This window comes from Flavobacterium sinopsychrotolerans (assembly GCF_900110375.1).
In the GTDB taxonomy this organism is placed as follows: domain Bacteria; phylum Bacteroidota; class Bacteroidia; order Flavobacteriales; family Flavobacteriaceae; genus Flavobacterium; species Flavobacterium sinopsychrotolerans.
Genome location: NZ_FODN01000002.1, coordinates 288,357 through 346,027, shown reverse-complemented (window position 1 = coordinate 346,027; position 57,671 = coordinate 288,357). Strand labels below are relative to the sequence as shown.

Below are 57,671 nucleotides of genomic sequence, written 5' to 3'. Positions count from 1 at the left end.
AAGAAAATTTCATGGGCAGATTTAATGATCCTAACTGGTAACTGCGCCCTTGAGTCGGCAGGTTTAGAAACATTTGGTTTCGCAGGTGGACGTGCCGATGTCTGGGAACCTACTGAAGACATCTATTGGGGTTCTGAACGAGAATGGTTAGCACTTAGTAACACTCCAAATAGCCGTTACTCTGGTGATCGTGATTTAGAAAATCCTTTAGCTGCGGTACAAATGGGACTCATTTATGTAAACCCTGAAGGTCCTGACGGTAATCCTGATCCGCTATTAGCAGCTCGTGATATTCGTGAAACCTTTGCCCGTATGGCAATGAATGACGAAGAAACAGTTGCCCTTATTGCCGGTGGCCACACATTGGGCAAAACCCATGGTGCTGCTGATCCAAACAAATATGTGGGTCCAGAACCGGCAGGAGCATCTATTGAAGAGCAAGGTTTAGGTTGGAAAAACACCTATGGTACTGGAAATGCCGGCGATACAATTACCAGCGGTCTTGAAGGAGCATGGACGACTACACCTACAAAATGGAGCAATAACTTCTTTGAAAACTTGTTTGGATTCGAATGGGAATTGACCAAAAGCCCTGCTGGTGCCCACCAATGGAAACCAAAAGGCGATGCAGGTGCAGGAACTGTACCAGATGCCCACGATCCTTCAAAAAGCCACCAACCTTTTATGTTGACTACTGACTTGTCATTAAGAGTAGACCCAATATACGAGAAAATTTCAAGACATTTTTTTGAAAATCCGGCAGAATTCAATCATGCGTTTGCAAGAGCTTGGTTCAAGCTTACACACAGAGATATGGGACCAAAAGCACGCTATTTAGGGCCTGAAGTTCCTGCTGAAGAACTAATTTGGCAAGACCCGGTTCCAGCAGTTACCCATCCATTAATTGATGATCAAGATATTGCTGCGCTTAAGGCAAATATCTTTGTCTCAGGATTGTCTGTGCCAGAATTAGTTTCTACTGCTTGGGCATCCGCATCTACTTTCCGTGGATCTGATAAACGTGGTGGTGCTAACGGTGCCCGCATTCGTCTTGAACCACAAAAAGATTGGAAAGTAAACAATCCTTCACAATTAGAAAGAGTACTTAACAAACTGGAAGGAATTCAAAATGATTTCAACAGCACTCAATCAACTGGCAAGCACGTTTCAATTGCTGATTTAATCGTTTTGGGTGGTAGTGCAGCAATAGAAAAAGCAGCTAAAACAGCTGGACATTATATATCAGTACCTTTCACACCCGGACGTACAGATGCCTCACAAGAACAAACAGATGTAGAATCATTTGCAGTGCTAGAGCCTCAAGCTGATGGTTTCCGTAATTATGTTAAGACAAAATATACGGTTTCTGCAGAGGAAATGTTAGTTGACAAAGCACAATTATTGACTTTGACAACACCAGAAATGGCAGTTCTTGTTGGAGGTATGCGTGTACTGAATACTAACTTTGATCACTCTCAAAACGGAGTTTTTACAAAACGTCCAGAAGCACTTACTAATGATTTCTTTGTCAACCTACTTGATTTAGGTACCACTTGGAAAGCAGTATCAGAATCTGATGATGCATTTGTAGGAAGTGATCGTAAGGCAGGCAGTTTAAAATGGATTGGAACTCGTGTTGACCTTATTTTTGGTTCTAACTCAGAGCTTAAAGCCATTGCCGAAGTTTATGGTTGTACAGATGCTCAGGAAAAGTTTGTAAAAGACTTTATTGCAGCATGGACTAAAGTGATGAACTTAGATCGTTTCGACTTAGTTTAATTTAGATTTATAATTTGTTTAAAAAGGTGGTCTGGTAACAGATCACCTTTTTTGTTTTATAGGTTGATCTGTGGGTTAATTAGCCTTTATAGATTGCCAAATTATTGTAAACCTTTATTGTTAGTAGTTTGCTGTTTTTTTTCAATGCAATCATTGAAAAATAATTCTGCTAGTTCAGTTAAGAATATATTTTTGGTCAGCTTGATGCCTAAATTAACTTTTCCAAGCTTCCATTAATTAGTAAATTATTTATTATAAATCCATTTGAATATATCTCATTAACCTCAACTCCATAAAAAATTCGGCTCGAAAAAACGAGACAGCTGTACTTTTCTAAATAAACTAAATTACTTAATACAATACGTATTAATGAAATCAATAATAATTTGGACAACCAAAACATTTCACTTCCAAATCAAATTGATAAATTACCGACAGTTCAAAAATCCCGCCTGTTTTTCCTATTTTAGAAGTATTAAAATCATAGGAATAACCAAATTTAAAATGCTCATATTGCAAGCCTCCAAAGGCATTTATTGAAGTTAAAAAGTGACTCTTATCCGTCTTTTTTCCTGGATTTGTTGCTAGACTGGCTCCAAAAAAAAACTTTTCAAAAACAAGACCTGTTCCTAAATCAAATCGGCTGTACTCGCCTTGAGTCATATAATTGGATGTGAGAAGCAACCGTGTTTCATAAGGTAAAGCAGTGATATCAATATAATCCCCCAGTTTAAATTCATAGCCTGCATTTGCTGAAAAAAACATTTCTAACGGGACATTTCCAATGGTTGAAAATGAAATATTAGGTTTATTAAGATGTTTTAGAGAAAGCCCAAACCAAGCATTTTCATTATTGAAAAGCATTCCTGCAGAAAAATCAAAGAACCTTACTTTTTCATTCAAAAGTAAGGGATCTACACTGGAAGGATTGATAGTTCCCAAGCCAATATTAATTTGATCTTCTAAAATAATATTCTGAAACCCAAACGATTTATTTCCAAAACCAACTTCAATAGCGGGTCTAAAAAACCATTCATCGTTTAATTGAACCCGATAAGCATAATTAAGATTAACTTGAGTAAAATTATAATCGGTAAATTTCTCTCTATGGTTTAGGACGCTTATTCCTACTCCGCTGTTTGCATTTTCCAACCATGTATTCATAAAGCCATAATCTGTATCGACTCTAAAATTCAAATCAGGCCATTGCGTTCTGTGTAATATCCCAGCTTTGGTGGTTTCTAAAAAACCTGTAAATCCAGGATTCAAGGTTTCTGGAACCATGAAATATTGAGTAAAAATGGGATCTTGCGCTTTAACTGTTAAAGAAAAACTTAACAAAAGTATGAATGCTGCTATTTTTATTTTCATTATGCTATTCTTATTTGATTAGTGTAAAAGGACCATCTTTGCTTACTACTGTGCCATAAAAAGTGGTTGCTTTTACTTTGTAATAATAATTTCCATTCTCTGATTCCTTTCCTTTTACTTTTCCATCCCAGCCTTGTAATGTCTCACCAGTTTCAGAGTATACTAATTCTCCCCAAGTATCATACACATCCAGTTGAATTGATTTCATTCCTAAAAAAGCAGGTTTAAAAGTTTCATTAATTCCATCTCCATTAGGCGTAAATCCATTAGGACTCATCAATTCATATCCTTTGTCAACTGCTAATGTAATTATATGTGTATAGATACATCCAAAAGGATAGGTAACTGTCTGGTTCACTATATAAATCCCTTCTTTGACGAAAGAATGAATTGGATTTACTTCATTAGAAACACTACCATCACCAAAATCCCAAGCGATATTAATAAAATCACCCGTAGCAGTATTTGTGAACTGAATTGGATCTATAATGGAATATATTCCATAGGTAGAGAAACCAATGGAATTTGTAGTAAAATCAGGGTTTCCTAAAACTGGATTTTTTACATTGAAACTGTAACTTGATGTACATCCTAAATTATCCGTGACATCCAAAATCGTAGTTCCATTTTGGGTAGTATTCATTATTTCATTATTGGCTCCGCTTACGGTTCCGCTTGACCAAACCAATTGATAAGGTGGGAAACCTCCTGAAACTTGCGCTAAAAAAGTTTGTTTAACATATTTAGTTTCACAGTTAAAATCGGTTTTGGTTTCTATTCCAATTACAATTGGTGGCTGTCTGTTAATTGAATATTGAGCTTGTTCAGAACAGCCTCTGGCATCAGTAACAATTATTGAATAATTTCCTGCGGGAATGTTAGATAAATCTTCCGTTACAACGCCATTTGACCAAGAATAGGTAAAAGGTGTTGTTCCTCCGGCAACCAGTAGATTGATAGCGCCACTATTGGCATCATCACAATCAAATGCATCAGTAACATTTGCAGAAATCACTAATTTTTGTGGTTCCAATATTATGAATGTTCTAGAGATAGTACATGGTTTTCCATCACTGATTGTTACCGTGTAGGTTCCTGGTCTTAGATTATTTCTAACATTTCCTGCCACAGCACTATCATCCCAAACTAATTTTACTGGTACTATACCTCCAATAATATTCAAATTAATACTGCCGTCATTCATTCCAAAACAAGAGATATTTTTAACGACTGGATTAACAGTAAATATAGGAGCTTCAGGTATGTTTACATTTAGTGTTTTTATACAATCATTATCGTCTGTAACAGTTACCAGATAATCCCCTGCCGAAAGATTATCCTGTAAGTCTCCACCTCCCAAATTACTCCAATTAATAGTATAAGGGGCAATACCTCCTGAAATCAATATTTTTATTGAAGCATCATTTCCTCCATAGCAAATTATTGGTGTTGTCGTTGCAGTGATAATAATTTCATCAGGCTGGGTTATTGTTGTTGACAGTTTTTTGAAACATCCAGAATTATCTGTTACCGTTAAATCGTAGGCTCCTGCTAGTAAATTCCTCAAATTCTGATTGGTACTGGTAAATCCATTTGGTCCTGTCCAAGCATATTTATAATCAAAATTACCTGGTGTTATTTCGATTGGGGTTCCCCCTACTGTACTTACTGTTATTGCTCCCGTTGCTACTCCGTAACACAAAACATCCGTTTGACCAACCCAATTTAAGGCTAAAACTGGCGGTTGGGTTATCGTGAAAGTGGCTGTTTCGGGACCACAATTATTAGTGTCTGAAACGGTAACAGTATATACTCCCGGAATTAAATTAGAGATATCTTCTGTGGTTGCAAATGGTGAATTATCTTTAGTCCAAATATAATTATAGTTCGTCGTTCCTCCTGTTACGGTAACAGCAATTTTTCCGTCAGCATCCCCAAAACAAGTAATATCCTTTTCTTCATTTGTAGTGATGACTATTGGTGCGTAAACCATTATAGAATAAATAAATAGTGCTCCCTTACATGAAACCCCATTATTATCTAATGTAGCAGTAGAGGTATAGGTTACAATTAGCGGACTTGTTGTTGTATTAATCAGATTCTGAACTGGGATCGTATTCGTACCTGTTAAAGAAGTAACACCCGTAATTCCTGCCGGAACATTAGCTATCCAATTAAAAGTTACATTTCCAGTAGTTGCACTAGTTAAAACAACCGGTAAAGTATTGGTTCCTGTACAAATAGCCTGATTTTCCTCAGAAAATGCAACCTTTGCAGATGGATTTACGGTAATCACTACTGTAAACGGAGTGCCTGTACAAGTCCCAGACTTAGGCGTTACCATGTAAGTGGCTGTTGCTAATTGGTCCGTTACATTAATGAGTGTTTGGCTAATTGAATTTTGATTCACACCTTGCGCTGAGCCACCCGTTATTGCTCCAATTGGACTTACAATAGGAGAACTCCAACTGTAAAGCGTGTTTGCAGGAACAATAGTCCCACCTCCATTTTGAGGAATAACATTAAAAGCATTTGCACTACATATTGTAGCAGTTTGAGAATTTATCAGTGGTACCGGGTTGACAGTAATGGTGTAACTATAAGTAGCTCCCTCACAACTAACTCCGGTATTTAATTCGGCTTTTGCCAAATAAGTAACAACAATAGGTTCATTTGTAGTGTTCGTTACTATTTGAACAGGAATAGAACTGGTTCCACTTGTTACAACTCCTGTAATTCCTGTGGGTTGAATTGCGGTCCATGAAAAAGCAGTTCCCGCTGTTGTACTGGTTAAATTTACACTTGTATTTGAGGAACCGGAACAAATCACTTGATTTGGCTGAGAAAAAGTAACTGCTGGTGATGGATTTACTGTTATGGTAAATGTTTTTGGCAATCCAAAACAGCCGTTCAAACTTGGTGTTACAGTAATTGAAGTAGTTATTGAATTTATTCCATTGTTAATTGCTGTAAATACTGGAATATTTCCTACTCCACTTGCTCCAATTCCAATAGTAGCATTGGTATTTGTCCAATTATAAACGGTATTAGGAATTGCTCTGGTAAAGACAATCGCATTTGTTGAAAAACCGTTACAAACTTCTTGATTATCCGGTAAATCTACCGTCAAAGTTGGGTTCACAGTTATGGTAAATGTTTTTGGAGTTCCACTGCAACTTTTTCCTCCATTAGTAAAAGTGGGCGTTACAACTATAGTCGCCACTATTGGAATTACAGTTGAATTTGAAGCTGTAAATGAAATATCACCCGTTCCCGTAGCAGGTAAATTAATGCTATTGTCACTGTTTGTCCAAGAATAGGTTGTTGTTCCTCCTGTATTTGCACTAGCAAAAATTACGGAAGCTGCTTGGTTATTACAAATAACCTTATCCAATGGCTGATTTACTTGTGCCGGAGGGTTTATGGTTATTTCATATTTATATATTGTCCCTGAACAAGAAACCCCATTATTCTCTAATGTCGCAGTTGATGAAAAGATTACAATAAGCGGATTTGTTGTTGTATTACTAAGATTTTGAACTGGGATTGTATTCGTACCTGTCAGAGAAGTTATACCCGTAATTCCCGTTGGAACAGTTGCCGTCCAATTAAAAGTTACATTTCCAGTTGTTGGACTCGATAAGGTTATTGGTAAAGTATCGCTTCCCGAACATAGTACTTGATCGGCTTCGGAAAATTGTACTTTAGGAGAAGGATTAACTGTGATAACAACCGTAAACTGATTTCCACTACAATTTCCTGATTTTGGTGTTACGGTATAAGTAGCCGTTTGAACTGCATCCGTACCATTAATTAATGTCCCACTAATCGTTGTTTGATTTACTAACGCAATACCTCCTGTAATTCCCCCTGTTACTGTTGGAACGCCCCAAGAATAGCTTGTACCTATTGGTACAATATTTCCACTACCATCCAAAGGAGCTATAGAAAATGAAGTATTGGTGCAAATCGTTTGGGTTTGTGAGGTTATAATAATTGGATTAACATTTACAGTAAATATTACCGTTTGAATACAACCGTTTGAATTTTCATAAGTGATATCACATGTCCCTGCCGATACTGCTGTGACCAGTCCGGTATCACTCACGGTAGCAACAGAAAGGTTTGATGAAACCCAAGGTGTAGTTGTAGCTGCATTTGCAGAACCTGTTAATTGTGAAGTCAAGCCAATACAAGCTGATAAAGTACCTCCTATTGTGGGTTGTGGGTTTATTGTAACTGAAACGGATTTAATTATAGAACAGCCGTTCGAATTCGTTCCTTTGATATAGTAAGTTCCTGACGCAGTAATCGCAGATGGTGTTGACAATACTGTAGTTGCTGATAGATTAGTCCAATACGTGAAGTCCAATCCTGAATCAGACCCTGTAGTTATAGCAGTTGAAGATATATCAACCGTATCAGGAGAACAAACGACTAAGGGATTTGTAATAATTAAATTGGGTAATTCATTTACGGTAAATAACAAATCGACTGTACAATTATTACTATTTTTATAAGTAATTGTTGTTGTTCCTACAGCTATACTTGTAACTAATCCTGTAGCACTAACTGTAGCAACCGAAAGGTTTGAAGAGACCCAAGGCGAACTTGTAGCTACTGTGCCCGAACCAGTTAATTGTAAAGTAGAACCTACGCATCCCTTTGGCAATCCTGTTATTGTAGGAAAGTCATTTACTGTAAACGTTACATTTACTGTACAACCATCCAAATTTGTATAAGTAATGTCGCTAGTCCCTGCCGATACAGCTGTTACTAATCCAGTAGCATTAACTGTAGCTACTGCAATATTTGATGATACCCATGGTAAACTTGAAGCCGCAGTTCCTGAACCTGTTAATTGCGAAGTTGAGTTGACACAAACAGATAAAGTGCCTGTAAGCGTTGGCAAAGCATTCACCGTAAAAGTGGAAGTGACCGTACAATTATTTGAGTTCTTATGGGTAATTATTGTTGTGCCTGCTGATTTGGCAGTCACTAATCCAGTATTACTGACCGTTGCAATAGTAGTATTTGACGATAACCAAGGCGAAATCGAAGCTGCAGTTACTGAACCCGTTAATTGTGAAGTTGCATTGATACATGCTGATAAAGTCCCTGTAATTGAAGGTAAAGCATTTACTGTAAATGTTACACTTTTTGAACAACCATTTGAATTGGTATAAGTTATTGATGTCGAACCTATTGCTATTGCTGTAACTAAACCGGTACTACTTATTGTTGCTATACTAGTATCTGAACAAATCCAAGGATTACCTGAAGTTGGTGTTACTGAACCCGATAATTGCGAAGTTGCACCAATACAAGCATATAAAGTACCTCCTATTGTAGGTAAAGCATTTACAGTGACTGTAACCGGTTTTATTACTGGACAGCCATTTGTCTTGGTTCCCTTAATATAATACGTTCCAGATGCCGTAATCGCTGATGGAGTTGACAATGCTATTGTTGCTGATGCATCAGTCCAATACGTGAAATCCAATCCGCTTTCAGAACCCGATGTTATTGCTGGCACTGTAATATCTACGGTTGAAGGCGAACAGACAGCAGTAGGATTATTTATGATTAAATTTGGTAACTCTTTTAATGCAAAAGTAAATGTAGCAATATTGGATCCGATACAATTTCCATCAACCTTTACCTCAATTATATACGTTTTAAAAGCATTGAAAATTATCTTAGGATACGCATCAGTAGCGGAAGTCCCTCCAGTAAAAGTATAATCAGCCGCTGTAACTCCTGCACCACTAATGATCCATAAATAACTATTTGGTGTGAAAGGTGCCACACTATAAACAGGCTTTCTAGGGGACTGGGTAAAATCGAGCGTGTAAATTGAATTAAAATCACAAACCGAAAGTGAACCAGGAGAAAAACTAACCGTTGGAGCACCATTGACAACTATTTCTTTTGGTGCAGAAGATTTAGTTCCACAAGAATTAGTTATATCTAAAGTTACCGTATAAATACCCGGCTGTATAAACTTTATTAATGGACTCGGGGAATTTAATGTTGAGGGTGCTACCGCCTGTACTTCACTTGACGTAACAATCACTCCATTTTTTTTTATAATCCAAGAGTAAGTTAAATCTTGACACCCAGAACTTGGAATTACGGTTGTGTCAGTAAATTGAATTGCTACATTAGGGCAAATGGGAGATGATGGCGTATTGGTAAATGTAGGATCTAGAACCGTTTCAATTTTTATGGTTTTGATTGCTTCAGTAACACTTTGACACAAATCTGGATTCACTGCTTCCAATTTTATATCCCAACAACCACTAATTGTTATAAATGATGAAGGTATTGTTAAATCATTTATAGAGTTTATCCAAGGACTATTAGATGGAATAGATGTATAATTAGATTCTCCCGGTTTTTTAAAATACCAGCTATATAATACTTCTTTTAAACAGCCAGCAACACCATACGAACCTTTTACGGTTGTATTAATTGCTTTAATAGGATCAGTAATACATTGATTAATTTTTAAATCAAAATTTGCTTGAGGAGATTTGCTTGCATTCACGCTTTTAGATACCCCACCTCCGTTTAACACGAAAGTATTACAGGAAGTTGAAATTCCTTTGTTCCATAGCTTTTTTTCAACTGTAAAAGCACCATTTGTTTTGTCACAAGAAACTGTTTGGAATTTATGGGTTAAAATAGGATGAGACATTAACTGTGCATGTGTTAATTCTAATGGATCAGAGCCGTCTCCAAAATTAATAGTATATTTTGATCCTAAATAATTTCTTCCAATCCCAGAAAGCGAAGTTTCAATATTAAATGTTACTTCTTCATCTACACAAACAGTTTCACTCGTAGAATTACCTAAATTAGTAGCATTACCATGAAACAAGAATATAACACTAAAAATACTTGATGTTGTACTATTTGATTTTTCAATTTCGAAAACATAAGTACCAATTCCCAAATTAGAAGGAATAGAAAAGACCCCGCTAGTATGAATTACATTAGATGAAGTTCCATCCAAAATGCCTACTAATTTTATACTATAACTAAAATTAGTATCGAAATCACAAAGTTCAATATTTCTATTTGATGCTGAAATCCCTCCTGAAGCTGCTCCTACAGTAGCCACATCACTCCTATTTAATGAACCAAAAATAGTTTGAGTTTCCGTACATTTAATACAATTAAAGAAATTGCTGTTGTTTGTTAATGCTGAAGTAAGAGTCGGAATTCCTATTCCACTTCCCGAAACCACATTAAAAGTTCCTGTTTCAATTGTAACAACAGGATTTGTAGAACGAATTCTCAGCTTATAACTCCCCGCAGCTAAAGTAGCTGGCAAAGTTCCGTTTACAACAGGTACATAAAATTCATCGAGAGTTGTTAACATAGTCGGACTTGCCCAATTACCTCCAACATCTGATAATTCTAAAATGAATTTATTATCAAGATTGAAGATTCCTGTAGGATTTATTAGTACAGATACTCCGGAACCTGATGTATAATTGGCTGTATTATTAAATCGAACTAAATTTATTGTTTGCGATTGAACATTTGAAGTAAAAAAAAACAGTAAAAAGAAAAGAAAAATAATTGGGTAAAAGTGTTTCATAATTATGTCTTAAATTAACCGAGGTGTAGCGTCATTTTCATGTAGAAAAATATAATATTTTCAAATGTAACCTATTGTTTCCCCATTTCTTTACGGTTTCACGTAAAGCCTTGTTAATTTCATAATTATTTAAAAGAACATCACGTATTACATGTTTTTTGGAAAAAAATTTAACTCCAAACCCATACCCATAAAAAATAGAAGCCGTCTCATTGCAAAAACGAGACGGCTTTACTTTTCTAATTAAAATAGATTTACATCGTATAATCCGTGTTAACGAAATTAGATTCTTTGCTGTTTAATAATTCCTGCAAAATAGCATTATTATAGTCATTGTCTTTTGAAGCTACAAAAGTTCTAATCGAGAACGAACGTAAGGCATCGTGAATACTCAACGTTCCTACAGCTGAATCTTTTCGTCCTGTAAACGGATATACGTCGGGACCTCTTTGGCAAGAACTGTTCAGGTTTACTCTGCACACTAAATTTACCAAAGTATCAATAAGCGGCGCAATAGTTTTGATATCGCTACCAAACAAACTTACTTGCTGCCCGTAATTTGATTCGGCCATATCGTTCAAGGGTTCCTGAATGTCTTTAAAAGTCATAATTGGTATCACTGGACCAAATTGCTCTTCGTGATACACTCGCATTTCTTTATTTATTGGAAACAAAACCGCAGGAAAGATATAGTTAGGAGAATGTTCGCCACCTTTTTCATTGATGATGGTTGCGCCCTTTTTGACGGCATCATCAATTAATTCCTGAATGTAAGTCGGTTTTTCTTTTTCCGGTAGCGGAGTCAACATAACCGCTTTATCCCAAGGATTTCCAAAAACAAGCGCATCTACTTTGGCAGCAAAACGTCTGTTGAATTCATCGGCAATCGTTTCGTGAACGTATAAAATTTTCAATGCCGTACAACGCTGTCCATTGAATGAAAGCGTTCCTGCAATGCATTCCTGAATGGCCAAATCTAAATCGGCGTCTGGTAAAATGATGGCTGGATTTTTAGCTTCTAAACCTAATATTAAACGCAATCTGTTTTTATTTGGATGTTGATCTTGCAAAGCAATCGCTGATTTACTGTTTCCTATCAAAGCCAAAATATCGACTTTTCCAGACTTCATTATTGGCGAAGCAACCTCACGCCCTCTACCATAAACAATATTGATAGCGCCCTTTGGAAAACTGCTTCTGAAAGCTTCTAACAAAGGTGAAATTAATAAAACGCCGTGTTTAGCAGGTTTAAAAATAACGGTATTTCCCATAATCAATGCCGGAATCAACAACGCAAAGGTTTCGTTCAACGGATAATTGTATGGTCCAAGACACAAAACCACTCCCAAAGGTCCACGACGCACCATAGCATTTACTCCTTGGCTTTTGGTAAAACGAGAACTATTTCGGTCTAATAATTTATAATCTTCAATAGTATCATAAATGTATTCTACGGTTCTGTCAAATTCTTTTTCGGAATCAGGCAACGATTTACCAATTTCCCACATCAAAAACTTAACGACTTCACTTCGGGTCGCTTTCATTTGAGTGACAAAATTCGCCATACATTTGATTCGGTCTGACACTTTCATCGTAGGCCATAATCCTTGACCGTTATTGTACGCAACACTGGCCGCATTGACAGCTTCCAGCGCTTCAGTTTCGCCCATAAACGGGATCGAACCCAATATGGTTGGACCGTATTCCTCAGTAGATGAAATCGTTGAAAAAACTGCGGTTGTCTGACCTTCCCATTTTTTTAATTCGCCATCCACTAAATACGTATCTTGATTCAATAATGATGTAATCTGAAATTCTTCTGGTATTAAACTCATACTAAAGGATATTATATTTATAATTTAAATAAATAAAAGAGGCAATTGCCTCTTTCTGTTTTATGGTTCAATGACTTCGCCGTCCCATTCTGTAATGCCTCCGATAAGATTATAGGCATTTTCAAAACCCAGTTGATTCATTATTTCACAGGCTTTTGCACTTCTCATTCCGGAGCGACAATACACATAATAATTTTTACTTTTGTCCAAAGTTTCAATTTCATTTACAAAATCCTGCCCTCTATGAATATCAATATTGATGGCATTTGCTATAAAACCTTCGTTAAATTCGTCTTCGGTTCTCACGTCCAGAATCACTGCATTTTCATCAGCTTCAAATTGAGAAACCCAATCTTCTTGTGTTAAATTCATAATGATGTTTTTTGTAAAAATACAACGTTTTTACCGAACAAAAAACGCACCTATTGTAAATTAGATAATATTCATAAGAAAACGTTTTCGCAAAACATTAACTATCAATAAACTATAAATTTGGCTTATATTTTTGCGAAAAACAGTCTATTAAACCCATAGGCAATATATAAATAACAGACGCTCAATCAAGCACTTGTATGCCTTTTTAGTCTAAAAAACGACCTGTTTTTTGAGTTTTTTAGACTACTTTTACAATACAAAAAAATTGAAAAAACTAAAATGCTTGATCCGATAAAAAAAATATTTCCTTCCTTTTCTACTGAATTAGTCAAAGACGTTGATGCAAATGCTGCTATACAATCCTTCAAAGCGGGCGATATAATCATGAGAACCGGTCAGTATATAAAAAATACGGTACTCGTAATCAGCGGCAAAATAAAGGTCTATCGCGAAGATGAAAATGGCGGAGAATTTTTTATGTATTATTTGCAACCCGGGCAAGCCTGCGCCATTTCTATGATTTGCGCCACCAAAAATGAAAAAAGCCAAATCATGGCTAAAGTCGTTGAGGATGTTGAATTGATCATGGTTCCTCTTCCTTTGATGGACAAGTGGATGATGCAACACCGCAGTTGGTATGAATTTGTTATCGATACGTACAGAAGTCGTTTTGAAGAAGTGCTGGAAGTTATTGATAGTATCGCTTTCAGGGCCATGGACGAACGCTTAGAGTTTTATTTGAAACGCCACGCCGATGTTTGTGGTTGTAACGAATTGAAACTTTCCCATCAGGAAATTGCCTCTGAATTGAATACGTCAAGAGAAGTAATTTCCCGTTTGTTGAAAAAAATGGAACAACGCGGCATCGTTGCTTTGCACCGCAACAACATTGAACTTTTAAAATAAATTCGTTCCATTCACTACGAAAATCGATTTTAAAAACACCTTTTTTTGGGATAAATCCATTCCATTTTATGTAGTTAAAAAGGTGTTTTTGATATTTTCCATTTTACTTTTTTCGAAAATTCACTTTAGAAAATAGTCGTTTAAACCACATTTTTGATTATCTTTAGTATTGTTTTTTTGGTTGATATTTGAAACGGAATCATACAATCGATACGCTCATCTTTCCGATACTAATTACAGTAATGTAACAATTGTCACTGTTTATCCTAAAAAACAGAAGTACATTTGTATTATAAATTTTAAAAATCGCAATCATGCAAATAGAACAAATATATACCGGATGTTTAGCACAAGGTGCTTACTACATTACTTCAAATGGTGAAGCTGCCATTATTGACCCGTTACGCGAAACCCAACCGTATCTGGACCGATTGGAAAGAGACGGCGTAAAATTGAAATATATTTTCGAAACCCATTTCCACGCTGATTTTGTTTCCGGCCATGTAGATTTGAGTCGTCAAACTGGCGCTCCTATTGTTTATGGTCCAAATGCGACCTGTGAGTTTGATTGCATTTCTGCAAAAGATGGTCAGGAATTTACCATTGGAAACATCAAAATAAAAGTATTGCACACTCCGGGACACACCATGGAAAGTTCAACTTTTTTATTGATTGACGAAAACGGAAAAGACCACGCTATTTTTTCCGGAGATACATTGTTTATTGGCGATGTGGGAAGACCAGATTTAGCTCAAAAAGCGGCACACATGACGCAAGAACAATTGGCCGCTACCCTATTCCATTCGTTGCGAACAAAAATTATGACTTTGGCAGACGATGTCATTGTTTATCCCGCTCACGGTGCAGGAAGTGCCTGTGGAAAAAACATGAGCAAGGAAACCGTTTCGACCATTGGCGACCAAAAAGCCACTAATTATGCGTTGCGTGCGAATATGACAGAAGCTGAATTTGTACAAGAAGTGACTGAAGGTTTATTGCCGCCTCCCGCTTATTTTGGTATGAATGTAGCCATGAACAAAAAAGGATACGACAGTTTTGAGAATGTCTTGGATTTGGGAATGCGTGCGCTGTCCCCTTCAGAATTTGAAGTGGCCGCTGAAGAAACCGGAGCCTTACTATTGGACACTCGTAAAAACGGAGAATTTGCCAAAGGGTTTATTCCGCAATCTGTAAATATTGGAATTGATGGTGATTTTGCTCCATGGGTAGGCGCTTTAATTGCCGATGTGCAACAACCAATTCTAATTATTTGCGAACCTGGACAAGAGGAAGAAACCGTTACGCGCTTGAGCCGTGTAGGTTTTGATAATTTAATCGGACATTTGGCAGGTGGTTTTGATGCTTGGGCAAAAGCAGGAAAAGAGATTGATACTGTAAATAGAATTTCAGCCGAACAATTTGCCAAGGAAGTGAAAATTGGCGAAAGCAAAATAATTGATATTCGTAAAGAAAGTGAATACTGCGCAGAGCATGTTGAGGAATCTTACAGCAAACCATTAGCAGCTATTAATGAATGGATCAAAGATATTAATCCAAAGGAACATTTTTACCTGCATTGCGCCGGAGGATACCGCAGTATGATTGCGGCTTCGATTTTGGAAGCGCGTGGTTTTAGAAATTTCACTGAAATTGAAGGCGGTTTTAATGCTATTGCAAAAACGGATATTCCAAAAACGGATTTCGTTTGCCAAAGTAAAGTTTTGAAATAATTAATAACCAAATAAAAGGTATACAATGAAAAAAAACATGGGTTCAACAGACAAAATTATCCGCATCGCCATAGCAATACTCATTGCAATATTGTATTTTACCAATACAATCAGCGGTACACTTGCAGTTGTTTTAGGAGCATTTGCAGTTATTTTTATACTGACCAGCTTTATCAGTTTTTGCCCATTGTATGCGCCGTTTGGAATTTCAACCCGAAAAAAAATATAACATGTCCGACTTAAAATGTTGTGTCGTTTCCTGTGATAGACCGCTGGACGCTGCTTATTGGGAGGCGCAATACAAAGCCAAAACCACTGGTTGGGATTTAGGCAAAGTGTCGCCGCCCATACAAGTTTATGTGGATACGGTTGCGGATAAAAACAGCCGTATTTTGATTCCCGGGTGTGGCAACAGCTATGAAGCAGAATATCTTCTGGAGCACGGATTTACAAATGTTACAGTTATCGATATTGCACCTACACCAGTTGCCGTTTTAAAAGAAAAATTCAAAAATAATCCTAACATTCAGATTGTCTTGGGAGATTTCTTTGAACATCAAGGAAAATACGATTTGATTATTGAGCAGACTTTTTTCTGTGCTTTGCCGCCAACAATACGTGAAAAATACGTTTGGAAAATGCACCAACTTTTGGCTGAAGAAGGAATTCTGGCAGGATTACTGTTCAACAGAACGTTTGAATCCGGACCTCCATTTGGCGGAAGCAAAGAAGAATATGAAAAGCTTTTTACAGACGCATTTGACTTTGTAAAAATGGATTTGTGTGACAATTCAATTACACCTCGAGCGAATTCAGAGTTATTCATTGAATTGAAAAAAAACAATGTAATTATAATATAAGCTATGTATTTTTTATGATGAAATAATCATGAAAAACTAAATTCCTTTTAGAAAAAAATGAAAACATTGTTATTCACAAATTGGCATGTTATGCGCTGGGTTCGCCTAATGTTTGCCTTATTTTTATTTGCACAAGCCTATATTCTGAAAGAATGGATGTTCATAGGTTTTGGACTATTTTTCTTCGTTCAGGTTATTTTTAATTTTGGTTGTGGCGCAAATGGTTGTAGTATTCCTAACACTAAAAAACAATAACGATGAGTAATTTTGATACGATTATACAATCCGAAAAACCAGTTTTAATTGACTTTTTTGCCACGTGGTGCGGACCTTGTAAAATGCTTGGCCCCATTTTGAAAGAAGTAAAAGACAGCTTGGGAGATCGCGTTTCCATCATTAAAATTGATGTGGACAAAAACCAGCAAATCTCAAGTCAATATCAAGTTCGTGGCGTTCCTACAATGATTTTATTTCAAAACGGAAAACAGTTGTGGAGACAATCCGGTGTATTGACTAAGGAGGAAATCATTAAAACTATTTTGGAAAAAAGCAATAAATAACCACAATAGCAATAATCCAGAAAATTTTTATCTTAGTTTGATGGTACTTGTGTCTTTTCAAGAATTGTAACAGTATTCTGTTTGCAATTTTAAAACTAAATCAGTTTTTAATTCATTTATTGGGATGGAAAAATAAATGCAAACTATTATTTTTCCTATCTTAGTAATCATTATGGAAAAGCCACGCCAATACAGACTTTCAAAATCTGAATCTTTATTTGTAAGAGGACCTTTGACACGATTAAAAAATTTACTTTTCATTTTTAAAGTACTCTACAACTTCATCAGAGCGTTTCAAAAAATGCATTTTATAGGACCATGTGTTACTGTTTTTGGTTCGGCACGTTTTGGTCCGGAAACTGCGCATTACAAAAGTGCAGAATGCATTGGTGCCGAAATAGCAAAATTAGGATTTACAGTAATGACGGGTGGCGGACCTGGAATTATGGAAGCCGCAAATAAAGGTGCGTTTGAAGCCGGCGGTTATTCTGTGGATACAAATATCGTTCTTTCAGTAGAACAGAAACCAAATCCTTACCTTCATAAATGGATTTACATTCCCTATTTCTTTGTAAGGAAAGTAATTCTAATCAAATATTCCTATGCTTTTGTAGTAATGCCGGGAGGAATGGGTACTTTGGATGAATTATTTGAAGCACTGACTTTAATTCAAAATAAAATCATCAACAACTTTCCCATTGTTATTTTTGATACTGTTTATCATAAAGAATTGTGCCACCACATTCAAATGATGTCAGATAATGAAAGTATCAGCTCTGAAGATATGAAGCTACTATTTGTTACAGACTCGGTAGAAGATTTAATTGAACACATCAAAAAGCATGCAATCAAAAAATTTGGTTTAAAAAAACAGGCATACAAACCTAAATGGTGGCTTGGTGAAAAAAAGAAATAGAAGTTCACTATTATTTCTCACCGAAGATTTACTCCAAAGACATAACATTTAATTAAGCAAATCAATTAATATACTTATTTGATAGTTTTAAAATATTACTTCGCCACTCAATTATTCTCGTTTTGAGATTCTTTTTTTAACCATTTATATAGCACTTCTTCTAATTTACATCTGACAATTGGTTTTGAAACGTAATCATCCATTCCGGATTCCAAGCATTTTTCTTTTTCACCCAGCATTATTCCAGCAGTCAAGGCAATTATTGGAATTTTATTGTATTTTTTTAAATGCTTAATTTCGGCAGTAGTTTCATAACCGTTTTTATGTGGCATTTGGATATCCATTAAAATAAGATCCAGCTTCTGTTTTTTATACATCTTAATTGCCTTTTTGCCATCGGATGCCTCGAATATTGTACTACCAGGAAGTATTGATTTCAGTAATGTTCTCACTAAAAGCATATTAATTTTATTATCTTCGACTACTAATATTTTTTTATCTGCTAAATCTTTGGAAGAAATAAGGTCATTTTCAGCAACGCTAAAATTTTCTTCCTCATCTGGAACGTTGTAATGATCTGATTTTTCTAATTCGATAGTAAAGAAAAATTTACTTCCATGTCCATATTTACTGTTCAGTTCCAACTTGCTATCCATTAGCGCTAAAAGTTGATTTGAAATCGCCAGTCCTAAACCTGTACCTCCAAATTTACGTGTTATAGAGCTGTCTTCTTGTATAAAGGAATGGAATATTTTTTCTTGATTTTGCTCTTTTATCCCAATCCCTGTATCACTGACTGAAAAGTTAAAATAACATGTATTTTCATCTCCGGATTTGAAATCACAACTAATATCTAATGTTACACTACCTACTCTAGTAAATTTTAAAGCATTACCAATTAAATTCACTAAAATTTGTTTCAATCGTATGGAATCGGCAAAAACATAATGAGGAACATTCTGATCTATGTTTAAAATTAAATTTACATTATTTAAGTCCGCATGATATTTAAAAATTTCAATGACGTGATGTGAGAGTTCAAAAATATTTATTTCTTCAATATTCAATTCTAATTTACCCGATTCAATTTTTGAAAAATCTAAAATATTATTGATAATTTCAATCAGTATTGTTGCTGATTCATTGACCGTATTCATGTATTCAGTCTGATTTTCATCAAGATTTGTTTTCATCAACAAATCAGTAAAGCCAATTATTCCATTCAGGGGAGTTCTTATTTCATGGCTCATATTAGTCAAAAAACTTGATTTGGCTTTGTTAGCTGATTCAGCTTGTTCTTTGGCTTTTGTCAGTTCAATTTCTAACTTTTTTAGCTTTGTGATTTCGATAAAGCTAATTACTACTTCTGAAATTTCTAAATCATTGTTTAAAACAGGGAAACCATTTAACAAAAGCCATTTTATGGATGTGATATCGGGTTTTTTAATTCCAATTATAAAATTTTTAAGCCCTTTTTTATTATTTATGATCTGATTTACTGGGTAACTCTCGAGAGGCAAAGGCTTATAATCCTCATTTACAAATTTCCAAACCGGATTGTAAGCCTGTTTTTCCATTATTTTTTCTTTACTCAAACCAATCAGTTTTGATGCTTTGAGATTAGAGAAAATTACTTTAGAATCTTTATCATGCAAGATAATTCCAACATCAAGATTGTTTAATAATTCTCGATACTGTTCCTCGCTTTGTCTAAGTGCTAATTCAGTTACTTTAAGTTCTGTTATGTCTACTAGGGTAATCAGGGCCTGATCTTTCCTTTCGGATAAGATTCCGGTGAGATAAGCATTCATCAGGAAACCATCTTCTAAAAACAATTTAACTTCACAGCATTCTTTGACATCTTTAGTAAAAACGTTGTCTAAGAAGTTATTAAAAATTGATTTGGTATCATTGGAAATAAAGAAACCAAATTGACTGTTCACCAGATTTGATCGTTGCTTTCGCAATAATTGAGATCCCGCAAGATTGAGTTCTACAACTTTACCTGAATTTGTTAGCGTAAAATAACCTGCAGGAGCAAAATCATATAATTCAGTATATTTTTGAGTAGCAATTTCAGCTTGCTCTTTGGCCAGCATGAGCTCTTCTTTTTGCATCTCCAATTCTATCTGATGCACTTCTAATTCATGAATGAGTTTTAATGTTTCAACTTCTGAAAGTTTGGAATCAGCTATTGATTGTTTTTTTTGTAATAATTCTTCCGCTTTCTGTCTAAGAATTATTCGGGCTTCTGCTTTATTCTCAATATTTTTCATAAGTGCTACCTTTTAAATATTACATTTTTTTATAAAGTTGAAATTACAAACCCATTCTATTAATTATGCTTCTATTCTTGCAATGCTATTTCATGTATAAAAAATTGGAGGTTTTTTTGATTGCCAATAAAATACATGGAACTAACAAGTTCAATATCAATTTTTTTCGCAGTTGCCGTTTCAACTTCCAGATAATTAGAACGAAACGATTTTATGTTACTTAATTCAATAAATTTTTCTTTGTTTTTAATAATATTTTTAAAAAAATCAACTTCCCAAATTTCTTTTCCGATAAAATTTTCTTTTGAAGAGCCTACTAAATCTACTAAAAAAGGATTAATGGCATTTATTTTTCCCGTTTCGACATCAACAAATAAAATACCGTCTTTAACCGATTCGAAAAGGTGTTTGTATCTTGTTTCGGCATTAGCCAAAGCTTCTTGAACAAAGACACGGTCAGAAATATCGCGTATAATGCACTGAATTACCTTTTTATTATTAACTAGATATACATTACTGACAAACTCAACATTTATTTTTTTTCCTTTGGCAGTTTCTAGCGGCAAATTTTCATAACGGACAAATTCTTTTTTCTGTAATTCTAAAAATTTATCTTTATTTGCTACAAGATCTTTTAAGAAACCTATTTCCCAAATGGTTTTTTCAATAAATTTTTCATGTGAATAGCCTAACATATCCACTAAAAACGGATTAACATCCATTATCATCCCCGTTTCAGCATTAAGGATCAGAATACCATCTTTTGCAGACTCAAAAAGTCGTCGGTATTGATTTTCCATTTTGAGAGATTCTTCGGCTTGTTTTGCTGCTGTTATATCTGTGAATGTAATTACGAGTCCATCAATACGGTCATCCAGCGTGCGATAAGGCATGATTCGTACATAATAATATCGACCATCATTTGTCTCTACTTCTTTTTGAATAGAAATTAGCGTTTTGATTACCTCAAGAGCATTATTTACCATTTCTGGGTATTTCAAATCACAAACTAAGTCAGTAAAAGGTCTTCCAGTATCAGTATTCCTTAATTTGAATATTTTAGTTACCGGATCTGTAAACCTGCGTATGTTTAATTCTTTGTCTAAAAAAAGAGTGGCTATTTCAGTACTGTTGAGCAGGTTTTTCATATCATTGTTTGCCTGTTCAAAATCAATCAATTTACTTTGAAGCTCAGCATTAACCGTCTGTAATTCTTCGTTTAAGCTTTGTAGTTCTTCCTTGGAAGTAGTCAACTCTTCATTAGTGGACTGCAGTTCCTCATTGGTGGATTGCAACTCTTCATTAGTAGATTTAAGCTCCTCCTGTGAGGTTTGCATCTCTTCCCTAATGCTATTCAAATCTTCATTACTGCGTATCAGTTCTGCTTCTAGTTCTTGTTGTTTCGCGTTAATATTTTGTTTTTTAGATTTTACCGTACTACCGTCTGATTCCAGAGCAGTAGTCACATCATTGAATACCACTAAAATCATCCCTTTCAAGGCTTCCGGATTTTCAATTTGCTGTACAGTCAAATTTATAAAATAAGAAATCCCGTTTTCAACTATCTTTATATTATCAATTTTAATTGGATCAAAAGTTTGCATTGCTTTACGGAATGCTCCCGGCAATTCATTTCTTAAACCTTCGCGAGCCATGGCATGAACATTCCAGTTTGCTTTACCTGCAACGGGTTCAAGATATTTACCGGTTCTTCCAGTGATGTAAATTATATCTCCTTTGTTATTGACTAATACACTTGCAGGAGAAAAACGTTGCAACAAAATTTGATCAGTAAGGGTTTGTATATTTTCAACAACCTTAGTTTCTTTCATAATATCAGTAGTTAATCTTTTTGTTTGGGAAAAGGAGCTTGGAAAATTAGTAAATTCCGGAGATGCAGATTTTGAAGTACGTTTAAAAAATTTTAATTTGGAATCAATTACTTCAAATCCTTTGATACTGCTTCCAATTGTCTCGGCTGTTCCAAGTATCATTATTCCTCCTGGATTAAGGCTGTAATTAAATAACATTATCAGTTTATTTTGTAACTGCGGTTCCATATATATCAGCATATTGCGACATGTCAATACATCTAGTTTTGTAAAAGGGGGATCTTTTATCACATCATGAGGCGCAAATACAATCATTTCCCGAATGAAAGTATTCACCCGGTAATTTCCGTTTTCATTTGTAAAAAACTGGTCAATGCGTTCCGGTGATACGTCTTTTAAAATGTGGGGCAAAAAAACTCCTTTTCTGGCTTTTTCGATAGACATTGTGTCTAAATCGGTGGCGAAAATTTGTAATTTTATTTTTTTGGGTTTTGCTATTTTTTGTATTGCTTCTTCAAAAACAATAGCCAGAGAATAGGCTTCTTCTCCTGTAGAGCATGCAGGAACCCATACCCGAATGGTATATCCGTTGGGTACCTCGTTTAATAAATTAGGAATAATTTCTTCTCTAAGTTTTTCCCAAACAGCAGTATCCCGAAAAAAACTGGTTACACCAATTAATAACTCTTTGAAAAGGAATTCCACCTCTTTGGGATTTTCCTGCAAAAAACGGACATACGTTTGTATTCTATCAATATGATGTATTGCTTTTCTCCTCTCAATACGGCGCATCAAAGTATTTTTTTTATACATCGAAAAATCGTGTCCAGATTGTTCACGCAACAGGATTATTATCTTGTCAAGACTGCTTTTGGCTCCGTCAACTGTTTCAGATTCGATACTTTTTAGTTCAGGAAAATATCTAAGTAAAGCAATCAATTTAGCAGGTAATTCTTCAACTGGAGCAACAACATCAGGCATTACTGCTTCTATTGCATTGCGAGGCATGCTATCAAATTTTGCAGAAGCAGGATCTTGAACAAGTACAATTCCATTTTTTTCTTTAATGGATCTTAGTCCCAAACTACCATCGGATCCCATGCCTGAAAGAACAATCCCGATGCTTTTTTGCATTCGGTCCAATGCCAAAGACCTAAAAAAAAGGTCAATCGGTAATCGCAAGCCGCGGGATTCAATAGGATCAAATAAATGCAGTCTACCATTTAATATCGATAAACTTTTGTTGGGCGGAATTACGTATACTGAATTTGGTTTTACCCTAAGTGTGTCAGTTGCCTGCAAAACCTTCATTTCGGTCATTCTCTGCAACAGCTCTGGCATTATCCCAGCATGAGTAGGATCAAGATGCTGAATAACCACGAATGCCATACCACTGTTGTTGGGCATGTTTTTAAAAAATAATTCTAATGCCTCTAGCCCGCCAGCGGATGCTCCGATACCAATGATTGGAAAATCACTGGCATCGGTTCCGGATAAGCTTAAATTTGATTTCAAATCTAGAACTTTGCCTTCCTCAAGGCTGATTTGATTATTTTTTGTCATTACAAAATTAGAATTATCTATACCTAATTATTAGTTTAGTTTGAATGTTGCATGAAAATTGCTCTTTTTACTTTAACCATTTTTCACGGCTAATTTAATATGTTTTCAGGAGTTTGCTCACTTTTGCAAAAGTAAAAAGGTTTAAAAGCTATGCGTCCTTTTATAAAAAAATCATTATTATTTAACAATTGTTCAACATTTATAAAAAAAAGATACAATTTAATAGCTAAATTAAATCCATTATTTTTAATAAAATCTGACCATTAATTATTTTTAATTAAAATAATTAACTTAATTACAACTAATAGAGGTTAAATTTAATAAAAAAAAATGATTTTAAACAATTATAAAAATAAAACAAAAACACTAAGTACTGAAAAACAGAACAATACCTTCTTCCTGATTTAAAATTTGAATAAAAAAAAGTGTTTCAATAGATAAACACTTTTTTTAAACTAAATCAGTTTTTAGGCAACCATTTGTAGAGTATTTTTTCTAAATCAGATTGAATGATCGGTTTAGGCAGGTAATCATCCATTCCTGCTTCCAGGCATTTTTCCTTATCTCCAACCATTATTCCGGCAGTAATTGCAATTATGGGAATATTTTCAGAATCTTTTAGTTTTCTGATTTCGTTAGTTGCTTCATATCCGTTTTTATTTGGCATTTGAATATCCATTAAAACAACATCCGGCTGCTCTTTTTTATATTGCTCCACGGCCTCATTTCCATCTTTGGCTTCAAAAATAATACAATTTGATATAATTCGTTTCACCAGTGTTTTTGCTAGGAACATATTAATTTTATTATCCTCAACGATTAAAACCTTTTTATAATTTAGTGCTTTAATGGGAATATCCGAATTTTCTTTAATTGTTTCAATACGTAATAGTTCTTTGTTTTTGATATGATTTGATTTTTCAAATTTAATTTCAAAGAAAAAATCACTTCCATCTCCATATTTACTGATTAATTGGATTTTACTATCCATCAAAGCCAATAACTGATTTGAAATAGACAAACCTAATCCTGTACCACCAAATTTTCTATTGGTTGAATTGTCTTCTTGTACAAATGGATTAAATATTTTTTTATAGTTGTTAGCTTTTATTCCAATGCCGGTATCTTTCACAGAAAACCTAATGGTTGACCATTTTTTATGTGTTGAAGCGATTTCATCAATGTCCAGGCGTATTTCCCCAAAATTGGTGAACTTTATGGCGTTACCCAATAAATTCACTATTATTTGTTTTAATCTATTAGAGTCCGCCAAAATATATTTTGGTACATTGTTACTTATATTTAGAGATAATTTTATCTTTTTCTGAATGGCTTGATGTTTAAATAAATCAATAACCTGATTCGTTAGTTCAAAAAGATTGACTTCTTCAATGTCTAATTCCAGTTTACCGGATTCAATCTTAGAAAAATCCAAAACATCATTTACAATATGCATTAACGTTTTTGCTGATTCATTAACAGTAGACATATATTCTAAAAGATTATCCTGTAGATTTGATTTCATCAATAAATGAGTAAAACCAATAATTCCGTTTAATGGAGTTCTAATTTCATGACTCATATTAGCCAGAAAATCAGTTTTAGCCTTATTAGCCGCTTCAGCCTGTTCTTTAGCTTTTATTAATTCCATTTCCATCAACTTTTGTTCCGTAATGTCAATAAAACTAATTACGATTTCATAAATCGCTCCACTAGCATCAATATCCGGATAGCCATTGATTAAAAGCCAGACAATATCATTGGTGATGGGACGACTCACACCAATTGTAAAATTTTTAAGTGCTTGTTTTGTAGCAACAATTTGATTTACAGGATATCTTTCAATGGACATCACAGAATTATCTTCATTCAAAAAACTCCAAGCAGGATCAAAGGCTGTAATTCCTTTCATTTGATCATCAGTTAGTCCCAATAATTCAGCTGCTTTTACATTATTGACTATAATGGATGTATCAGGAGCATGGACTACAATACCTGCATCCAGATTGTTTAATAAGCCACGGTATCGTTCCTCACTTTTCAGCAGTGCAATATCAGCTTCTTTTGCATCTGTAATATCACGGGAAAGACAAATGAAGTGAATATCATGATCTGTATTTTCCTGCATAGGTGCTATTGAAAGTTCAAACCAATGTTTACCAGTAGGCAGTTGCAAGAAATATTGTCTTCCGTTTGAGAACCCTTTTTCAGAGGCTTCCTTAATTGCGGATAAACACAAATCAGCTACTTCAGGAGGCAATACTTCGGAAAATATTTTACCAACAAATAAATTCGCAGGCATTGCTAACAAATCATCACGACGGGAATGGTAGTTATAAATTCTACCATTAATATCTACTTCAAACAGTAAATCAGGAATAGCCTCGTGTATTGCCTCCAGTTTTTTGTGCATTTTTTTAAACTCCTCTTCTCTCTTTTTACGCTCGCTTACATCCCTAACTATCGCTACAATACGACCATCAGAAATCATTTTTGCAGTAATCTCAACTGAGATCAGTGTCCCATCGCTATGCAGCATATTTCGCTCTATAAGTGTTTGCTCATCATTTAGCAATTCTTTATACATTATAGGCTTGGTTTCCAGTTGCTCTTCAGTATATAAATCTGTTACGTTTTTTGTACAAAGTTCCTCTTTAGTATATCCTAGCATAACACAGGCACTTTCATTTACATCGAGTAAATATCCTGAAATATCATTAATAAAGATAGCATCTGAGGCTTGTTCTATAAGACTTCTATATTTTTCTTCGCTATTGATCAGTTCCTCCTTAACATTCTTTAATTCGGTAATTTCTGTTAATGCTCCAATCAAACGAATTGCTTTTCCAGATTCATCCCTAGATATAAATCCTCTATCGTAAAATATACCATAACTACCATCCGCTTTTTGAAAACGAAATTCATCTGACCATAAATTTGTAGTTCCGGCATAGGAATCTTCTAATTTTTTAATAACTCTTTCTCTGTCTTCAGGATGAACTTTAGATCGCCATATAGTAGTGTTCTTAATTCCATTGGGTTCACTGCTGCCAAAACCCAAAAGATCAATAAATGTTTTGTTATTCCAACTTTCTCCTGTCAATAAATCCACTTCAAAAACAGCATCGTTTGTAGCAGCAGAAATCATTTCAAATCGTTCATTGGCTCTTTTTATTTTTTCTTCGGCTTTTTTTCTTTCGGTAAGATCAATTCCCATTCCCAAAAGACATTTTTCACCTTCGTACTCTATAACTAAAGAATTAATATAATAGGGTATTTTATTTTTGTTTTTCGTAAAAAATTCAACTTCAATACCAGGTGATTTTGCTTTAAATACGTCTTTAATCCTAGTTTCTACTTTTAGCTTTTCTTCTCCATCAAAAAAATCTGTAGGTTTCATTTGAGCTATTTCATCATAATCGTAACCTGTGATAGTCTCAAAATTTCGGTTCCATTTTACAAAATTCCCAGATTTATTGTAGAGGTAAAAAATACCCGGTAAATTATCGATTACAGTTTCAGAAAGTTTTTTTTCTTTTAAAATTAGGCCCTCTGCAATCTTACGTTCGGTAATATCTGTAATTGTACCGATATAACCCACAATTTCGTTTCTAGCATTTTTTTCAGGAATGGCCTGACCTATAACCCAAGCTATTGATCCGTCATGACGAACAAAACGATATTCTGAAAATGACATTTCTTTATTATTCGATGCATTTTCCCATCCTGCAAATAATGTTTTTTTATCTTCTTCATGAACTGCTTTAAGCCAACCGTTCCCTAAAGCTTCTTCAAAAGACAGTCCGGAAATTTGACACCAACGAGAATTAACATAAGTGGTATAACCCGTTACATCCGTGCGAAAAATTCCCACGGGAGAAACTTCGGTCAGTGTATGATATCTTTGCTCACTTTCAAATATGTCTTCTTCAGCTTTTTTGCGTAAAGCTTCTTTTTCAAAAATTTCTAATGCAAAAGCCACATCGCCCGTTGCTTCTTCTAATAAAGCAATTTCCTCATCATCAAAAAAGTTTTTCTCATCCGAATAAAAAGAAAAAGCGCCAATTACCTTTCCGAATTTTTTTATTGGAACTGCCATGGATGAAAAATAACCTCGCTCTAAAGCTTCTTTTCGCCAAGGTTGCATCATTGCATCGTTTTCAATATCATTACAAACAATAGATTTACCTTTTCTCAATGCTAAACCTATTGGACCTCTTCCCTCAGGAATGTCCTCAACAGAAATGGTTTTTATGATGGATAAATAGTCATTGCTTTCACCTGCAATCATTCCTGGAAATAGTTTATGAGTACTCTCGTCTATTAGTCCTATCCATGCCATTCTAAACTTACCGAAGTCTATAGCTATATTACACGCTTCTGTAAACAAGGTTTCTTGATCAGTCGTGCGGACTATCATCTGGTTAATCTGGCTGATAAATGAATAAAGTCGATTGGCTTTAACGAGTTTTTGTCTAGCCACAATTGTTTCGGTGATATCAGTAATAATTCCGTGACAAATTACTGTTCCTTCCGGTTCAACTACTGGTAAGGAATTCATATCATGCCACACTAAGCCTTTTTTGGGGTGAAAATATCGATACTGCCCTTTGAGAGGAATTAAATTTGATTTAGTGGCAATTATACTTTGCATAACAAAATCAAGGTCATCAGGGTGAATCAATGAAAAAATGACATTAGCATCCTCTTTTATTTCATCATAAGTAAAACCATAAATTTTCTCGATAGCATTGCTGGCGTAGGGATAACATAAGGAGCCATCTTTATTTTGACGCATTGAATAAATTAAACCGGGTGAAGTCACCGCAATTTTAGCAAACTTGTCTCTTTCATCCTTTAAAGTTTCAATTACTTTTTTGGTCTCTGTTATATCTTTAACAAAACCTAGAAAACGATTTTCAGAAAGCCTTACTGCCTCAACAGACCACCATTTAATCTCCCCTTTCTTCTGAATAGTTTTAAACTCTTTTTTAGCAGTCCCTTTATCTAAAAGAACTTGAAATTCTCTATATAATTCTACCTGAGATTCTTGAGATGACAAATTACCAAACTTCATTGTCAATAACTCTTTTCTTGAATACCCTGTTAATACAGTTGCAGCATGGTTTACATCTATATAATTTCCTTTTTCATCCAAGACAAAAACTCCGTCTGGTGCGTTTTCTATATAATTCTTAAACTTAGCGTTGCTTTCTTGTTCAATTAATTTCAATTTATAATCTAATACTGCGGCTTCTTGCTCTTTTATTGATTCCTCAATTTGTTTTTTCAGAGTGATATCTTGTGTATTTCCTCTTAGTGCAAAAACATTTCCATCATTGTCCATCAATGGAATTACAATTGCATGTATCCATTTTCTGTTATCATTTGATAAAATGACGCTTTGTTGCACTTCAAATTGTTTTTTATCTAGTATCGATTGATCAATCATATTTAGAAAAAATGCTACGTCCTCTTTTGAAAAAAGATTTAAAAACTCCTGAAACAAATTCTGGTCCTGTTTCATATCGATTTCATAAATCGAATACAATTCCTTAGACCAAATCATTTTTTTATTTATTAAATTAAATTCCCAACTTCCTATTTTAGCAATTTTTTGGGCTTCGTTTAATAATTTCTCATTTGTAATTAAATGTTCTTGATTTTTTTTTATTTCTGAAACATCTCTACCTATTGCATAAATATTTTCTTCAGAAATAGCGTTTGCAGTCCACTGAATAGTAACATATTCGCCATTCTTTTTTTGAAATCTATTCTCAAAATTCATTGTAGGGTTTCCCAGAGAGAGACTACCAATCTCTTGTAAAGATCTTTCAAGATCTTCAGGGTGTAAAAGACGGACTAAAGAATTGTTTAATAATTCTTCTTTTGAATATCCTAAAATTTCCAAAAAAGCGGGGTTAATCTCTTTGAAAAAAGCATCTGTTCCAACTATACATACTAAATCATTTGACTCTTCTATGAAGAATTTGAAACTAGATAATGATGATTGTTTTTCTAATAATCTATTTATTTCTAATTCTTGATCTTTTGTTTTCTTGAGTAAATCATCATACGTAGGTTTAACTTTATTCATACTCATTTTATTCAGATAAGTGTTAAATATAATAAAAATATAATTAGAAATGAAAAAAGCTTTGATAATCAAAACTATAATTTTAACACTCCTCATTCTTCCAGTTTTATTTTTTAAACAACTATTTTCAAACCATTTAATTACTACGAAAAAAACTTTATTGAAAAACCAAAATTTATGTTGCTAGTAAAACTGTCAAACTAAAAAATAGTATGGCTTAATTTATGGTAAGTACTCCTTAAAAATTAATAAATATTAGTTTTTAGTTTTAACTTTTTCTAATCAAAAAGGAATCTAAAAAATCTATTAATACTGTATTGAAATTAATTTAACAAAAATTTAATTCACATTTGTATATACAACTATAAAATATGTTACATTTGTACCAACAAATTACATATATACAAATATGAAAATTGAAGAAATTTTAAAATCGACTGTTCCAATGGATAATTCCAAAAAAATTATTCTAAATGTTTTGTATACACAAAATGTGATTACAGAAAATTTTAATGAAATATTAAAACCTCATGAAATTTCCGGAGAGCAATATAATGTACTCCGAATATTAAGAGGTCAAAAAGGAAATCCGGCAAACATGTGCGTGATTCAAGAACGGATGTTAGCCAAAACCAGTAACACTACCCGATTAGTAGATAAGTTATTGTTGAAGGATTTAGTCACTCGAAAAGTATGTCCTGAAAACAGACGCAAAATAGAAGTGCTAATTACACAAAAAGGATTAGATGTTTTAGCCGCATTAGATCCAAAAGTGATTGCACACGAGCAGTTTTTTTCAAAAAATTTAAATGCTGAAGAGATAAATCAATTAAATCATCTGTTAGAAAAATATAGAAATCAATAAATAGAATACATTATGAGTACTTTCCTAGAAAATCAAAATTGGAGATATGCAACAAAAAAATTTGATGCAACAAAAAAAATAACAACTGAAGATTTAAATACTTTAAAAGAAGCCATTCGTTTGAGTTCTTCATCTTATGGATTGCAACCGTATAAGGTTATTATCGTTGAAAATCCAGAATTGAGAGCAAATCTTCAACCGGCAGCTTGGGGACAATCGCAAATTGTTGAAGCTTCACACTTAATCATTTTTGCTAATGAAACGAATCTTGATGATTTGGCTATAGATGATTATATCAAAAACATAAGTCAAACCAGAAATACTCCAATTGAAGCTTTAGCTGGTTATGGGGATTTTATGAAATCTAAAATTATTTCTCTTTCTGACGAAGAAAAAAATATTTGGACAGCAAAACAAACCTATTTAGCTTTAGGAAATCTATTGAATGTAGCAGCTGAACTTAAGATAGACGCTACTCCAATGGAAGGTTTTGTTCCTGCTCAGGTTAATGAAATATTAGGGCTTGACAAATTAGGACTAAATGCTACTTTAATTGCAACCCTTGGATACAGACATGATGAGGATGCAACGCAACATTACAAAAAAGTTAGAAAATCAAACGAAGATTTATTCATCACATTATAAATTACTAGTTCAAAATTAAATATTAATCTAAATTCAAAATCAAACACATGAAAAATTTCAAATCAATCGCATTGGCATTAGTAGTAGTTTTATCTACTGTATCAGTTACAGCACAAACTAAAAAAGTTGATGCTGCAAAAAGTTCTATCAACTGGACTGGAAAAAAAGTAACAGGACAACATGAAGGTGCAATCAACCTTAAAGATGGTGCTTTAGTTTTCAAAGGAAAAAAATTAGTTGGTGGTACATTCAATGTAGACATGAATTCAATTGTAGTTACTGACTTAAAAGCTGGTCAAGGTAAAGAAAAACTAGAAGGTCACTTGAAAGCTGATGACTTTTTTGGAACTGATAAATTTGCAACAGCAACTTTAGTTTTCAAAAAATTAGTTACTAAAGCTCCTAATGTATACACTGTGACTGGAGACTTAACAATTAAAGGAATCACTAAACCAGTTACTTTTGATTTAACTACAACTGCTAATACAGCTACAACTAATGTAAAAATTGACAGAACAAAATACGATATTAAATATGGTTCTGGAAGTTTCTTTGACAGCTTAGGAGACAAAGCAATCAATGATGATTTCAATTTAGCTGTAGCCTTGAAATTCTAATTTCATCTCAGAAGTGATATTTTAAAACCGTAACAAGTAATTGCTGCGACTTTAAATCATTTAAAAAATTAAGCCCTTGTGTAAAACAAGGGCTTTTTTTTATTTAAAATTTAATGTAAAACAACATAATGAATTTGGTTTAGAAATAATTGAATTTTAGATTTTAAATCTTGAATTTGTAGTGATATCAAAAATTTACATAATAAATCCTATAGTAACATATCGTTAATATTCAATGCTTATTCAGTTAACACAACCTGCTTAATTTTGAAAAATAAACAAATCATAAAACTCATAAAAATGAATACTATGTTTTTTGTTACCCAAAAAACATAATGTAAATCTTTATAAACAAATATCTTTCTAATATTTCACTAACAAAATTTAATTATGAAAAAAACAATATTTATTTCTATAATCTGTTTGATAAATAGCATGACAATAAATGCCCAACAAATAAAAGGCATTATCGGTGACACAAATTGGATGGGGAATTGGACTAATTTTAAACCTACAGCTGCAGAGTACCCTGAGACTACAAACATTTTGACTGGTGTAATTGATAGCGACCTTACACTATATAAAAAAAATACTTATAGATTAATTGGTGTTGTATACATCACAAATAATGCTGTCTTAACCATTGAGCCAGGAACTGTTATACGTGGCGATGTAGAAACATGCGGCACTCTGGTAATATCAAAAGGCTCTAAAATAATGGCCGAAGGTGAACAAACAGACCCGATTGTTTTTACTTCTAATAGAGAAATTTCTGCCAGAAAACCGGGAGATTGGGGAGGCATTATTATAATGGGAGAAGCTCCAATAAACAAAATTGGCGGAGTAGGATTTTTGGACTTTAATTTAGACCCAATGGCAAACCATTATGGAGGACAAAATCAGGATAGCAATTCCGGTATTTTAAAATATGTACGTATCGAATTCTCCGGAAGAAAACTTAATGCTCTGAAAGAACTTAATGGCTTATCATTGGCAGGTGTTGGTCGAAAAACTAAATTTAATTTTATTCAAATCAGTTATTCCAATGATGATTCTTATGAGTGTTATGGTGGAGATGTAAATTTTGATAATATTATTTCATTTAGAGCAACTGATGATGATTTTGATTTTACGCAAGGTGCACAATGCAACATTAGCAATAGTCTTGCTATTCGTTATCCGTTTTCATCAGATGTTTCTGGTTCCAGATGCTTTGAAATCGACTCTTTTGATAAAATTGAAAATGCAGATGTAACCAAAAAACTGACCAAAATAACTGCTACAAATATTACTTTGGCAAATTTAGAAGAAAACAATCAAGGGTTAGTTCGAGAAGCCATTTACATTAAAGACAAAAGTTATTTTAGTTTAAATAACAGTGTTGTTTCCGGATTTAAAAACTGCATTTTATTAGAAGGCAAAATAGCTAATATTTCAGCTAATTTGGCTAAAATTAATTTACAAACAGTACTCATTAATAACTGTGATGGAGGTATTCAAAGCGAAATACCTGCTAATGATCCGGAAATAAAAAATTGGTATAGCAATGAATCCTTTTCTATTGAATACTCTAAGACAAGTCATTCGGCACTCTTTAAAGAGTCCAACCCTAAAAAAACCTTTGATTTTAGGCTAAAAGTTGACCCCATAGTAGTCAGTGGTAATTAAAGTCTAAAGTGCTTTCAAATTTTGAATAACGGAATTACCCTATTTTATTGATTGTAACATTCAGGATTGCTTTTTTTAACGTTAGTATGTTTTTTTTTAGGTTTGCTTTTTTTATAAATTCAAACCTAAAAATTTATTTAACAAAAAATATCTAATTTTATTTTTTTTTAACGCAATAAATTTTTGAATAATCGAATTTCATTTCTATATTTGTTGCAACAAAAATAAAAGATGAAAACAATTTTAAACAATACTTGGTGGTGGAACAATTTACGTCAGTCGTCGTGAACTAAGCTCCTATAGTATTATTTAAACTATAAATATAAAAAGGCTTGTCATCACGACAGGCCTTTTTTTTGTGCAAAATTTACCATAACACACAACATTAAAAATATAAAAATTGAAATCATTTAACTTAAATACCAATTACAAGCAAATCCTTGCAGATACCATTACCCCGGTAAGTGTGTATCTCAAAATTCGGGATAAATTCCCCAATAGTTTGCTACTGGAAAGCAGCGATTATCATGGAAATGACAACAGTTTTTCGTATATCTGTTGTAATCCGATTGCTTCTATCAAAATAGAAAACGAAACTATTTACAAGACTTTCCCTGATGGTAGTTCTGAGAAAATTGCAATTGATGCCACTACCAATATTCCAGAAGTAATTCAAGAATTTTCCGGTCAATTTAAATCCGAGAAGAACGATTTTAAATTCATCAACAATGGACTTTTTGGATATATTTCGTACGATGCGGTTCGGTATTTCGAAAAAGTAAACATTGCCAAAAAAGAGAACAGCAATACCATCCCTGATGTGTATTATGCCGTGTACCAAAACATCATTGCCATCAATCATTTCAAGAATGAAGCGTATATTTTTTCTCATAGTTTAGACGGCAGAAACAACATTTCGGAAATTGAGCAATTGTTGCAATCCCGAAATATTGCTTCCTATAAATTCTCGAAAGAAGGCGAAGGTTTTTCGAATCTGACTGACGAAGAATTCAAACACAATGTGGCTTTGGCCAAAAAACATTGCTTCCGTGGTGATGTTTTCCAGTTGGTTTTATCAAGAAGGTTTACACAAGGCTTCAAAGGCGATGAATTCAATGTCTACAGAGCGTTGAGAAGTATTAATCCATCCCCTTATTTATTCTTTTTTGATTACGGGGATTTTAAAATATTTGGTTCTTCACCCGAAGCTCAAATTATTGTCAAAAACCGTAAAGCCGAAATTCATCCTATTGCAGGAACTTTCAAGAGAACTGGAGATGACGAAAAAGATGCGATTCTTGCCAAAGAATTATCCATTGATAAAAAAGAAAACAGTGAGCATGTGATGTTAGTGGATTTGGCCAGAAACGATTTGAGCAGAAACGGTCATGATGTAAATGTAGAGAAATATCGAGAAGTACAATTTTTCTCTCACGTCATACACTTGGTTTCAAAAGTAACGGGATATTTGCATGAAAATGCTACAACGATGCAAGTGGTTGCTGATACTTTTCCGGCAGGAACATTGAGCGGCGCACCTAAACATAGAGCGATGCAATTGATTGAAGATTATGAAAAAACAAATCGTAATTTTTATGGAGGCGCCATTGGTTTTATGGATTTTGAAGGTAACTTTAATCACGCCATTATGATTCGGACTTTCCTTAGTAAAAATCATCAATTGCATTCTCAAGCAGGAGCCGGAATTGTTGCCAGTTCCGATGAGGAGAGCGAAATGCAGGAAGTATACAATAAGTTGAGAGCTTTGAATGCAGCTTTAGATTTAGCGGAAACGATATAAATCCCCTCCCCAACACTCCCCAAAGGGAAGGGAGCCAAATCTAAAAAAATCAGCAACTTATGTAGTTGTAAATAAAAATAAAAATAAAAAAACCTATTTACCCCAATAGGTACTCCCCTCCTTCGGAGGGGCTGGGGGAGGAAAATGAAAAAAATACTAGTCATAGACAATTACGATAGTTTTACTTATAATTTGGTACACTATCTCGAAGATTTAGATTGCGAAGTAACCGTTTACCGAAACGATGAATTTGATATTGATGAAATTGCTGTTTTCGATAAAATTCTTCTTTCTCCAGGACCTGGAATCCCAGATGAAGCAGGATTATTGAAAGCAGTGATTCAAAAATACGGACCAACCAAAAGTATTTTTGGAGTTTGCTTAGGTCAACAAGCTATTGGCGAAGTTTACGGAGGAACGCTTTCCAATTTAGACAAAGTGTATCACGGTGTGGCTACCAATGTGAAAACCGTTGTTGATGATGAACTTTTATTTGAAGGATTAGGAAACGAATTTGAAGTAGGACGTTACCATTCTTGGGTAGTTGATTCCAATTTGCCAGATGTTCTGGAAGCAACTTCATTTGACGAAAACGGACAAGTAATGTCATTGCGACACAAAATGTATGATGTTCGCGGTGTACAATTTCATCCCGAAAGTGTTTTAACTCCAAATGGAAAAAAGATATTAGAGAATTGGGTGAAAAACTAGTCATAAAGTCAAATGTCATAAGGTCGAAAGACTTTAAGACTTTAAGACTTTCAACTTTAAGACATATATAAAAATGAAAAATATATTAAACAGATTAATTAACCATGAAATCCTGTCGAAAGAAGAGGCAAAAAACGTATTGGTTAATATCTCAAACGGGAGTTACAACACCAGCCAGATCGCTTCTTTTCTTACGGTTTATATGATGCGAAGCATTAGCATCGATGAGCTTGCCGGTTTCCGTGAAGCCCTGCTAGAATTGTGTATTCGAGTAGATTTGTCCGCGTATAATACTATCGATTTGTGCGGAACCGGTGGTGATGGGAAAGATACTTTTAACATTTCAACCTTGGCTTCTTTTGTGGCTGCGGGAGCAGGAATAAAAGTGGCAAAACACGGAAATTACGGGGTTTCGTCAATTTCTGGATCGAGCAATGTAATGGAAAAACTAGGAATCAAGTTCAGTAATGATACTGATTTCTTAGAGAAATGTATCGACAAAGCAGGAATTTGTGTTTTACACGCGCCGTTATTTCACCCCGCTATGAAAAATGTGGGACCTATTCGAAAAGAATTGGGCGTAAAAACATTCTTCAATATGTTGGGACCAATGGTAAATCCATCATTTCCACAAAATCAGTTGGTTGGTGTTTTCAACTTAGAACTGGCCAGAATGTATGCGTATTTGTATCAAAACACGAATACTAATTTCACGATCCTGCATTCGCTTGACGGGTATGATGAAGTTTCGTTGACAGGTCCAACAAAAACAATTACCAGTTCCATGGAAGGAATGTTAAATCCAGAAGATTTTGGTGTTCGCCTTTTGCTGCAAAGCGAAATCGAAGGCGGAACAACCATCGAAGAATCGGCACAAATATTTACCGATATTATTTCGGGAAAAGGAAACGAGGCCCAGAATAATGTGGTTTGTGCCAATGCGGCAATGGCAATTGCAACCGTTACAAAATGTTCTCCTTTAGAAGGATTTCAAATAGCGAAAGAAAGTTTATTATCCGGAAAAGGACTTGTAGCTTTGAAAAAATTACAAGAATTAAGCAAATAAAACAGTTTAAAGTTTAAGGTTTAAAGTTGTTGGAATTTCGAACAACTTTAAACTTGAAACAAAGAAAACTTGAAACAAAAAAATAAATGAACATTTTAGATAAAATCATAGTTGACAAAAAAAGAGAAGTCATCCTCAAGAAATCCATTATTCCTGTCTCGCAATTGGAAGCTTCTGTTTTCTTTGAGAAAAAGACTATTTCTTTAAGCAACAATTTAAGAAACAGCACATCAGGAATTATTGCGGAGCACAAACGCCGTTCGCCTTCCAAAGCCGAAATCAATTACAGCTTTACGGTGGAAGAAGTTACCAAAGGATATGAAAATGCGGGTGCTTGCGGAATCTCGGTATTGACGGATGGAAAATATTTTGGTGGTTCGCTAGACGATTTACTTTTAGCAAGAGCCACTGTAAACATCCCATTATTAAGAAAAGAATTTATTGTAGATGAATACCAAATCTTAGAAGCAAAAGCACATGGAGCCGATTTAATTTTGCTTATCGCAGCAGTTTTAACACGAGAGGAAATCAAATCCTTATCGGAATTTTCTAAAAGTTTAGGACTCGAAGTTTTACTGGAAGTTCACAATCAGGAAGAACTGGAAAAATCGATTATGTCCACATTAGACATGATTGGTGTCAACAATAGAAACCTGAAAACATTTGAAGTGAGTTTGGATTTCAGCAAGCAATTAGCAGCACAAATCCCAAATGATTTTGTAAAAGTTTCTGAAAGCGGAATTTCATCTATTGAAGCCATCAACGAACTAAAACCTTTTGGTTACAAAGGATTTTTAATTGGAGAAAACTTTATGAAAACAGATAATGCCGGTAAAGCAGCAATGGAATTTATTAAACAATTAGCCCCCTAACCCCCGAAGGGGGAACTAGCAACTTGTAGCAATTATTTAATTATGCAATCAACTTCAAAAAACATTTCTACAAAAACTAACCCGGTTTCGGCTCACTCCCCTTCGGGGAGGGCTGGGGTGGGGATAAAAATCTGCGGCATGAAATATCCCGCGAATATACTCGAAGTAGGTGCGCTCCTACCCGATTATATGGGCTTTATATTCTGGGAGAAATCAGCTCGGTATTTTGACAGCGTGATTCCAGATTTACCAAAATCAATTAAAAAAGTGGGGGTTTTTGTAAATGAAAATATCGAAGTTATTTTGGCGAAAGCCCAGAAATACGATTTGCAAGCCATTCAATTACACGGACAGGAATCGGTTGCATTTTGTCAGGATTTGAAAAATAAAATTGAAAATAAAATTGAAATCATAAAAGTATTCTCGGTAGATGATTCTTTTGATTTTGACGTACTGAAACCCTTTGAAACTGTTTGTGACTATTTCCTTTTTGATACCAAAGGAAAATTACCAGGCGGAAACGGAACCACTTTCGACTGGAAAGTTTTAGAAAAGTATCCTTCGAGCAAACCGTTTTTTCTGAGTGGCGGAATCGGAATAGACGAAATAGAAGCAGTAAAAGAAATAGCAAAAACCAATTTACCGCTTTACGCCATTGATGTAAACAGTAAATTTGAAATAGAACCGGGATTAAAAAACATAGAAAAATTAGATAGTTTCAAGAATAACTTGAAAACTTTAAACTTATAAACTTTAAACAAAATGAGTTACAACGTCAACGAAAAAGGCTATTACGGAGAATTTGGAGGCGCCTTCATTCCTGAAATGTTATATCCAAATGTGGAAGAATTACGCCAAAATTATTTAAAAATTACAGCAGAGCCAGAATTTCAAGCTGAATTTGATGCTTTGCTAAAAGAATATGTAGGTCGTCCTACGCCACTTTATTTTGCCAAGCGATTATCTGAGCAATACAACACTAAAATCTACCTGAAAAGAGAAGATTTATGTCACACTGGTGCTCACAAAGTAAACAACACCATCGGTCAAATTTTGTTAGCCAAACGCTTGGGTAAAAAACGAATCATTGCTGAAACCGGTGCTGGTCAGCATGGCGTAGCAACAGCAACCGTTTGTGCGCTAATGGGACTGGAATGCATCGTTTATATGGGTGAAATTGACATCAAGCGTCAAGCGCCAAATGTGGCTCGAATGAAAATGTTAGGTGCCGAAGTTCGTCCGGCAATGTCAGGTTCAAAAACCTTAAAAGATGCTACTAACGAAGCCATTCGCGATTGGATTAACAATCCCGTTGACACCTATTATATCATTGGATCTGTCGTGGGACCACATCCTTATCCGGATATGGTAGCGCGTTTCCAAAGTGTTATTTCTAAGGAAATCAAAGAACAATTACTGGAAAAAGAAGGTTGTGAAAATCCGGATTATGTGATTGCCTGCGTAGGTGGCGGAAGCAACGCTGCCGGGACGTACTATCATTTTCTGGACAATGAGGACGTGAATATTATTGCGGTCGAAGCAGCAGGTTTGGGAGTTGATTCCGGAGAAAGTGCCGCAACTTCTGCCTTAGGAAAAGTGGGCGTTATTCACGGAAGTAAAACATTGTTGATGCAAACAACGGATGGCCAAATCACCGAACCGTATTCCATTTCAGCAGGACTGGATTATCCAGGAGTTGGTCCTATGCATGCCAATTTATTCGCCACCGGAAGAGCGCAATTCATCTCAATTACCGATGATCAAGCGATGCAATGGGGAATCAAATTATCTCAAATGGAAGGACTAATTCCCGCCATTGAAAGTGCGCATGCCTTTGCCGTTCTGGACGAAATGAAATTCAAACCGGAAGACGTGGTAGTCATCAATCTTTCCGGTCGCGGCGATAAAGATTTGAATACGTATATTGATTATTTTAAATTATAGTGGTTTACCCTGAATTCATTTCAGGGTTTATCCTTTTCCGAAGTGTCGGGATATTTCGGGGCGTTCCCTCGCTTCCACTAGCGTTACAGCGAGGTCAGGCTTTCCGTTACAATCTTTTTTATCTCGTTAAAAAACGAGATAAAAAAGGATTTTCACTGTAATCCTTAACGCAAAGTCGACAACACAAAATGAAGTTCAGTTCACATTTTCAAAATAGAAACTATGGAAAAATTATTCGCTTACGGAAGTTTACAAAATGAGGATATTCAAAAAGATCTTTTTGGACGTATTCTTGACGGAACGCCTGAAACATTGATTGGTTACATCGTGAAAGAAATCCAAATCGAAGAAGAATTTGGAATAGTCCACTATCCCATTATTACGGAAACACAAAAACCGGAAGATACCATCAACGGAATGGTGTATTCTGTTTCGCCACAAGAACTTCGCCAAACGGATTTGTACGAGGGATTACATTACAGACGCGTGGAAGTACAGTTACAATCCAACCAAAAAGCTTGGGCATATAGTGCCGCTATCTAAACTTTTAAATTTAAACTCCAAGGCAAAAACCTTGAAAATGGAATAAAAAATACAACAATGAACAGAATAAATCAAAAATTACAAGAGACTAAAAAGATACTTTCCATTTATTTTTCGGCGGGATATCCTAACCTCAACGATACCGTACAAATCATTCAGGATTTAGAAAAAAATGGTGTGGACATGATTGAAATCGGATTGCCGTTCAGTGACCCATTGGCCGATGGACCAACCATTCAAGCCAGTTCTACACAAGCCTTACACAACGGAATGACAACACAAGTTTTGTTTGACCAACTAAAAGACATTCGTAAAACGGTTGCTATTCCTTTAGTGATTATGGGATATTTTAACCCAATGTTACAATACGGAATCGAGAATTTCTGTCAGAAATGTGCGGAAATTGGCATCGACGGATTAATTATTCCTGATCTTCCCGTTGATGTCTATGCCGATGAATACAAAGCTACTTTCGAAAAATACGGATTGAAGAATATATTCTTGATTACGCCACAAACTTCTGTAGAACGAATCCATTTTATTGACAGCGTATCCGATGGATTTATCTATATGGTAAGTTCCGCAAGTGTTACGGGATCACAAACTGGTTTTGGAAGCGCTCAAGAAGAATATTTCAAACGTATAGCCGACATGAATCTGAAAAATCCTCAAGTAATTGGTTTTGGAATCAACAACAAGGAAACCTTCAACCAAGCCACACAATTTGCCAAAGGAGCAATTATAGGAAGCGCTTTCATTCAGCACCTAACCGAAAACGGAACCGAAAAAATTGAAGAGTTCGTAAAAGCGATTCGATAAATAAATTTCTTTTAGCATTATCAAACGGCGTTTAAAGTTCATTTAAACGCCGTTTTTTTTTACGCTTTAAACACTTGTACGTTTGTAATTTATAAGATAATTTTTATATATTAGCGTATCGAATAAAACTGAATTTAACAGATCTATCTAAATTTGGGGTGATAGGTCGCAAAATGTCAGAGTTATTTATTAATTATGTGCTGTGCTTACTGAAAACTCACTATTTTCTATGGATAAAGAATTTGAAGGATTTGTAATTTATAATAAATATTACAGCGATAGAAAGGCATTTGCTGTTGTTTCCGATGATTATGAGTGTAAAGCCGAATTGTCAAAAATCCCTACTATATTTAAAGATTTCATTGTTCCAATTGAGGACAAAAGATTTTTTGAACACTCTGGGATTGATTTTAAGGGTATTACAAGAGCATTATTTCGAAACCTTGTCCATCTAAAGGTTTTAGAAGGGGGCAGCACAATATCTCAGCAACTTGCAAGAAACTTATTGAGAGAAAACTCCAAAACAATATCTAGAAAAATTAGAGAAACATTGAAAGCGAGAGAGCTGGAAAATAAATTTTCGAAAGACGAAATTCTAAATCTATATTTCAATAATATCTATTTTGGTAGGAATATACGTGGATTAAGAAGTGCAAGTTTATGCTATTTTGATAAAGAGCCGGAAGCTTTAAATTATTCAGAAGTTTTGTATCTTATAACAATCTTAAGAGGTCCCAATTATTATATCGCAAATGTTGCTAAAGCCAATTCTAGGATGAGACTTCTTTCTAATTTATTATATGACAAACAAAAGATAAATTTAAATCAGCAAAACAAAATTGATAACCGAATCATCAAAGTTGCAAATAATAAAATAATTTCTATTAAAAACAGAACAATACCTTTCATCACTGAAAAGATTGATTTGAAGAAAAAGATAATTATTTCTACACTAGTGCCTCAATATCAAAATTTTGCTCAACAGTTTGTTCGAGATTCAAAATATCCTACCTCGGTTATAATCATAAAAAATAAAAAGGTTGTTGGTTTATCTAGTTATTATGGATCTGATTATCCCTTTTTTTTCAAGTCAAATGTCGGATCGACATTGAAACCATTCATTTATTATTTGGCTAAAAAAATTGGAATTAATGATACAGAGAAATTTAATTCTCAAAGTAATACCTTGAACTGGAGTGTAAGAGAAGCTACAATAGTTGATTCGCAATTAAATATAAATGAAGCATTATTTCATTCTAATAATAACTCTTTTATAAACATTGCTGAAAAAGTTGGGATAAATGAAACTCTCGAGTTTCTTTCAGAAACCTTGAGTATCAATCAAAATGAATTATTTCCTTCAAGCATATTAGGTGCGACAAAAAACGGGATATCGCTCTATCAATTAGCTAGTATTTACAACTCTTTCCTAAGTGAAAATTTAGATAGCCAAAAGAAAGACTTAATGAAAGTTATGAACAAAATTTTCAAAACTAAAATTGGTTTGGATATTGAAAATGCATTTCTTAAGACTGGAACAACTAATAATAATGAAGAGAGATTAGCTGTAGTGCATCATGCTGACACAACTTTCGCTTTTTTAAGAAATGAAAATCCAGAAAATGATTATTCAAAAGATGGTAGTATCTTTAAACACATAAAAATTGCTTTTATATCATTTTTTAAACAAAAGAAAGATTACAAATGGATGAAATAGAAGTTTTAAAAGACGTGGATTCAAATTTACTTGTATTTCTTCTTACAAGTTTAATAGCTTTCGTGGCATGGATTATAAAAGGTGCAATTGAAAAACCCATAAATGATTCAAAAATAACATTTGAAAAAACTTTTAACATCCGTATCGAGATTCTTACTGAAGTAAAGAATAGATTAAGTTTAATATTATATTTTAAAAATGATGATGAAACCAAAGTTTATAAAGAGCAGATTCAAGATCTTCTTCTTAAAGATGGAAAATCGGCATACCTTAGTAAAATAATTCTGGACAACTGTTTAAGATTATCAATTGATGAAAACGGTAACGAAGCTTTAGTTAAAGAAACAATTTCATTAATTGACATAGAGCTTTTCCAACTAATCTCTAAAGTTGAAGATGAAATTACTTTTTTTAGAAAGTTCTCGCATTTTAATCCTTTAAGTAAAGTTATTGGGATTACGTTGTTAGCATTGCAAAATATTATCACAATTTTACTCATTGGACTGATTATTTATTTTATAGTTTCTTTTTACATCAGTAGTGCGATCTGCGGCAAAATATTAATCCTAATTACATCAATTGGAATAATGTTTTTTGCTAATTGGTATCTTTCAAAGAAATAGCAAAACACATAAAAGTCAGCTCAGCTCCGCAAAGTGATCTTCTAAAAAAATAAATTTCTCGTGAATGCTGCGCATTCCATGATACAGATTATTCAAAATTCAAACTTTGTTTTGTACTTTTAAAGCACACTCAATAACTGAAAACTCAAATTACAATAATGAATTATCACTTTAGAAAAGCGAAACTATCTGAAATAGCTCCGATATGGGAAATTTTACAACAAGCTATACAACGCCGAAAAGAAGATGGCAGTACCCAATGGCAAGACGGTTATCCAAATCCTGAAGTCATACAAAAAGACATTGAAAAAGGAGAAGGATTTGTTTTAGTAGACGGAGAAACTATCATCGGTTACAGTGCCGTGCTTATTAATTACGAGCCTGCTTATGCTACAATTGAAGGAAACTGGTTAACGAATGATGATTTTGTTGTCATGCACCGCGTAGCCATTTCTGAAAATTACTTGGGCAAAGGACTGGCAAAACTGATGCTAAAAAACATAGAAGATTTTGCGCTAAGCAACAACATTTACAGTGTAAAAGCAGACACAAATTTTGATAATATCGCCATGATGAAAATTTTTGAAAACTTAGGTTATACCTATTGTGGCGAAGTTTATTTTAGAGGAAGCCCAAGAAAAGCATTCGAGAAAGTATTACACAAACAAAACTGATTAAAATTAAAAAACCGCAAATTCGCAAATAAAAACAGTTAGCAACTGTTTTAATAATTTGCGAATTTGCGGTGAGTTTTTTTAAAACAATCTTAAACTACAGCTTCTTCTTCGGGAGCAGTTTCAAATTCCATGTGATCCTCGATTTCCGCAGCTACTTCCGGTTTTGATGCTTTCAGCGCATTGAATCTTTCTAATTGTGCAAGTTCTCCTTCTTCCCCACTGAAATAAGGAAATACATCCATAATAGGAGATTCTGAAATTGCAGGAACGGTATAATCGCCCATAGTACCTTTCATCACGCTAATGGTGTTGTCGTAAGCCTCTTTTACATCATTGGCTTGCACTAATAAATACATATTAGTTTTGCGTTCTTTACCGCTTTCTTCGTCATAGGCCAATAAAGAAACTTTGGATCTAAACCAACGGTCTGCATTTTCGAAAGGATGAATCTCTGCATAATTAGCCACTTTTATATTCGTGATTTTGAATTCTTCACTTATATACGCTGACATTTCTTCATTGATTCTGCTTTCGGCTTCAGTGTAAGATAACGCGTCTACCAAGTACGGTTCTGTCGTAATCTTTTGTCCGCCAGTTTCATCCGTTTTTCTATATTTTACTTTGCATTCGTACCAAGTTGTGCTCATTTCTTTTTTTTTAAGGATGTCAAAGATAGATTTAAAAGAAAAAAAACAACAGCATTACTAAAATAGATATTCACAATTTCAGAAGAAGATTAGTGCTATTACAAATTTTATACTTGTTCAATTTAAAATGTTAAAAATATGTTAAATTAAAACTAAACAGTTGTTTAAATTAAACGCTTGTTTAGTTTTGTTTTTGAAAAAATTGATTCCATTGAAAAGTAATTTTAACGACAAACAAATTCAAATTCTCGAAGTTGCTGAAATACTTTTCGCAGAAAAAGGATTTGATGGTACTTCCATTAGAAACATAGCAAAAGTGGCAAAAATCAATATTGCCATGGTTTCGTACTACTTTGGTTCCAAAGAACGTTTACTGGAATCGCTTATTGTTTACAGAACTTCGGATCTTAAAAATCAATTGGATAATTTGTTACAGGAAGAACTGGAACCTATAGACAAAATCAACAAACTGATTGAACTGTACATCAATAGAATCAATAGTAACAGAGGAATTTACAGAATTTTACACTTCGAATTTACTTCCAAAAAAAGAGAACAAAATCTTCAGGCTTTCTCTGAATTAAAAAAAGGAAATTTAAAATCCCTTGAAGCTATTATCGAAGAAGGTCAGAAAAAAGGCATTTTTAGAAAAGATGTTATAATTCCGCTTATCACACCCACCATTCTGGGGACTTTCTTTCATTTTCACATGAATAAACCTTTCTTCGAAAATTTACTAAACCTAAAAACCGAAGATTTGTATAATAATTACATCAAAACAAATTTGACAAAGCACATTCAACAAACTATAAAAGCACTTCTAATATATGAAAGTTAGTCAATTCATGCTCTTTGGGATTTTCTTTATTGGAATTTCATCCATAGAAGCCCAAGAAAAAACAAGTTTAACATTGAACGAAGCCATTAATTTGGCTTGGACCAAAAGCAATGAAGTTACGCTGGCCAATACAAAAGTAAAGACCAAAAAGTACGAATTGCAATCCACAAAAAACAACCAATACCCTGATTTGAAACTTTCAGGTCAATACCAAAGATTGGCAAATGCATCTGTTGATTTCAAACTGAACCAAAGCAATAGCGCACAACAACTTCCCATAGTCAATCAATTAATGGTTGGACAGTTGAATGCCAGCGTTCCTATTTTCTCTGGTTTTAAAATTCAAAACAGTATCGCTGTTAACGAAAATTTGTATCAGGCTGAAATGGCAACTGCTTCCCAAACAAAAGAAGAAATTGCTTTACGGGTAATTGATTATTATACCAGTTTGTACAAAGCACAAAAAACAATTGAATTGCTGAAAGAAAATCAAAAAAGTGCACAACAGCGCGTAAAAGATTTTGTAGAACTTGAAAAAAACGGAATTATCCCAAGAAATGATTTATTAAAATCACAATTACAAGTCTCGAAAATTCAATTGAATTTAGATGAAACGTATAATAATTTGAAAATCATCAACTTTTATTTGGTTACACTTTTGAAATTGAATCCAGAAACAAAGTTGGAGATTCGTGAAAGTGATTTTGCTGATTTCCAAATTACAACTATTCCCACAAATGATCAATTAGCTTTAGAAAATCGTAAAGATCTGGAAGCTATACGATTTCAAGGAAAAGCAAGTGAAGCCAATATCAAAATAGCAAAAGGTTCTTACTATCCGGCAATTGCAATTATTGGTGGCTACACCGCATTAGATTTAAGCAATGTCATAACGGTCCAAAATGCAATGAATATTGGAGTGGGAATTACCTACGATTTAAGCGCCATTCTTAAAAATGGAACATTGGTAAAACTAGCAGAAAACAAATTTTTAGAAGTACAAAATTCGGAAGCAATGCTAACGGATTATATTAAAATTCAGGTACAAAAATCGATTGAAAATTACGATTTATCCTTGAAGCAAAATAAAGTTTACGATCAAGCGGTAGAGCAATCTTCTGAAAATTATCGAATCATAAAAGATAAATATGACAACGGGCTTTCGGATACTAATGATTTACTGGAAGCTGATGTAGAACAACTGAGTTCAAAGATTAATAAAGCTTTGGCAAAAGCCAATACTTTTCAAAAATACTATGAGTTACTCTCTGTAACAGGCCAATTATCCCAAACCTTCAATATTTCAAAAAACTAATCATACCTACCATGGAAAAGAAAAAAACAAATACAAAATTTATTATTATCCTAGTGGCTTTGGTAGTTTTAGGTGGTTCTTACGGGACTTATAAATACATCCATTCACAATCTCACGAGGAAACGGATGATGCCCAAATTGAAAAAAACATGAATCCGATTATTCCAAGAGTTTCGGGATATGTAGATAAAGTGTATATCAAAGACAATGATTTTGTAAAAAAAGGAGATACCCTGTTTACTATCGATAAAAGAGATTATCAGTTAAAAATTGAAGAAGCCAATGCTGCAATGGTGGGTGCTGAAGGCAATTTTGAGGTTTCCAAAGCTGATATTGGAAGTGCTTTAGCAAGTATATCTGTTTCAGATGCTAATGTGCAATCAGCGGGTGGAAATATCGAATCGGCAAAAATTAGATTGGATCGCATTACAAGTGATTACAAAAGATATGACAATTTGTACAAAAGCCATTCGATTACAAAACAACAATACGAGCAAGCTTTAGCAGCAAAACTGGAAGCAGAAAGCCAAGTACGCGTATTGCAACAACAACAGAGAGCCAGTGCTTTTCAAAAATCAGTTATTGTAGCAAAATCAAAAGTTTCAGACAAACAAACCGAAGTTGCTGCTGCCAATATAAGAAGAGCACAGGCATTGCTTGATGCTGCAAAATTAAATTTAACTTACACCGTCGTAACCGCTGCAATTGACGGTCAGGTATCAAAAATTGATATTCAACCGGGACAATTGGTGCAACCGGGACAATCGTTATTTTACATTATCAATAACAAAGAAGCTTGGGTAATTGCTAATTTCAAAGAAACTCAACTAAACAAAATGGTTATTGGGCAAAAAGTGACTGTCAAAGTAGATGCTTATCCAGGTTATGATTTCGAAGGTTCTGTCACATCATTTTCTCCTGCAACAGGATCCCGATTCTCATTGTTACCACCAGATAATGCAACTGGAAATTTTGTAAAAACGATTCAGCGATTGCCTGTCAAAATAAGTTTAAACGCGACAAATGATCCTGAAAAAATAAAATTACTTCGCCCGGGAATGAATGTTGATGTAGATGTACATTTAAAATAAATCTATTTTTTTGGTGGCTTCCACAATATCAAAAACGACAACACTTTTTAAGAAAATGATAGTTTACAATTTAGTATAAATGGTACAAACGGGAGAAGACGATTTAGTAGAATATGGCTATAGACGAGTTCTTATAACGATTACGGCAATACTTTGTACCCTGCTCGAAATCGTTGATACCACAATTGTTAATGTAGCACTGACGAACATGAGAGGAAGTCTGGGTGCTACGCTAAACGATGTCGCATGGGTAATTACCGCTTATGCAATTGCAAATGTTATTGTAATTCCAATGACAAGTTGGCTTTCTCAACAATTTGGAAGACGTAATTATTTTGTTACTTCCATTATTATTTTTACAATAGCCTCATTTTTATGTGGAAATGCAGATAATATCTGGGAACTTGTCACTTTTAGATTTATTCAAGGATTGGGCGGCGGTGCATTATTAGTGACAGCACAAACCATTATAACCGAGAGTTATCCTGTTGCAAAACGGGGTATGGCCCAGGCAATATACGGAATGGGTGTCATTGTTGGACCTACTTTGGGTCCGCCATTAGGAGGCTATCTTGTTGATAATTTTTCATGGCCTTATATTTTTTATATCAATATTCCACTTGGAATTATTGCCACCGTACTCGCATTGACCTTTGTAAAAAGCCCTAAATATGGCGAAAAGTTAAAATCCAATCAAGTCGATTGGTTGGGGATTTTTCTATTAACGGCATTTATTGGTTCTTTGCAATATGTTTTAGAACACGGTCAGCAAGACGATTGGTTCAATAATAAAACAATTATACTTTTAAGTACTATTACCGTTTTTGGTTTAGTACTGTTTATTTGGAGAGAGTTAACCTATAAATACCCGATCGTCAACTTGGGTGTTTTAAAAGATGGAAATTTAAGAATTGGAACAGTAATGTGTTTCATTTTAGGATTTGGACTCTATGGTTCCACTTTAATCATTCCAATTTACACACAAACGATTTTAGGGTGGACTGCCACAGATGCGGGGTTGTTACTTATTCCAGGTTCAATAACCACAGCTTTCATGATGCCAATTGTTGGAAAATTACTTCAAAGAGGTGTTCCCCAAAGTTATATGGTAGGTCTTGGATTTTTGATTTTCTTTTTCTTTACTTATATCATGCACAATAGTATGACACCAAGTACTGGTGTTGAGCATCTGTATTGGGGATTGATTTTAAGAGGAATTGGATTAGGACTCCTTTTTGTGCCGATAACTACATTGTCCCTTTCTACTTTAAAAGGAAAAGATATTGGCGAAGGTGCTGCCTTTACAGGAATGATGCGACAATTAGGTGGCTCTTTTGGTATTGCCATTATCACAACCTTTATCACCCGATTTAGTCAGGAACACAGAGTAAATTTAGTCTCACATTTAGACACAACCAGATTAGAGGTGCAAGAGCGGGTTTTGATGTTGCAAAAAGGGTTTATGTCAAAAGGATTTACTGCTAATGAATCTTTGAAAAAAGCCTATCAGGTGATTGACTATTCCGTGATGAAACAAAGTGCTGTTTTATCGTATATGGATATTTTTCTCTATCTCGGAATTATGTTTCTGTGTTGTATTCCAATTATATTTTTAATCAAAAAAGGAAAAAACAAAATCAATCCTGCCGATGCCATGCATTAGTAAAAAAGCAATTAGTGGTGTGCATTAACTATCGCGTAAAAACCAAATGATTTCCTTCTGATAAATTGGCATCAAACTGATAGCCATCGTAATTAAATCCTTTTAAATCATCAATGGTTTGAGCGTTTGTGTCAATAATGTAACGCACCATCATTCCTCTGGCCTTTTTAGCAAAAAAACTGATTATTTTTAGTTTTCCGTTTTTGTAATCTTTAAATTCCGGAGTTATTACAGGAACTTTCAACCCCTTGACATCTATTGCCGAAAAATATTCGGTACTCGCTAAATTGACAAATAACTCGCCATCTTTGAGTTCGCAATTTAATGCTTTAGTAATTGTAGGTTTCCAAAATTCATAGAGGTTTTTGCTTTCGCCAATGGGTAATTTTGTTCCCATTTCCAATCGGTATGCTTGAATCAAATCTAACGGTTTCAACAATCCGTACAAACCGGAAAGGATTCTTAAACGATCTTGTAAAGCCTCAATTTTTTTTTCAGGAATCGAATAAGCGTCTAATCCAATGTACACGTCACCATCAAAAGTATAAATAGCTGGACGCGCACTTGAAGTCGTAAAAGGGGTTTTCCAATCTTGGTTTCGCTTCCAGTTCAAATCAGCCAGTTTATCCGAAATGCTCATTAAATCCGATAAATCAGCAGGCTTTTTTTCTTTCAAAACTTTATGAACTTGACGCGATTCTTTTAAAAACGAAGGTTCGGTGTGCAATTGAGTTGGTAACTGTTTCTCAAAATTTAAAGACTTGGCTGGCGATATTACAATTTTCATAGACAATACTCTTTTGAGCGTTTTTTATTTGTTCGCTCAAAAGTACTAATTGCAATCAAGAAATCAAGAATCATTAAATTGATTTGTTTAATAGTTCGATAGATAATGAGAATTGTTTCCTAATTTAATTATTTTTGAAAAATAAAATACCAACGAATAATTATGAATACGATTGAGATTAGAAAAGCAACAGTATCCGATTTAGAAACAATCCAAAAGATAAGCATCCAAACTTTCATTGAAACTTTTGCAGCTGTAAATACACCTGAAAATATTGCCAATTATATCAAAGACAGTTTAAATACCGAACAGTTAACGGATGAATTAAACAATGCTAATTCTCAGTTTTATTTAGCGTATTCAGATACAGAAGCTGTTGGGTATTTAAAAATAAATTTTGGTGACGCGCAAACGGAATCTTTCAACGAAAATGCTTTAGAAGTACAACGGATTTATGTTTTACAAAATTTTCATGGAAAAAATATTGGACAACTACTGCTTGATGAAGTAAAGAAGATTGCGCAAATTACAAACGTTGATTCTGTTTGGCTCGGTGTATGGGAAGAAAATCACAGAGCAATTCGATTTTATACGAAAAATGGATTTGTTGTGTTTGACAAACACGTTTTCATGATGGGTAATGACGAGCAAACAGATTTATTGATGCAACTTCAAATACATTAATAAAAATTAAATTATCACTTATTTGGGTGCTTCTAAAACGGTAATTGGCTTATTTTTGTGCCAAACATTATCACAACACTATGAAACAAGATGTAATTATTGTAGGAGCGGGATTGGCGGGATTATCTGCCGCTGTTCATTTGCATCGTCAAGGACGAAAAGTACTGTTATTGGAAGCCAGTGATCGGGCGGGCGGGAGAATAAAAACCGATTCTCATGAAGGCTTTCTTTTAGACAGAGGTTTCCAAGTGTTGTTGACGGCTTATCCTGAAACTCAAACATTACTGAATTATACCGATTTAAAACTAAAAAAAATGTTACCTGGAGCAACCGTTCTTTATGACGGAGGCAGTTTTGAAATAGCAGATCCATTCCGAAGACCATCGGCGGCCTTTGCCACTCTTTTTGCTCCCGTTGGAACGTTAAAAGATAAAATCAATACACTTTGGTTAAAAAATAAATTACAAAAACTAACGATTGACGAAATTTTCGAGCAACCGGAACAAACAACTCTGAAACAACTGGCGGATTATGGTTTTAGTCCAAAAATGATTGAACGTTTTTATGCACCTTTCCTTTCCGGAATCTTTTTAGAAAATGAGCTAAAAACTTCCCGTAGAATGTTCGATTTTGTGATGAAAATGTTTTCGGATGGAGATGTGGCAGTTCCTGAATTTGGTATGGAAGAAATACCCAAACAATTGGTCGCCATGCTTCCCGAAGGCAGTATTCAATGCCATACCAAAGTAACCACTATTGAAGGCAATACCGTAATTACTGAAGATGGAACCGTTATGGCGGCCAACCAAATCCTTTTGGCTACGACCGCAAACAACCTTACCCAAAAATACTTTCTGAAGCAAAAAATGACTTCGCATCAGGTTACTAATATTTATTTTGAAGCCAATGAAGCGCCTACTGAAAAAGCAGTAGTGATTTTAAATGCTTCAACTAAGAAAAAATGGGTAAATAATTTGACGGTGATGTCTAATGTTTCCAAAGCGTATGCGCCAAAAGGAAAAGTGCTTATTTCCGTTTCCTACAATGGAATCCCAACTGTTGATGACGCAACTTTGGCAGAAAACATGAAGCAAGAATTGAAACAATGGTATGGCGAAAAAGTAAATTCATGGAAAATGCTGAAAGCCTATCGTATTGAATATGCTTTGCCAACTCAAGAAAGTGTGCGAAATACGATTGATGCTTCTGAAATAAAAATCTCAGATACACTCTTTATTTGTGGAGACAACTTACTGAATGGTTCTATAAATGCCGCATTGAAAACGGGACGATTAGCTGCTGAAGCGATGAAAATATAGTTTGCTCTACATTATAAATCGATTATTGCCACAATTTTACAGATTTTTAATTTGTCAAAAAAATTATAATCGGTGAATCTGTGACTATTTTTTTTGCCTTTCTATAAATTAAATCGCTAATCTATTACCACTTTATAGCTAGGATCTTCAAGAATATTTACGTCAATTACGGTGTCAGCATTTTTTAATAAGGTTCTGCAATCTGCGCTTAAATGGCGCAAATGAACCGTTTTATTGACTTTTGCATACCGCTCAGTAATTTTATTTACAGCATCAATCGCACTCATATCGGTAATCTTACTTTCTTTAAAATCAATAATGACTTCGTTTGGATCATTAAAGACATCAAATTTTTCTGAGAAAGCCGTAGTGGAAGCAAAAAATAAAGGACCATATATTTCATAATGCTTCACCCCTTTTTCATCGATATATTTCTTAGCCCGAATTCTTTTGGCACTTTCCCAGGCAAAAACTAAAGCAGAAATAATCACTCCAATTAAAACAGCTAAAGCCAAATTATGTAATACAATAGTGATCAACGCAACTAATACTCCAACAAAAATATCGTGTTTTGGCATTTTATTGATGATTCTAAAACTTGCCCATTCAAAAGTGCCAATTGCCACCATAATCATAACACCAACTAAAGCCGCCATAGGCAATTGTTCAATTATTGGAGCACCAAATAAAATAATCACAAGTATCATCAGTGCAGCAACAATTCCGGACAATCGCGCTCTGGAACCCGCAGAAAGGTTGACTAAAGTTTGCGCAATCATAGGGCAACCACCCATCCCGAAGAAAAAGCCATTTAAAATATTCGAGCTTCCCTGCGCAATACACTCGCGATTCCCATTTCCTTTGGTCTCGGTGATTTCATCAACTAAATTTAAAGTCAACAATCCTTCTGTTAGTCCTACAGAAGCCATGATTAAGGCATAAGGAAATATAATTTGCAATGTTTCCAAATTTATTGGAATATTCGGAATGTGAAATGGAGGAAAACCACCACTCACAGAAGCAATATCCCGCACGGTTTTAGTTTCAATTCCAAGGAAAAAAACCAATGCAAATACCACAATAATAGCCACTAATGAAGCCGGTATTGCTTTTGTTACTTTAGGAAGCAATACCACAATTCCAATAGTCAGTGCTACTAATCCCGCCATAATCAACATTGGAGTTCCTGAAAGCCATTCACTTTGCCCGTTTACTATTGCTTTAAATTGATTCAATTGCGACATGAAAATAATAACTGCTAAACCATTTACAAAACCAAACATAACGGGTTGTGGCACCAATCTTATAAATTTTCCGAGTTTAAAAATACCTACTAAAATTTGTAAAACACCAGCCAAGGCAACAGCTGCAAGAACATATTCTAGTCCATTAGAATTCATTAAAGCGATTAAAACAATAACAGTTGCTCCTGCTCCACCAGAAATCATTCCAGGTCTTCCACCGAAAACTGCCGTAATTAAACCGGCGATAAATGCAGCGTATAAACCCATCAGCGGAGGAAAACCCGCTACTATAGCAAAAGATAGGGATTCTGGAATCATGGTCATAGCAACCGTTAATCCCGCCAAGATTTCTATTCTGTAATTGACTTTTTGTGAGAAATCAAATAAATTAAATGCTTTTTTCATGAATAATTATAATAAGAAACTTCCGATACAATTTTATTGTTCAAAATTGCATCGAAAAATAATTTCGATAAACTTTTTTGGGGAAAATCCCTTGATTTTAAGACTCTAAATCAGGTCGGAGTACATTCTGAGATTACTAGGATGACGTTTTTCACTAGAGCTGCAAAAATAAAACTTTTAACTCGTTTACCCAAACAGAAAGTGAAATTGCGTAAATTTGGCAAAAATTATCGTTTTTTTTCATAAAACAAGCATTTTTAACTCCACATCATTCAATTCAAATTTAAAAAAGCTTTGAATCAATATCTTTAAAATGGAAAACCTTTTTATGAAAATGACAAGCAGAACACTATCGACACAATTAAAAAACCTATGAAATTACTACATACTTTATTCTTCGCACTTCTTTTAAATGTCAGTTACTCGCAATCGACGAATGACTATTTTGAAAAGATTAGAAATAATGAAGCTGAATTAACTGCTTTCTTTTCACAAATGCCAAAAGGCGGCGATTTACACCACCATTTTTCTGGTTCGATTTACGCGGAGCCATTATTACAACGTGCGATTGCTGATGATTTTTATCTCAATACCGAAACGATGAATGTTTTAAAAGAAAAACCAGCAACCGGAAACTGGGAATTATTTTCGAACTTGAAAAACAACGGAACATTAGACGTTTACAAACAAAAAATAATGCAAAAATGGTCCGTAAAAGACTATAATCATGTGGATTATCCATCAGACAAATTGTTTTTTGAATCTTTTATGAAGTTTGAACCGGCCATAAAAGGGAATTTTGGACAGGGATTATTGGAATTAAAAAACAGAGCCATTTCAGAAAATGTCAGTTACATCGAAACCCAACTATCTACGATTCCAACTGCAATGAACACGGATGATTTGACGAAATTCAATTCCAGATTGCGAAAATTAGCTTTGGCAAAAGATGAAAAAGCAATTTTGAGAACATTGGATTCCGTGTATAATTCCTTATTGAAAAAAGATGCTGAATCCTATGCCAAAACATTCAATACTAATTTTGTGTCAAAAATGCATAACGATTTAAAAATTGATGATAAGCAATTTACTATGCGCTATCAAAATTTTGTATTACGTTTCATGGAACCTGTTGATTTATTCAAAAATCTGGTAATCGCATTCATTTCGGCAGATCAAAGTCATTTGATGGCGGGTGTTAACATTGTTTCTCCAGAAGATGGCGAAACTTCGATGAAGGATTATTGGTTGCACATGCTAATGTTTAAATATTGTCATTCCCGTTATCCAAATGTAAAATACACGATGCATGCAGGCGAACTGACGCTGGGTTTAGTGCAACCGGAAGATTTGACGTGGCACATTGGCTCAGCCGTTTATACTGCAGAAGCTAATCGTATTGGTCACGGAGTCGATATGGCGTACGAGAAAGATTCGTATGATTTATTGCGACATATGGCAACTAAATCCATTCCTATCGAAATTAACTTAGTGAGCAACGAATTCATTTTAAAAGTAAAAGAAAGCCGTCATCCGCTTACTTTGTATAAACAGTTTGGCGTTCCCATCGTAATCAGTACCGATGATGCAGGGATTTTGCGCACGAATATGACCGAACAATATGTTTTGTTAGCCAAAAGATACAAAGAAGTTTCTTATACTGATATCAAGCAATATATCTACAACAGTATCAATTATAGTTTTATAAAAGAAGCTTCTGTCAAAAAACAATTAATAAAAGATTTAGATGACAGATTCAAAACTTTCGAAGCGAATTTCCCTTTGAAATAAATGGTTCACTTCAATCTAGATTTATTTTTATAACACCAAAAATCCGCTACAAAAGCGGATTTTTTTGATGAAATAGCATTTATATTCTGATTATTTTGGATTTAAAATCAATTCAATTCTTTTGATGGCATCCTCATAATGGTATTTTGTTTCTACATTTATAGCTCTAGTTTTAGCTACTGATAAAGTAGTTCTTAAAGCGTTCAACTCGCCTCTCACCAATCCTCTCAAATCAGACTGAGCTACATTGTAAAAATCAGATGGACGACCGGATTTAATTTCTTCTTTCATCAAATACGCCATTCTTTCGATATAAGCCTTTTGTAAATTTCTTCTATAAATCGTTACGTTTGATGGTAAATTAGCCTCTTTCCAAATTCCTTTGCGCATGTCACTCAATAAATCCAAAGCTTTATAATTAGTAGCTCCCAATATTTCAGAATCCATTAATCGACCAAGGCGTTCAAAACTCAAAACACTATTCAAATGTCTGGCTTGCAAGTTTCGGAAACGTTCTGTGTATCCTGCATAATTTATGTTTTTTAATGTAGCTACATTCACCAACCAAGTTGGAGAAGCAAAAGCATTGGCTTGCAACCACTGCATAGCTTCTTGTTGTTTTGCTTTTGGTACAATATCATAAATACTTCCTTTTTGATTTGGTTTTTTGGTCGCTTCATAAACGCCGCCAACATTAGTCACCACATGACCTACATATCTACTCCAAACGCCTAACATTTCTTCGTACAACTCCTCTAAATCCTCGTAATTATTAGTAACATCACTGGTCCATTCCGGTAAATGAGCCGCTACGTATTGCAAGTTTTTAAGGCCGTATGAACCCGCTTTCATCGAATTATTTCCGATATCTTCTGTTTGCGAAGTCGGGTCAAAACTGCTACTTTGCGATCCAAATTTATAAATAGGATTTCCCGCTTTTTCCATAATCCATTTGTCTAATGTCGGTACTTCAGCTTCTGGCGAAGTCATATTTGGAATGAATCTGTATCCCCAATTAGTAGCGTAATGATCGTAAGGTCCCATTTGGCGGATGAAACGCACGTTTTTATCTCCAGGTTGTGCGATGTAATTAAAACGCGCATAATCCATCAAACTCGCTGCGATTCCGTTTTTCTGTGTAAACTCACCATTTCTGTAATTTTCGGTGTCATAGGCACAACTTGCACCCATATTATGAGGGAAACCAAGAGCATGTCCTACTTCGTGTGCGATAACCATACGCATCATTTCTCCCATTTCTTCATCACTGGTATTTAATGTTCTTGCCGAAGGATTTGCTGCTCCGGTTTCTAACAAATACCGATTTCTATAAGAACGCAAATGGTTGTGGTACCAAATCACATCACTTTCAATAATTTCTCCAGTTCTAGGATCAGAAACACTTGGTCCAACCGCATTTCGTGTTGTACTCGCCACGTAACGAATCACCGAATACCGAATGTCTTCCGGACTAAAATCAGGATCTTGTTCCTTTGTAGGTGCATCCTTGGCGATAATCGCATTTTTAAAACCTGCAGTTTCAAAAGGCTTTTGCCAATCTTCAATTCCTTGCTTGATGTACTTGCGTAATTTTTCAGGCGTGGCAGGAT

The 57,671-nt window shown here is 34.5% G+C and carries 41 protein-coding genes (2 of these 41 cut by a window edge); 30 read left to right on the top strand and 11 right to left on the bottom strand.

The window, feature by feature from the left end:
• Nucleotides 1-1,779, top strand: the 3' portion of a protein-coding gene (gene katG / locus BMX64_RS05760) for a catalase/peroxidase HPI (protein WP_091168232.1). The gene continues 471 nt to the left of window position 1, outside the view; 1,779 of the gene's 2,250 nt are visible here — the last part of the coding sequence; the start codon falls outside the window, past its left edge; the stop codon is at nucleotides 1,777-1,779.
• Between the two features lie 375 nt (nucleotides 1,780-2,154).
• Here katG and BMX64_RS05755 read toward each other — a convergent pair whose 3' ends face one another.
• The 4 genes from BMX64_RS05755 to BMX64_RS05740 form a co-directional block, all read right to left on the bottom strand.
• Nucleotides 2,155-3,150, bottom strand: a complete 996-nt coding sequence (locus BMX64_RS05755) for a PorP/SprF family type IX secretion system membrane protein (protein ID WP_091168228.1) — start codon at nucleotides 3,148-3,150, stop codon at nucleotides 2,155-2,157.
• Nucleotides 3,151-3,160: 10 nt separating this feature from the next.
• Nucleotides 3,161-10,759, bottom strand: a complete 7,599-nt coding sequence (locus tag BMX64_RS05750; protein WP_091168224.1) for an Ig-like domain-containing protein — start codon at nucleotides 10,757-10,759, stop codon at nucleotides 3,161-3,163.
• A gap of 254 nt (nucleotides 10,760-11,013) precedes the next feature.
• A complete protein-coding gene (locus tag BMX64_RS05745; protein ID WP_091168221.1) occupies nucleotides 11,014-12,594 on the bottom strand; it encodes an NADP-dependent glyceraldehyde-3-phosphate dehydrogenase in 1,581 nt (526 codons plus the stop codon).
• Between the two features lie 60 nt (nucleotides 12,595-12,654).
• Nucleotides 12,655-12,966, bottom strand: coding sequence for a rhodanese-like domain-containing protein (locus BMX64_RS05740; protein WP_091168219.1), 312 nt, complete (start codon nucleotides 12,964-12,966; stop codon nucleotides 12,655-12,657).
• Between the two features lie 282 nt (nucleotides 12,967-13,248).
• Here BMX64_RS05740 and BMX64_RS05735 point away from each other — a divergent pair, with 282 nt between their 5' ends.
• The 7 genes from BMX64_RS05735 (at nucleotide 13,249) to BMX64_RS05705 (ending at nucleotide 17,941) form a co-directional block, all read left to right on the top strand.
• Nucleotides 13,249-13,875 (top strand): Crp/Fnr family transcriptional regulator, encoded by a 627-nt coding sequence (locus tag BMX64_RS05735; protein WP_091168216.1) that lies wholly within the window; start codon nucleotides 13,249-13,251, stop codon nucleotides 13,873-13,875.
• 314 nt (nucleotides 13,876-14,189) lie between these two features.
• Entirely contained in the window at nucleotides 14,190-15,605 is a 1,416-nt protein-coding gene (locus BMX64_RS05730; protein ID WP_091168212.1) for an MBL fold metallo-hydrolase, read from the top strand.
• Between the two features lie 25 nt (nucleotides 15,606-15,630).
• A complete protein-coding gene (locus BMX64_RS05725) occupies nucleotides 15,631-15,834 on the top strand; it encodes a YgaP family membrane protein (RefSeq protein ID WP_091168209.1) in 204 nt (67 codons plus the stop codon).
• A 1-nt stretch (nucleotide 15,835) separates the two neighbouring features.
• A complete protein-coding gene (locus tag BMX64_RS05720; RefSeq protein WP_091168206.1) occupies nucleotides 15,836-16,465 on the top strand; it encodes a methyltransferase domain-containing protein in 630 nt (209 codons plus the stop codon).
• A 57-nt stretch (nucleotides 16,466-16,522) separates the two neighbouring features.
• Nucleotides 16,523-16,720 carry a hypothetical protein gene (locus BMX64_RS05715; protein ID WP_091168204.1) on the top strand — a complete coding sequence of 66 codons (198 nt, stop codon included), beginning with the start codon at nucleotides 16,523-16,525 and terminating at the stop codon, nucleotides 16,718-16,720.
• Between the two features lie 2 nt (nucleotides 16,721-16,722).
• A complete protein-coding gene (gene trxA, locus BMX64_RS05710) occupies nucleotides 16,723-17,025 on the top strand; it encodes a thioredoxin (protein WP_091168196.1) in 303 nt (100 codons plus the stop codon).
• Between the two features lie 136 nt (nucleotides 17,026-17,161).
• Complete coding sequence (locus BMX64_RS05705; protein ID WP_317614708.1) at nucleotides 17,162-17,941, top strand: LOG family protein; 780 nt, start codon at nucleotides 17,162-17,164, stop codon at nucleotides 17,939-17,941.
• 107 nt (nucleotides 17,942-18,048) lie between these two features.
• Here BMX64_RS05705 and BMX64_RS05700 read toward each other — a convergent pair whose 3' ends face one another.
• The 3 genes from BMX64_RS05700 to BMX64_RS05690 form a co-directional block, all read right to left on the bottom strand.
• On the bottom strand, nucleotides 18,049-20,217 hold the full coding sequence (locus BMX64_RS05700; protein WP_091168192.1) for a PAS domain-containing hybrid sensor histidine kinase/response regulator: 2,169 nt from the start codon (nucleotides 20,215-20,217) through the stop codon (nucleotides 18,049-18,051).
• 71 nt (nucleotides 20,218-20,288) lie between these two features.
• Nucleotides 20,289-23,612 (bottom strand): chemotaxis protein CheB, encoded by a 3,324-nt coding sequence (locus BMX64_RS05695; protein ID WP_091168188.1) that lies wholly within the window; start codon nucleotides 23,610-23,612, stop codon nucleotides 20,289-20,291.
• 460 nt (nucleotides 23,613-24,072) lie between these two features.
• Complete coding sequence (locus BMX64_RS05690) at nucleotides 24,073-29,709, bottom strand: PAS domain S-box protein (RefSeq protein WP_167543025.1); 5,637 nt, start codon at nucleotides 29,707-29,709, stop codon at nucleotides 24,073-24,075.
• A gap of 409 nt (nucleotides 29,710-30,118) precedes the next feature.
• Here BMX64_RS05690 and BMX64_RS05685 point away from each other — a divergent pair, with 409 nt between their 5' ends.
• The 15 genes from BMX64_RS05685 to BMX64_RS05615 all read left to right on the top strand — a co-directional run bounded on the left by BMX64_RS05685 (nucleotide 30,119) and on the right by BMX64_RS05615 (nucleotide 44,274).
• Nucleotides 30,119-30,574, top strand: coding sequence for a MarR family winged helix-turn-helix transcriptional regulator (locus tag BMX64_RS05685; protein ID WP_091168180.1), 456 nt, complete (start codon nucleotides 30,119-30,121; stop codon nucleotides 30,572-30,574).
• A 12-nt stretch (nucleotides 30,575-30,586) separates the two neighbouring features.
• Complete coding sequence (locus BMX64_RS05680; RefSeq protein ID WP_091168173.1) at nucleotides 30,587-31,219, top strand: NAD(P)H-dependent oxidoreductase; 633 nt, start codon at nucleotides 30,587-30,589, stop codon at nucleotides 31,217-31,219.
• Nucleotides 31,220-31,266: 47 nt separating this feature from the next.
• Complete coding sequence (locus tag BMX64_RS05675) at nucleotides 31,267-31,836, top strand: YceI family protein (RefSeq protein ID WP_091168168.1); 570 nt, start codon at nucleotides 31,267-31,269, stop codon at nucleotides 31,834-31,836.
• Between the two features lie 390 nt (nucleotides 31,837-32,226).
• A complete protein-coding gene (locus BMX64_RS05670; protein ID WP_091168165.1) occupies nucleotides 32,227-33,504 on the top strand; it encodes a hypothetical protein in 1,278 nt (425 codons plus the stop codon).
• 400 nt (nucleotides 33,505-33,904) lie between these two features.
• Nucleotides 33,905-35,305, top strand: coding sequence for an anthranilate synthase component I family protein (locus BMX64_RS05665; RefSeq protein WP_091168161.1), 1,401 nt, complete (start codon nucleotides 33,905-33,907; stop codon nucleotides 35,303-35,305).
• A 144-nt stretch (nucleotides 35,306-35,449) separates the two neighbouring features.
• Entirely contained in the window at nucleotides 35,450-36,016 is a 567-nt protein-coding gene (locus BMX64_RS05660; protein ID WP_091168158.1) for an anthranilate synthase component II, read from the top strand.
• A gap of 73 nt (nucleotides 36,017-36,089) precedes the next feature.
• Nucleotides 36,090-37,082: an anthranilate phosphoribosyltransferase gene (gene trpD / locus BMX64_RS05655; RefSeq protein WP_091168155.1), complete on the top strand. Its 993-nt coding sequence runs from the start codon at nucleotides 36,090-36,092 to the stop codon at nucleotides 37,080-37,082.
• 86 nt (nucleotides 37,083-37,168) lie between these two features.
• Nucleotides 37,169-37,954 carry an indole-3-glycerol phosphate synthase TrpC gene (trpC, locus tag BMX64_RS05650; protein ID WP_091168151.1) on the top strand — a complete coding sequence of 262 codons (786 nt, stop codon included), beginning with the start codon at nucleotides 37,169-37,171 and terminating at the stop codon, nucleotides 37,952-37,954.
• A gap of 117 nt (nucleotides 37,955-38,071) precedes the next feature.
• A complete protein-coding gene (locus BMX64_RS05645; protein ID WP_449528457.1) occupies nucleotides 38,072-38,704 on the top strand; it encodes a phosphoribosylanthranilate isomerase in 633 nt (210 codons plus the stop codon).
• 12 nt (nucleotides 38,705-38,716) lie between these two features.
• Entirely contained in the window at nucleotides 38,717-39,898 is a 1,182-nt protein-coding gene (trpB, locus tag BMX64_RS05640; protein ID WP_091168148.1) for a tryptophan synthase subunit beta, read from the top strand.
• Nucleotides 39,899-40,120: 222 nt separating this feature from the next.
• Nucleotides 40,121-40,441: a gamma-glutamylcyclotransferase family protein gene (locus BMX64_RS05635; RefSeq protein WP_091168144.1), complete on the top strand. Its 321-nt coding sequence runs from the start codon at nucleotides 40,121-40,123 to the stop codon at nucleotides 40,439-40,441.
• 57 nt (nucleotides 40,442-40,498) lie between these two features.
• Nucleotides 40,499-41,260, top strand: a complete 762-nt coding sequence (gene trpA, locus BMX64_RS05630) for a tryptophan synthase subunit alpha (RefSeq protein ID WP_091168142.1) — start codon at nucleotides 40,499-40,501, stop codon at nucleotides 41,258-41,260.
• Between the two features lie 229 nt (nucleotides 41,261-41,489).
• On the top strand, nucleotides 41,490-42,977 hold the full coding sequence (locus tag BMX64_RS05625; RefSeq protein ID WP_091168138.1) for a transglycosylase domain-containing protein: 1,488 nt from the start codon (nucleotides 41,490-41,492) through the stop codon (nucleotides 42,975-42,977).
• On the top strand, nucleotides 42,965-43,600 hold the full coding sequence (locus BMX64_RS05620; protein ID WP_091168135.1) for a hypothetical protein: 636 nt from the start codon (nucleotides 42,965-42,967) through the stop codon (nucleotides 43,598-43,600). Before BMX64_RS05625 ends, BMX64_RS05620 begins: the two co-directional genes overlap by 13 nt.
• A gap of 158 nt (nucleotides 43,601-43,758) precedes the next feature.
• On the top strand, nucleotides 43,759-44,274 hold the full coding sequence (locus tag BMX64_RS05615; protein ID WP_091168131.1) for a GNAT family N-acetyltransferase: 516 nt from the start codon (nucleotides 43,759-43,761) through the stop codon (nucleotides 44,272-44,274).
• A 92-nt stretch (nucleotides 44,275-44,366) separates the two neighbouring features.
• On the opposite strand, the gene BMX64_RS05610 is transcribed toward BMX64_RS05615, so the two are convergent.
• Nucleotides 44,367-44,924, bottom strand: coding sequence for a DUF4494 domain-containing protein (locus tag BMX64_RS05610; RefSeq protein ID WP_091168128.1), 558 nt, complete (start codon nucleotides 44,922-44,924; stop codon nucleotides 44,367-44,369).
• 211 nt (nucleotides 44,925-45,135) lie between these two features.
• On the opposite strand from BMX64_RS05610, the gene BMX64_RS05605 reads away from it, so the two are divergent.
• The 4 genes from BMX64_RS05605 to BMX64_RS05590 all read left to right on the top strand — a co-directional run bounded on the left by BMX64_RS05605 (nucleotide 45,136) and on the right by BMX64_RS05590 (nucleotide 49,831).
• Nucleotides 45,136-45,762 (top strand): TetR/AcrR family transcriptional regulator, encoded by a 627-nt coding sequence (locus BMX64_RS05605; RefSeq protein ID WP_396180369.1) that lies wholly within the window; start codon nucleotides 45,136-45,138, stop codon nucleotides 45,760-45,762.
• Nucleotides 45,752-47,077: a TolC family protein gene (locus BMX64_RS05600; protein ID WP_091168124.1), complete on the top strand. Its 1,326-nt coding sequence runs from the start codon at nucleotides 45,752-45,754 to the stop codon at nucleotides 47,075-47,077. Before BMX64_RS05605 ends, BMX64_RS05600 begins: the two co-directional genes overlap by 11 nt.
• An 11-nt stretch (nucleotides 47,078-47,088) precedes the next feature.
• Nucleotides 47,089-48,168 (top strand): HlyD family secretion protein, encoded by a 1,080-nt coding sequence (locus BMX64_RS05595; RefSeq protein ID WP_091168120.1) that lies wholly within the window; start codon nucleotides 47,089-47,091, stop codon nucleotides 48,166-48,168.
• 79 nt (nucleotides 48,169-48,247) lie between these two features.
• Nucleotides 48,248-49,831, top strand: coding sequence for an MDR family MFS transporter (locus BMX64_RS05590; RefSeq protein ID WP_091168117.1), 1,584 nt, complete (start codon nucleotides 48,248-48,250; stop codon nucleotides 49,829-49,831).
• Between the two features lie 28 nt (nucleotides 49,832-49,859).
• Here BMX64_RS05590 and yaaA read toward each other — a convergent pair whose 3' ends face one another.
• Nucleotides 49,860-50,618 (bottom strand): peroxide stress protein YaaA, encoded by a 759-nt coding sequence (gene yaaA / locus BMX64_RS05585; protein ID WP_091168113.1) that lies wholly within the window; start codon nucleotides 50,616-50,618, stop codon nucleotides 49,860-49,862.
• Nucleotides 50,619-50,780: 162 nt separating this feature from the next.
• Between yaaA and BMX64_RS05580 the strand changes: the two genes are divergently transcribed.
• Nucleotides 50,781-51,302 carry a GNAT family N-acetyltransferase gene (locus BMX64_RS05580; protein ID WP_091168109.1) on the top strand — a complete coding sequence of 174 codons (522 nt, stop codon included), beginning with the start codon at nucleotides 50,781-50,783 and terminating at the stop codon, nucleotides 51,300-51,302.
• A 44-nt stretch (nucleotides 51,303-51,346) separates the two neighbouring features.
• Entirely contained in the window at nucleotides 51,347-52,621 is a 1,275-nt protein-coding gene (locus tag BMX64_RS05575; RefSeq protein ID WP_262987360.1) for an NAD(P)/FAD-dependent oxidoreductase, read from the top strand.
• Between the two features lie 116 nt (nucleotides 52,622-52,737).
• Here BMX64_RS05575 and BMX64_RS05570 read toward each other — a convergent pair whose 3' ends face one another.
• On the bottom strand, nucleotides 52,738-54,270 hold the full coding sequence (locus BMX64_RS05570; protein ID WP_091168102.1) for a SulP family inorganic anion transporter: 1,533 nt from the start codon (nucleotides 54,268-54,270) through the stop codon (nucleotides 52,738-52,740).
• A 372-nt stretch (nucleotides 54,271-54,642) separates the two neighbouring features.
• Here BMX64_RS05570 and BMX64_RS05565 point away from each other — a divergent pair, with 372 nt between their 5' ends.
• The gene (locus tag BMX64_RS05565; RefSeq protein WP_091168099.1) at nucleotides 54,643-56,061 is read left to right on the top strand and encodes an amidohydrolase family protein; all 1,419 of its coding nucleotides are present in this window, start codon (nucleotides 54,643-54,645) and stop codon (nucleotides 56,059-56,061) included.
• 90 nt (nucleotides 56,062-56,151) lie between these two features.
• On the opposite strand, the gene BMX64_RS05560 is transcribed toward BMX64_RS05565, so the two are convergent.
• Nucleotides 56,152-57,671, bottom strand: the 3' portion of a protein-coding gene (locus BMX64_RS05560) for a zinc-dependent metalloprotease (protein WP_091168096.1). It continues 949 nt past the right edge of the window; only the last 1,520 of its 2,469 coding nucleotides appear in the window; the start codon falls outside the window, past its right edge; it ends in the stop codon at nucleotides 56,152-56,154.

Excerpts from the sequence above, each read along its gene's own strand:
- BMX64_RS05755 (WP_091168228.1), bottom strand. The coding sequence starts at position 3,150 with ATGAAAATAAAAATAGCAGCATTCATACTTTTGTTAAGTTTTTCTTTA.
- BMX64_RS05750 (WP_091168224.1), bottom strand. The coding sequence starts at position 10,759 with ATGAAACACTTTTACCCAATTATTTTTCTTTTCTTTTTACTGTTTTTT.
- BMX64_RS05745 (WP_091168221.1), bottom strand. The coding sequence starts at position 12,594 with ATGAGTTTAATACCAGAAGAATTTCAGATTACATCATTATTGAATCAA.
- BMX64_RS05740 (WP_091168219.1), bottom strand. The coding sequence starts at position 12,966 with ATGAATTTAACACAAGAAGATTGGGTTTCTCAATTTGAAGCTGATGAA.
- BMX64_RS05735 (WP_091168216.1), top strand. The coding sequence starts at position 13,249 with ATGCTTGATCCGATAAAAAAAATATTTCCTTCCTTTTCTACTGAATTA.
- BMX64_RS05730 (WP_091168212.1), top strand. The coding sequence starts at position 14,190 with ATGCAAATAGAACAAATATATACCGGATGTTTAGCACAAGGTGCTTAC.
- BMX64_RS05725 (WP_091168209.1), top strand. The coding sequence starts at position 15,631 with ATGAAAAAAAACATGGGTTCAACAGACAAAATTATCCGCATCGCCATA.
- BMX64_RS05720 (WP_091168206.1), top strand. The coding sequence starts at position 15,836 with ATGTCCGACTTAAAATGTTGTGTCGTTTCCTGTGATAGACCGCTGGAC.
- BMX64_RS05715 (WP_091168204.1), top strand. The coding sequence starts at position 16,523 with ATGAAAACATTGTTATTCACAAATTGGCATGTTATGCGCTGGGTTCGC.
- trxA (WP_091168196.1), top strand. The coding sequence starts at position 16,723 with ATGAGTAATTTTGATACGATTATACAATCCGAAAAACCAGTTTTAATT.
- BMX64_RS05705 (WP_317614708.1), top strand. The coding sequence starts at position 17,162 with ATGCAAACTATTATTTTTCCTATCTTAGTAATCATTATGGAAAAGCCA.
- BMX64_RS05700 (WP_091168192.1), bottom strand. The coding sequence starts at position 20,217 with ATGAAAAATATTGAGAATAAAGCAGAAGCCCGAATAATTCTTAGACAG.
- BMX64_RS05695 (WP_091168188.1), bottom strand. The coding sequence starts at position 23,612 with ATGACAAAAAATAATCAAATCAGCCTTGAGGAAGGCAAAGTTCTAGAT.
- BMX64_RS05690 (WP_167543025.1), bottom strand. The coding sequence starts at position 29,709 with ATGAATAAAGTTAAACCTACGTATGATGATTTACTCAAGAAAACAAAA.
- BMX64_RS05685 (WP_091168180.1), top strand. The coding sequence starts at position 30,119 with ATGAAAATTGAAGAAATTTTAAAATCGACTGTTCCAATGGATAATTCC.
- BMX64_RS05680 (WP_091168173.1), top strand. The coding sequence starts at position 30,587 with ATGAGTACTTTCCTAGAAAATCAAAATTGGAGATATGCAACAAAAAAA.
- BMX64_RS05675 (WP_091168168.1), top strand. The coding sequence starts at position 31,267 with ATGAAAAATTTCAAATCAATCGCATTGGCATTAGTAGTAGTTTTATCT.
- BMX64_RS05670 (WP_091168165.1), top strand. The coding sequence starts at position 32,227 with ATGAAAAAAACAATATTTATTTCTATAATCTGTTTGATAAATAGCATG.
- BMX64_RS05660 (WP_091168158.1), top strand. The coding sequence starts at position 35,450 with ATGAAAAAAATACTAGTCATAGACAATTACGATAGTTTTACTTATAAT.
- trpD (WP_091168155.1), top strand. The coding sequence starts at position 36,090 with ATGAAAAATATATTAAACAGATTAATTAACCATGAAATCCTGTCGAAA.
- trpC (WP_091168151.1), top strand. The coding sequence starts at position 37,169 with ATGAACATTTTAGATAAAATCATAGTTGACAAAAAAAGAGAAGTCATC.
- trpB (WP_091168148.1), top strand. The coding sequence starts at position 38,717 with ATGAGTTACAACGTCAACGAAAAAGGCTATTACGGAGAATTTGGAGGC.
- BMX64_RS05635 (WP_091168144.1), top strand. The coding sequence starts at position 40,121 with ATGGAAAAATTATTCGCTTACGGAAGTTTACAAAATGAGGATATTCAA.
- trpA (WP_091168142.1), top strand. The coding sequence starts at position 40,499 with ATGAACAGAATAAATCAAAAATTACAAGAGACTAAAAAGATACTTTCC.
- BMX64_RS05625 (WP_091168138.1), top strand. The coding sequence starts at position 41,490 with ATGGATAAAGAATTTGAAGGATTTGTAATTTATAATAAATATTACAGC.
- BMX64_RS05620 (WP_091168135.1), top strand. The coding sequence starts at position 42,965 with ATGGATGAAATAGAAGTTTTAAAAGACGTGGATTCAAATTTACTTGTA.
- BMX64_RS05615 (WP_091168131.1), top strand. The coding sequence starts at position 43,759 with ATGAATTATCACTTTAGAAAAGCGAAACTATCTGAAATAGCTCCGATA.
- BMX64_RS05610 (WP_091168128.1), bottom strand. The coding sequence starts at position 44,924 with ATGAGCACAACTTGGTACGAATGCAAAGTAAAATATAGAAAAACGGAT.
- BMX64_RS05600 (WP_091168124.1), top strand. The coding sequence starts at position 45,752 with ATGAAAGTTAGTCAATTCATGCTCTTTGGGATTTTCTTTATTGGAATT.
- BMX64_RS05595 (WP_091168120.1), top strand. The coding sequence starts at position 47,089 with ATGGAAAAGAAAAAAACAAATACAAAATTTATTATTATCCTAGTGGCT.
- BMX64_RS05590 (WP_091168117.1), top strand. The coding sequence starts at position 48,248 with ATGGTACAAACGGGAGAAGACGATTTAGTAGAATATGGCTATAGACGA.
- yaaA (WP_091168113.1), bottom strand. The coding sequence starts at position 50,618 with ATGAAAATTGTAATATCGCCAGCCAAGTCTTTAAATTTTGAGAAACAG.
- BMX64_RS05580 (WP_091168109.1), top strand. The coding sequence starts at position 50,781 with ATGAATACGATTGAGATTAGAAAAGCAACAGTATCCGATTTAGAAACA.
- BMX64_RS05570 (WP_091168102.1), bottom strand. The coding sequence starts at position 54,270 with ATGAAAAAAGCATTTAATTTATTTGATTTCTCACAAAAAGTCAATTAC.
- BMX64_RS05565 (WP_091168099.1), top strand. The coding sequence starts at position 54,643 with ATGAAATTACTACATACTTTATTCTTCGCACTTCTTTTAAATGTCAGT.